Raw genomic sequence first — 57,671 nt, forward strand, 5'->3', positions numbered from 1 at the left:
CAACATGGTGCAAAAAATTGCAACAACACTGATCGAAACGGGGAAAATCGAACGAGGGTTCATGGGTATATCAATCGCTGATCTCACCAATGATCTGAAAGAATTGTATGACAATAAACAAGGTGCACTGATCTTAATGATCGAGAAAAACTCACCTGCTGAAAAAGGTGGACTTCAAGTCTCTGACCTTATTATTGAAGTTGATGGTGTAAAAATCAAAAACGCTAATGAGCTTAAAAACACTGTTGCTGCTATCGCTCCTGATAAAACCATTACAATTACCTATGAACGTGATAAAAAAGAGAAATCAACTAAAATCAAACTAGCAAAAATGGAAGCAGACCAAACGACCAATAGTAATGGCGATGCTAAATCAACCACGTCTAGCCCAGTTGAGGGACTAAGCCTTTTAGAAATAAATGATAAAACAAGAGCCCAATATCAAATACCTAAAGAGATAGAAGGTGTACTTATCTTGGATGTCAAAGAAGATTCCAAAGCAGAAAAAATAGGCTTTAAAGAAGGTGATATCATCATTCAAGTAGAACAAATGCACATCACATCTCTTAAAGATTTCAATAATGCTCTTAAAGAGTATAAAAACAGTAAAAAACGCGTTGTCATTAACCGTCAGAATTACCGTGCCATCCTTGTTATGCCCTAATATTTAGGAGGCATTTGCCTCCTAAATCAGCTATAATATCCTTTACATGTAAGGAGTGGGCGTATGACACATATTTTGATGATCGAAGATGATTTGGAACTTGCTGAAATTTTAATGGAGTATTTAGAGCAATTTGATATCGCTATTACAATTGCAGATGATCCCTACTTAGGTCTTTCAATACTTGACACCCAAAAATTTGATCTTATTATCTTAGACCTTACCCTTCCAGGCATTGATGGACTTGAAGTATGCAAAGAAATTCGAAAACGTCACACCATTCCTATTATTATTTCATCAGCACGGACAGATATTACTGATAAAGTCACTGCTCTTGAAAATGGAGCAGATGACTACTTGCCAAAACCCTATAACCCAAGAGAGCTACAAGCACGTATTATGAGCTTATTACGTAGGCAAAAGGGAGTTGTTGCTACCGAACAAAGCATTCAAAAAATCAAAGATCTGATTTTGAATGAAGAACAAATGATTATCATCTTACAAGGAAAGACACTTCATTTGACAGCTGCAGAGTACGGTATACTTGGTTATTTAATGAAAAAAGAAGGCGGTGTTGTCTCACGTGAAGAACTTATCTATAATATTGAAGCCATTAGCGAAGAGACAACCAACAAAAGTATTGATGTTATTATTGGACGTATTCGTCAAAAACTTGGTGAAAACCCCAAAGAGCCCAAATACATTCATGCCGTTCGTGGCGTAGGATATAAGTTTTTACAATGACTAAATCTTCCATTTTTTACAGCATTACCTTTATTTTTGCCATCAGTATCGTGAGTATTTTTTTAGCATTACTCTTTTTATTGGAATATGACAAACAAAGCTATACCGATAAGCTCAATGCAAAATATTCTATTATCGCGCGTGCAACACTTTTTCATCTCAATAATTTTATTACCAATGATGAACTGAAAAGGCAGGTACAAGGGTACCAAATGCGTGAAATTACGGATAAAGAGACACAAACACTCATCATTCAAAATGCGCAAGTAATCCAAAAAATTTCTGATCGTATTGGTACCAGTGCCATTTTGCGCTACGATAATAACCACTATCTACATATTGAAACAAAATACTCTTCACTACTCCTGAAAGATGAAGATTTTCAACCTTATCGCTATGATCTCATTAAAACAATTTTTGGCGTTGTTTTTGCCATTATTATTGTTGCTTATATTTTAACCATTCGCAAACTAAAGCCTCTGCGTAAGCTTAAGCGTCAAATGGACCGTTTTGCAAAAGGGGATCTTGATATTAATTGTAAAACGGATGGTGAAGATGAAATTTCTCAGGTCGCCAATTCATTTCATAATGCGGTTGAACAAATCAATAAGCTTAACCACTCAAGACAGCTTTTCTTACGTAACATTATGCATGAGCTCAAAACACCTATAACTAAAGGACGGATTAGTGCTGAAATGCTTGAAAATGGGAAGCAACGCGATCGTTTAATCGGTACATTTGAAAAACTTGAACTGCTTATCAATGAGTTTGCATCAATTGAGCAGATTACTTCAGGCGAAGGTCTCAAAAACATCAAACCTTATCGCTTGGTTGATATGCTTGATGAAGCTATTGATCTTGCAATGATTAATCCAAAACAGATCGAAATTGATATGATTGATGATGAAATTATTTTACATGTAGACTTTAGACTTTTCACCACTGCTATGAAAAATGTCATTGACAATGGTATTAAGTACTCTATTGATCAAAAGATAAGAATTATGGCAACTAAAGAAAAAATATCTTTCATCAGTCAAGGCAAACCTCTTACTTACGACCTTGAACATTATCTTGAGCCTTTTGTACAAGAAAAAAATTCACATCAAAGTTTTGGCCTAGGGCTTTACATTGTGCATCATATTGTCAAGGCGCACCACGTTAACTTTACCTATGAACACAAAGATGGCTATAATTATTTTAATTTTGAACAAATCGAAACGCTTGCATAAATTTTTGAGTACAATTAAAATAAATCAGAATAATCAAAGGAGTTATCATGTCTGGAATTGCTTTTTCGAAAATCAATCTAACAAATCTTATTGACCATCATATAGCACTATTAGAACGTTTTGGTATTAAAGATGAAGTTCCTTTCTCCTTGATTTTCTTTTCTCTTGAAGACCGTAAAGAGATTGATAGTTTAGAGATGTTCCAACGGATTTTAAGAAGAACAGATGCTATCTTTAATCATAGTAATCATTATGTCGTTATGCTGACAGGAACTGACTGGAATGGTGCAACAGAAGTACTTTCTGGTATTCAAAGCTTTTTAGATCAAAAACCGTATGATAATGTGGTTACTTACCCAGACGATGGGCTAGATGCTAAAACGCTTTTACATAAACTCAATAATATCGTTGAAGAGAACTGCAATATTACAACGGATTTATTTCAGTAGGCTTTTTAAGCCTACTGAACATCTCATTTTACTCGTTTCTTAAGGTATCAAGTACATTAATTTGAGTTGCTTTATGCGCGGGATAATAGGAAGAGAGCGTTACAATAAAACTAGTTCCAATGACGATAAGCACAAAATCAAGCATTGAAAGATCTAATGGTAATTTAGCTGTTCCATAGACATCTGCCGGTAAAGAGATAATATCAAACGAACCTAGCACAAAAAGTGCCAACCCGCCAAGCAAAATACCAAACAGCATTCCTCCACCTCCAATCACAAGTCCTAAATAGAAAAAGGTATTTTTGATCTCTTTCTTATATGCACCCAAGGAGAGTAATAAAGCAATCTCTTTACGCCTATTCATAACTGTCATTAAAAGCGAGCTAATAATATTTAAAGAAGCAATTAAAATAATAAGCATCAAAACAATAAATAAAGCCCTTTTTTCAAGCGCTAAAGCTGCAAAAAAGTTACCATTCATCTGCCACCAACCCACAATGCCTAGATCATCAGGGAGAACTTTACGAATTTTTTCAATATCCACAAATGGTTCGTCCGAATAAATATGAATCCCATCAAATTGACCAACTTCATACTGCATCACTTGCGCTAATGAATCAAGTGTTGTATACATATAAGCTTTATCATACGCCATTAAGCCAGAACGAAATGAGCCCTGAAAATTAAAACGTTTCATTTTAGGAATGAGGCTCATACCACCAGGATCATTTTTGGTAAAGATAAGTGTTGCTTTTTCATCTTGTGCAAAAAGATGTGTTTTAGCAATTTCACTCCCTGTAATCAGATCATATTTATCGAGCGTCTTTCCTTTAATAGCTTCAGCAACAATTGCATTAATTTTTGCTTCTTGTTCAAAATTAACACCAAAGAGCATGCCGCCTTCCAAACGATTACCTTTTTTGATAATCACTTGTGTCGAAATATAAGGACTAAATTTAAGTTTTGGAAACTGCTCTTGCAGTGCATTGAGTTGAGTTTGATCGACAGGAGAAAAACTTCGTGAATAGATAGAGAGTGGATAATTCATGGTAAAGAGTTTTTTTTCAAACTCTTTATCAAATCCATTCATAATCGCCATAGCAACCATAAGGACTGTCAATCCAATAGCTACCCCAAAAAAAGCAAGAAGCGAAATAACCGTAATAAAAGGTTGAGACTTGTCAAAACGTAAATACTTTTTGACAAGGTAAAAACTAAGATTTTTTTGCACGCTAGGCCCTTATGCTAAAAGCCCTTTTTTAGGACCACTCTTACCACAACATTGTTTATATTTTTTACCACTTCCACACGGACATGGCTCATTACGTGCTGCTTTTTTATCTTTGTCATCTTCTTCATCCGCATAGGGGCTTTGATGTTGAAGTGTAGCATTGGCATTTGCCTCTTCCATTCTTCGGATCATCTCATCCATAGCACGCTTTTCTTCTTCTTCTTTGTTGTCACGAAGTTGAACAATATGCAATGTTCTAAAACATTCATATTTGATTTGTTCTACAAGCTCCATGAAAAGATTATAACTCTCTTTTTTATACTCAGTCAAAGGATCTTTTTGATTATACCCACGAAGACCAATACCTGTTTTTAAAATATCCATTTGGTATAGATGTGCTCTCCATGTATTGTCAAGAACCTGAAGGTATAAAATACGTTCAATTTCTTTACGTTGAGTCTCATCAACAACAGACATTTTGGCATCAAAACTCTCTTGAAGTTCTGCAACAATCACATCTTTCAGTTTTGTAAACTCTAAATTTTGTAAGTGTTGTGCATCAAATGAAGCATTTAATTCATCTTGAAGAATGGACACAAGGTGTTCAATGTTATATTCTGTTTCTGCAATTCCTTCGTAAATCTCAGCTTTATAAAGTAAATTTGTCACAAAATCCACGCGAATCTCTTTAATGCGTGTTTCAATATCAAAGTTAGGGTTTAAAAGATCATTTCTAAAGTTATAAATTGCTTTACGTTGTTTGTTTGCAACATCATCATATTCCAAAAGGTGTTTACGAGATTCAAAGTGAAGTGCTTCGACTTTTTTCTGTGCATTTTCAACGGCACGCGTCACCATTTTGGATTCAATATGTTCACCCTCTTCAATCCCTAGGCGCTCCATAATTGCTTTAATACGATCACTTCCAAAAATTCGCAAAAGGTTATCTTCCAAACTTAAATAAAAACGGCTTTTACCATTATCGCCTTGACGACCTGAACGTCCACGAAGCTGGTTATCGATACGTCTACTTTCATGACGCTCTGTACCGATGATATAAAGACCTCCAAGGGCTTTAATTTCATCCTCAAGCTTAATATCAACACCTCGTCCAGCCATATTGGTTGCAATCGTTACAGCGCCTTTGACACCTGCATCTTTAATAATTTGAGCTTCTTTTTCATGGTTTTTAGCATTCAAAACAGAGTGTGGTACTTTCTCTTTTTTCAACAGTGAATGGAGTAACTCACTTTTTTCAATGGATGCAGTACCTACAAGAACAGGTTGCCCTTTTTCATGGCATAGTTTGATATCTTTAATAACGGCTTCAAACTTTTCACGTTCCGTTTTATAGATAAGATCATTCATATCTTCTCTGCGCATTGGGACATTTGTAGGAATTGAGATTACATCAAGATTATAAATCTGCGCAAACTCGGTTGCTTCTGTTTGTGCAGTTCCCGTCATACCTGCGAGTTTATTGTAAAGTCTAAAATAATTTTGGAAGGTGATGTCTGCGAGTGTTTGAGACTCTTCTTTAATCATCACGCCTTCTTTTGCTTCTAACGCTTGGTGCAATCCTTCACTAAAACGTCTTCCTTCGCTTAAACGCCCCGTAAACTCATCGACAATAATAATTTCCCCATCACGTACCACATAATCAACATCAGCAACGAACAGATACCGTGCTTTAAGGGCTTGATCAAGATGATGCGATAGAACAGCATTGTCAAGGCTATAAAGGTTATCGACACCAAAAAGTTTTTCAGCATTACTGATGCCATCTTCAGTCATCAAAACAGTTCTATTTTTTTCATCAACCGTAAAATCTGCTTCTTTCGTAAGCTTTTGGGCAACACCATCTGCAATTTTATAGCCATCTAATGTACGATTGGCTGGACCAGAAATAATTAAAGGTGTTCTTGCTTCATCAATAAGAATTGAGTCCACTTCATCCACAATAACAAAATTATGGACACGTTGAACTTTTTCATCCACTGCATAACGCATATTGTCACGTAAATAATCAAATCCAAACTCGTTGTTCGTTCCATACGTAATATCTGCATCATATTGTGCTTTACGTTTAGCATCATTGTCCAAATCATTGGTGACAATACCAACAGTTAAACCTAAGAAGTTATAGATACGGGACATATCAGCAGCATCTCTTTTTGCAAGGTAATCATTAACCGTTACAACATGAACACCTTCGCCAGACATTGCATTTAAAACAACAGGAAGCGTTGCCACAAGCGTTTTACCCTCACCTGTTTTCATCTCTGCGATATTTCCACCATGAAGCACTAAGCCACCTACCATTTGTACATCAAAATGACGCATACCCGTTGTTCGTTTACTGGCTTCTCTCGTAATAGCAAAGACATCATTTAAAATAGTCTCAAGTGTTTTTGTTCCTGATCGAACGTCTGCTTTAAAAGCATTAAAGGCATCTTTTAAGGCTTCATCGCTTAATTTTTCATACACTGGCTCTAAGGCATTAATCTTTTGAACGCGTGCTTGAAGCTCTTTAACAACACGATCGTTTTTAGTGCCAAAAATTTTACGAACAATATTACTCAATAGCATCTGATTCCACCTCTATTTTCATTACTTTTATACTATTAACTTTTCTTAAAACTTGGGATTTTATCATACTTTTACTATCTATTTGATAAAACTCCATATCTTATTATCTTTATGAGGAGTAATTTATGCGATTTTTTTGGATGTTTCTCTGTTTGACAACACTCCTTTTTGCCAAAATTGATCACTTTAAAACCATTCAAAGTGATTTCACACAAAAAGTGACTAATGATCAAAATAAAACAATAACCTATGAGGGGATGTTTTACGCCACAAACGATAAAAAGGCACTTTGGATTTACGAAAAACCTGTGGCTAAAAAAATTTACTTCAACAATACACATGTTTTGATTATTGAGCCAGAATTAGAGCAAGCAATTATTACGACACTTGACAATACTCCCAATATTGCACAATTACTACAAGATGCCAAGGAGATCGCTCCCAATAAATATGTAACAAAATTTATGGACACAACGTATACGATTTTTGCACATAAAGAGAGTATTGACAAGGTTGTCTATCGTGATAAGTTAGATAATGCTGTTGAAATTAGTTTTTCAAACCAAACAACAAATCTTTTTTTAGATGAAGAGCTGTTCCGTGCCGAAATTCCTAGAGGATATGATGTCGTACGCGAATAATTTTTTTAAAAATAAACGATTTAAATCTTTACATGTAAAGATTTAAATCGCATCAGAAGCTGCTGGTTTCCCAAAGAAATAGCCTTGAAAGAAGTGACATCCCATCTCTTTGAGCCGTTCAAACTGTTCTTTGGTTTCAACACCCTCCGCAATAACTTCCATATTGAAACTTTTACCAATAGAGATAATGGTCTCGACAATCAAAGCATCACTTCTATTGAGGATAAAATCTCGTACAAAAGATTGATCAATTTTTAGTTCATCAACATTTAAATGCTTCAAATACTGCAAACTAGAATACCCTGTCCCAAAATCGTCAACGGACAGAGAAACTCCTAACATTTTTAACTCACGAATCTTTGCCAATGCTTTAGCACTATCTCGAATCAAAAGACTTTCTGTCAATTCTAAACGAATTAATGACGGATTGATCTGAATTAATGCTAGTGTATTATGAACAATTTCTACAAAATCTTCACGCTCAAACTGTTTTGTGCTTACATTAATCGAAACACGCCATGTCGATTTTTTGACATCGTTTTGCCAATATTTTACTTGCGCCATAGCCTCTTTTAAAACCCAATCACCTAAAGGAATAATCAAGCCAGATTCTTCACATAAAGGAATAAACTGCATAGGAGAAATCAACTCACCATTGACTGTCTTGAGACGTATCAGAGCTTCAACACCTGTTATATTTGCATGAATATCAACTTGTGGTTGGTAAAATAAAACAAATTGTTCAGAATCAATTGCATCTCGAAGGTGTTGCAACATCGAAGATTTTTCTTCCATTATTTTTTGAATACGTGGATCAAAAAAACGAATGGTGTTACGACCATCCGTCTTTGCAGTATACATTGCGCTATCAGCATGACTTAATAATGTCGCGGCGTCCTCATCTCCATCAAAAAGACTAATGCCAATGCTTACGGTAATGTAACAAAGATAGGCATCAATCAAAAAAGGCTCTTTCGTTGCAAGTAGAATTTGCATTGCAGTATGTTCAGCTATTTTGGCAGCTTCTTCGATACTATTTGCAAGATTTGGCAATAAAAGAGCAAATTCATCACCCCCAAATCTAGCAACAATATCATGCTCTTTGGTAAAGTTTTCAAGGCGGCGTGCCATCATTATCAACAATTTATCTCCGGCAGTATGCCCTTTGAGATCATTAATAGATTTAAAATTATCCAGATCCATAAAAAGTAATGCACCATAAGTTTGTTTATGCTTGTTGGTACTAATACAAAGTTTAATCTGTTCTGTTAGTAGGATTTTATTGGCAAGATTCGTTAAAGAATCATAATATGAAAGTTTTAAGATATTCTCTTTTTGCAAAAATGAATTAATTGCAAAACCGATATCTCCCGCTAACTCTTCAATCATAGCACGTTCTTCAATACTAAAACCTTCTGGCATCGTTGTACAAATACTCATAACACCTAACGATTTTTGTGCAAATTTGTCACTTTGAAGTACTGTAATATAAGCTTCACTTACGTTATAGCGTACTATTGTTAGTTGACAACTATGAGGTAAATTTTCACTCGTAGGAGTAAGAATACGAAATCCTCCTTGTGCAAAAATTTCTTTTTCGATTGGATTGATATCGTGTTCTTCATCAAAACCAAAAGACTCTTTTACATGTAAAGCTCCATTTTCATAGAGTGAAATCTTGACATGGGCAAAAGATTTATTTGCAAAAAGACATTTCGCTGTTTCAGATAACAACTCTTCTAATGTTTGAGTCGTAATTAAAATTTGATTACTATCAGCAACCGTACGAAGAACTGCGTAAAGGTGTTTTTGTTGAGCATACGATTTTTCAAGCTCAATACTTTTTTGAGTAAGCATTTTAGTTCGCTGCAACACTAATGTTTCAAGTTCTTTTTTCTGTTCAACATCACGCTTAGTCAACTCTTTAATTGCCATATACATTAAAACCAATAAACCAATCACCACCATTGAGCTAAATATGGTTTCTTTCCAAAAAAGCCCTATGACATCATCAAATAAAGTCTTTTTAGGAATTTTAATGCTGGTTAAACCTCGTACTTCACCTAATTTATAGCCATATGCATTATTATAACGTTTAGCAATATAAGGTAAAACTTCATTTTTTTCTCCATGGCAAACTAAACAATATGCCTGTATACGCAAAGGAGAAGCAAAAAAGAAAAACTCTTTTCCCCCTTTGTTAACCAGTTCAATTGTTTCATTTTGATCAGGGTTTTGGTTAAAGTACGTAATTGCCTTCATTTCGAGATCATCGGCTTGATTAACGGGATTGCGTGGACGATCAGAAACATTGTGAATCGTAATTCCTTGCATAGAACGCTTCAAAAACTCATCACTGATATGGGTTGAAGCATGAGCGGGAAGGAAACCTATTGTAGAGTCATTGAGATCAATGCCACTCTCTAAAAATTGCTGATGATAGACTAGACGCATTGCCATAAAGTAGTCTTGAAGTGTCTTGGCTTTAGAATAGGCACGAATTTTTGCTAGATCTTCGGCTTGCTGATATAAATAAGTGATGACAAAGGCATTGGCACATAAAACTAAAAAAGCCACTATCCAAAAAAGGCGTTTAGTTAAATTAAGTTGTCTCACTTAGCGGCTCCTTTTTTAATGTTCAGAGTCAGTCAAAGATTGTAATCAATTATAACTTAGATTGGTGTTATAAAGATTTGGGAATACTTTTTAAAAATAAATATCCAATGAGCCCAGAGAGAAAAGAGCCCAACAAAATCGCTAATTTATCCGAATAATGAAACAAATCCGTATCATTATAGGCTAACGTATTGACAAAAAGGCTCATGGTAAAACCAATACCTGTAAGAATTGCAACACCATAAAGCTGTTTATAACTACTTCCACTTGGTAAAGATGCTAATCCACATTTAATGGCTAAAACACTCAAACCAAAAACACCTAACTGCTTACCTAAAAAAAGACCAAGCATAATACCTAAGGAAACATCTGAAAAAAGTGCATTCAGAGACACATCTTTAAGATCAACCCCAGCGTTCACAAAAGCAAACAGTGGAAGAATAATAAAAGCGACCCAAGAGTGAAGACTATGTTCCATCTCCTTGAGCATTGAAAAGCGTTTACCCTCTTTAGTCTGAGAATAAAGAGGAATACAAAAAGCAAGTAAAACACCTGCAATGGTTGCATGAACACCTGATTTTAATACACTCACCCACAAAACAACCCCAATTAAAATATATGCGGCTTTTTTGACAACGCGTAGGTAATTCATCATAGCTAATATAATAATAGCACATAAAGCTACAATAATGGATACTAATGATAAATTGCTGGTATAAAATAATGCAATGATAACAATGGCTCCAAGATCATCAATAATAGCCAAAGCCATTAAAAAAATCTTTAGTGATGAGGGAATACGAGAGCCCAAAAGTGAAAGAATCCCTAAGGCAAAAGCAATATCAGTCGCTGTAGGAATTGCCCAACCTTTCATAGAAAAAGAATCTGTATGATTAAAAAAAGTAAAAATAAGGGCAGGCATGACCATACCGCCAAAAGCGGCAATAGCTGGTAATGCTATTTGACTCTTGGAAGAAAGCTCACCTTCAAGAACTTCTCGCTTAATTTCAAGCCCAACAAGAAAAAAGAAAATAGCCATCAATCCATCATTGACCCATAGTAATAATGGTTTAGCAAGACCCAAAGAACCTATGCTAATTTGAACAGGCGTATGAAGAAAATGCGTATAAAAATCTGTTAAAAAGCTATTTTGACACAAAAGAGCAAGAAGTGTTACGATGATTAAAATAACTCCCAAAGAAGACTCTTTTTTAATGAACTCTTCTATCGTTGTAAACATAAAATCCCCTTTCTGATAGTATTTTTATACTAACATATTGAGGTAAATAGTTTATAAATACTGCTTATTTACCAAGGCAAAAACTGCTAAACATCTTCTCCAAAATCTCATCACGTTCAAAGGCAGTTGTGATCGATGATATACTATGAATGGCTTCATTGATATGAAAAGCAAAGAGCTCAAGCTCCCCTTCTCCAAGCAATTTGTAAGAGTTTAGAACATTTTCATAGGCTTTTTTAACAGCTTCAATTTGGCGTGCAGATGTAAGCATAATACTGTCATCGATTGTTGTTTGATCTAAAAGTATTTCGAGTTTTTGAGTAAGCTCATAACTGTCATTTTGACATGAAAGTGCTATAAAATTTGATCCTAAATGTTGAGTATCAAATTGGTTTGGCAAATCAATTTTATTGAGGACCGTTAAAATTTGTTTTGACTCTGCATAGTTTTGAAGTAATGTTAATATCTCTTTATCTTCGTTATCACAGGGCATACTATTATCAAACAGAGCAATGACAATCTCGGATTCTTCAATCGCTGCGATGGAACGTTCAATGCCTATTTTTTCAATCACGTCATGGGCTTGTCTGATGCCTGCAGTATCTACAATACGTACTAAATGTGTACCAATGCGCAGTTCTTCTTCAATCGTATCACGTGTTGTCCCGGCGATATCACTAATAATGGCACGATCATAACTAAGAAGGGTATTCAGCAGTGAGCTTTTGCCTACATTAGGTTTGCCTACAATGGCGATCTTAAAGCCTTGTATCAATCCTTGTCGGCGCTTACTACTCTCATAAGTTTTCAAAAGCTCTTTAGCGAGTATATCTAACTTTGCTCTGATATTTTCGATCATATTCAGAGGTAAATCTTCTTCGGCATAGTCAATATTTACTTCAACAAATGCAAGAATTTCAATCAATAACTCTCTTACATGTAAAACAAAATCTCGAAGTTCACCTTTGAGTTGGCGGGTAAGCATTTTAGCAGCATCCACACTTTTCGTTTCGATCAATGCCGCAATGGCTTCTGCTTCAGAAAGATCAATTCTGCCATTTAAAAAAGCGCGTTTCGAAAATTCGCCTGGATTGGCCAATCGTGCGCCATGATAAATGAGCGCTTCTAAAACAATCCCTGCAACAATACTGCCTCCATGGCATTGAAATTCAACTACATCTTCAGCAGTAAAGCTGTGAGGTGCTTTAAAATAGATCACAATGGCCTGATCAATCGCATCGTCGTGTGCATCGTATAAAAATGTGAGTGTGGCAAGACGTAGATCAAAGGTTCTTTTGTGAGAAAGTTTTTGAGCCAAAGCAAGGGCATCGGGACCACTGACACGAACAATCGCGATGGAACCAACCCCTGCACTTGTGGCAATAGCAGCAATAGTATCTATGCGGTTTTCCTATTAAAATCATTGACTACGATAAATTTACCACCGTCTTTGCCGGATTTAATACCGACATATTTTTCAGGAAACTGGGCGCGAAGTGCTTCAAGGGCAATTTTAATGAGAACACCATCTAAAATTTTTGTTTGGCCTTTGCCACTGTTTCGAATACGCTCAATAACTGGGGCGAGGTATTTATCAATCATTTCTTCTTGATTCTTCAAAAATTCTGCAATTTCAAGACGGATATTTAGACCATATTTAAGATTGATCCAGTTATAGAGCAAATAAGAGAGAGCTTTATAGCGATACCCTTCTTTACCAATGAGTAATGCTGCGTCTTCACCACTGAATTCAATCAAGATTGTATCATCACTGTATTTTGAAATAATAGGACTTTCAAGTGTAAAACAACTGTATTTGAAAAGGTTTTTAATCTGCATACGAACTTCATCAATTACATCATTAATTTCTCGTTTTTCATGATGAAAATTTTGGTCAATTGCAGTAGAAACTATCGTATGTCTTGGCTCTTTTACAGACGTTTTGGCAACTTCAATTTTAGACTCGATAATAAGAGCCGTTGTCTCTTTTAATGGAACAACAATAGCCGTTTCTGGTTCAACTTTTTTCTCCCCAGACTCACTTCTTGGAAACTCTTTTTTGCCTTTATTACGTCTATTTTTATTACGTCTATTACGGTCTCTTCTCTCATCATTAAAAGAGGAATCGGCTTCGTTATTGTTACTACTCTCTTCTTTACGTGGAGGAACAAATTCTTTACGATCGCGTTCTTCTCTCACCGGCTTAGTGCCTTTACGTTGCACTTCAATAATGGCACTTTTTTTAAAAAGCCCAAGAAATCCACTTGAGCCATTTTGAACAATATTAATATCTAAATCTACGACCGAACAAGACAACTCACTTGCAGCTTTAGAGTAAGCTTCTTGAAGTGTTGCTGCTTCTACTTTGATCATTTCTCGACCTTTTGCTCTTCATGTTTTTTTGCGAAAAGTTTATTGACATAAAACTGTTGTACGATAGATGCTACGTTGTTGGTAAACCAGTAAAGTGTTAAACCTGCCGGGAAAGTTACAAAGAAAAAAGTAAAGATAAGTGGTAAAAACTTCATAATTTTCTCTTGCATTGGATCAGTAAAGGTGGTTGGCGTAATGCGTTGATGTAAAAACATCGTGATACCCATAAGCACTGGAAGAATAAAATAAGGATCTTTAATCGCTAAGTCATGTACCCAGAAAATCCAAGGTGCCCCTTTAAGCTCAATGGCATTTTGAAGAACACGATATACGGCAAAGAAAACAGGAATTTGCAAAATAATTGGCAAACATCCGCCCATTGGATTTGCACCATTTTTCTTGTAAAGTTCCATCATATGCGTATTGAGCTTTTGCTTATCATCAGCATATTTTTTCTGCAACTCTTTCACTTTTGGTGCAAGCTCTTTAAGCTTATTCATAGAGACCATACCTTTATAGGTTAAAGGATAAAGCACTAAACGAACGGTAATGGTCATAGCAACAATCGCCCAACCCCAGTTACCAAAAATACCATGCAAAAAGGCAAGAAGTGCAAAAAGTGGTTTAGAAATAAACGTAAAGAAACCGTATTCAATAACATCTGTAAGTTCAGGACTAATCGCTTTGAGTTTAACATGCTCTTTAGGTCCGATGTAACCGCTGAGTTTAAAATCTTCTTCACCTTTAACAAATAAAAGTGGATTTTTATTTTGACCAACAGAAACAACACTCTCTAAGCCTTTATCAAGTTCATAAAAAAATGTCGTGTAGTATTTATCGGCCCCTGCTACAATTTTTGCATTTGCGAAGTGATCATCACTTTTAGCATCACCATCTGCAATCGTTTTAATGCTACCATCAGATTTTTTAATCAACACTCCATGAAAGGTATAACTGTCAACTGCCATGTTTGGTCTAACACCGGGAGAGAGGAAGTATTCATAAGGAGATGAAAGCTTTACATGTAAATCATATTTGCCTGAAGGGAAAAAAGTAATTGTTTTGGTAACAACAACACTGCTGAGGGTCTGTGTTAAAACAACACTACTCCCATTTTCACTAACATCAATTTTATCTTTGTCAGCGCTGTACGACATAACAAATGCATCTTCATTAATGGCTTTATCACTAAATCGAATTTCAAGGGGTAAAAGAGATTGAGAAGCATCGATAAGCTGAAAACGCTCACCCTTGTCGTCTTTATATTTGCCCTCTTCTAGATAAAACTTTGCAATTCTGCCAAGTCTGTCGATCTGAACTTCGTAGCCAGCCGCTTTAATTGTTGCAATAATTTCACCTACATTGGATGAACTCTTAGGAGCTCCAGCAACATCTACGCTACTCGCAGACTTTACGTCAGCAGGTGCACTGGCAGTTGTGGATGGCGTTGCATTTTGTTCAAGTGTTGTGGTTTCAGTAAGCGGAGGATTTTTGGGGATAAAAAAATGATCATACAGAGCAAAAAATAAAAATGATAATACAGTGGCAATAATAATGCGCATCTGAGGAGTGAGTTTATCTGTCACGAGATTCCCTTTATTTCGTTGTTTTAAAAGATTTTACCACGTAAAAACTTTGCATATCTTTTGGTACAAACCAAAAAGTGATACGATGAGTGCATGGTTGCTTGAGAGAAAGAGGAAGAGGAGACACAAATTTTTTAGTCACGACTGGATAGTCGATTCCTCCAGCAAAAAGCTGATTGCATCTCAAAATGCGTATAAAACTGTAAAAGATAGCTTTTAAAAAACTATTGTGTAGAAGCTGCTCTTTGGCATATTGCGAACATGTCGGATAATACCTACAACTTCCATAGCCAATCAGTGTAAAAAACTTCTGATAAAGCTTTATCAACAACAATGCTAAAGACTTCATTCTTTAACACAGTTTAATTTTTTCAAAGACCATATAATCCCTTTTTTCAAAGCATCATACGATATGTGATTAATCTTCTCTTTTGCTACAAAAACATACACGCCATCATGTAAAGTGTGTTGAATTTCTAAAAATATAGCCCTAAATCGTCTTTTGGCTAAATTTCGCTTGATAGCATTACCGACTTTTTTACTTGCCGTAAAGCCAACTCTTTTTGCTGTATCGTTATTGTAAAAGACTAAGGCACCTTCATAATGCCATTTTTTTGCATGGTTATAAACGTATGAATACTCTCTCGTCGCCTTGAGAGTTTCATAATCTTTTAAGCGGCCAATCTGCTTCTACCTTTAGCACGACGTGCTGCAATAACTTTACGCCCACCCTTAGTTTTCATTCTAAGTCTGAAACCATGTGTACGCTTTTTAGGGATACTATGTGGCTGATACGTTCTTTTCATCAAAATTTCCTTTAATAAAAAATAATTTAAGGTACGGATTTTACCTTAGCTTTACTTAAAATTGCATGAGCTTCGATTAAGCATCGCTTTACATGTAAGCCTTTAGTGCAATTCCATAACCATTTTTTTCAAAGCTTCCTTGTCAATTTTAGCTTCACTTAGACTGGTTTGTGGAAGCTTTTCTTTATAGACAACAATGGAAGGAATCATGTGATTTGGGAGATGTTTTTTAAGCTCAAATAAAATCTCATTTTTAGACATTTCACGTGATGCACTGTAGACCATCACAATCTCTTCTTCTGTTTTTTCATTTTCGATGGAAAAAACAGCACATTGGCTGATTTGAGGCAATTTATCGTGAACAACGCTCTCAATTTCATAAGGACTGATTCTAAAACCACTGACTTTAATCATATCATCCTTGCGTGAAACAAAGTAGAGATAGCCCTCTTCATCTCTATACACAAAATCGCCACTTGCGACGACAATTTCATCGGTCAGATCACCTTCTAAATTGACCACCTTGTCTAAGATTGCAATGCTTTTATACCGTTTTTGCGTATCTTCTTTTGATTTCCAATAGCCTTTGTAAATGTAGCCACCACGATGGATCAATTCACCAATTTCACGTGGTTGACACTCAAAACCTTGCTCATTGATAACATGAATCTCCACACCAGGAATTGGCTTTCCAATGGAATTAGGACGGATTTTAAGTTGTGCTGGGTCAAGGTACGTTGAGCGAAAGGCTTCGGTAAGACCATGCATCGAATAAAACTTAGCATTGGGGTAACGCTCTTCAATATCCGCAATCATCTTAGGGGTAATTTTTCCACCTGAGGAGGTGACAATACGCACATTGCCCAAAAGCTTTGCATTGGGAATTCGCTTAGGATCACTTTCAAACATCTGCGTAATATGCGGAGGCATAATCGGTAAAACTGTGACATTATCATTAATAAGGTGATTAAAAAAATCTGCTGGAAGCGCTAAGGAGTGTAGCGCCAACGTTGCATGGTTGTAAATGGAGCAAAAAAGCTGATTAAGGCCGTAATCCAAAATAAAAGGCAATGTTCCAGACAGTACATCACTCTCTTTAAGTTCAAGATAATTTGAAGCAACTCTGGCACTGTCGATCAGATTGCGGTGCGTGATAACAATACCACGAGGGAAACCCGTCAGTCCAAAGCTATAGGTGATCGCCGCATTTTTATAGTCACCAATATTACATGTAAAAATATCACTGCAACATTTATAGATCTCTTCAAAGGAGACAATGTTACGCTCACTCGCTTCATAGGTGATAATTTTGCCTTGAAAATTAATCTCATCAATACTTTTAATCTTTGATTTATCGGTAATAATACAAGTAATACTGCAATCATTGATAATATGTTCTACTTGCTCAGGTTTCAATAGACGTGAAATAGGAACAAAAATATGCTCTGTTGAGAGAAGTGCTAAAATCGCAATAATTTGCTCGCTGCTTTTATGAGAATAAATACCGATACGTGAACCACTTGGAAGTGCAAGCTCACTCAAGTAACGTGCTATTTGATTGACCTTACGAAACAGATCAGCATAGGTTAATTTTTTAGCACCATCAATGATAGCCACTTTATCAGGGCATGTTACAGCAGCTTTTTCAATGAGTGCACGAATACAATTAATAGACATATTAACTCCTTATATCAGTATTGTTTTCCATTCCTAACGTCCAGATTGCATAATTATAATCCATGACGATATTGGGAATAGCATGTAAATTCATTACTTTTTTATAGAAAAACTGCATAATAGTCTCGACCTCTTCATAGGAGAGCACCTTGGTAATGCCTCCCGTTAAAACAATCGTTTTTAGAAGTTCTAACTGCAGTGTTATATACAAAGGATGCAGTCTTGAAACTTTGTAAAGTACCAAAAAGATGGAGAGTTGCATCAAAATACGTAAAGCCTTCTCACTCTCCTCTTCCAAGATATTCTCTGTCACATTCAGATACGCTAACAACTCATACACAAATTCATTGTTTTTCGCTGCAAAAATAAGCGTTTCGCGTGACTTAAAGACACCCAATTTTTTAAAAACCAAACGATCATAACCACTTTCACTCACAATGTTATCGCGCACTAAATCGCGACTGTAATGGATATCTGTCGTAGCACCTCCAATATCCACCACAATGAAGGGATTGACCACTTCAAAATTTGCATCAATGAATGGTAAAGAGCGATTGACAATGTACGGCGTTGAATAGATTTGATTCGCCGTAATTTCATAGAGATGTTTGATGTCTTCTTTACCCACAATGTCCGCTTGATAAAGATTTGTCAAGTACTCTTTCAGCTCACCACCGTTTACATGTAATTTATCAGTAATGATATTTCCAAGCACTTTTAGCTGAGGAATTTGTTTGCTTAGCAATGACGCATCTTGTTTAGTACCCACATAGACAATATTGCTATACTGCACATTTTGGAGGTAATCAAATAGTTTTTCATCAAACACGTTGCCAATACCATCAATTCCACCGACAATAATAACCACATCAATGAGTTCACTAGGTGCCTTACTCTCTTCAATTTTACTGTACAAAATCGTATCGATGATGTTAATGCCTGAATTAAACGCTATATTTTTGGCAAACTTCAAACTAAAAGAATTAGTCAGCCCAATAATCAGCGTGCTTAACCCGCCATTTGCCGAAGAACAGATAAAAATATCCTCTTTTGTATAATTTGCAAAAATATTGCCGCATTTGGTGATCAAATCATCATAGATATCTTTCTTAAAATCCCTAAAATACTGACTGATTCCGCTTTCTTGGCAGACTTTAAAGTAGGTACTTCCTACATCGATCAGAAGTTTACTCATAGCATTGCCCCTATATCGTGAATAATTTTATTGATGACTTCGGTTTTGCTCTCAGGCAGATTTACTTTTGATTTTTCATAGGCAAAACAGCGATCAGGTAGTGGAAGTTTGCCTTTTTCAATAATGCGAATATTGCCAGACTCATCACGAATCGTTATGACTTCATTGTGATTGATAATGTGCGGTGAGAAAGGGACATCAATCAAACCATTTTTAATCGTATTGAACACTTTGCGCCACAACGTATCGGCAGGGTCGTTAAAAACCGCGTCCATGATAGCTCGCACTTCTAGTTCCAAGTTCTCTTCTTCTTCTGCGTCATGTACGACGGGCAGTCCTTTAAGCGTGCGAAGCGTGTATTTGGTATTGGCAACCGATTGGGCGTTGCACTGCATAGTGGGAATGCCAAAAGCTTCATCACGAGTTTTGATGATGATTTTATCGGCTCGTACCATCGCAGCGATGACCGTATTGGTATTGATCAGTGAGTCAGAGAGGTTTTTATCACGTGGAAACGCACCCATCCATTGATGATAAACAAGGTTGATGATAGCATCACTTCCACCAAACATATCGGCATATTCACGTGCCAGTTTTTTCAAAACATGCGACGTAACAATATCTTGCATCATTGAGCCATTTTGAGAAAAACTGACTGAAAAAGATTTCACACCTTCTTCAATAGAGAGAAGCATCTCGATGAGCTGAATGACGATGACAATACACGGCGGAACGAGTGTCGCAGTCAACGGTCCAAAGGATTCGCGGTTTATGGGCTCATTGAGCGTTGAGTACAACGCGCATACTTTATCGACATATTTCCAGTATAAAAAGGCTTTATCAAGAGGGAAATTTTTGGAATACGGGAGCATATAGGTAATCGGACCACCTTCGATTTCAAAAATGCCTGAAGCCAATGCCGTTTCCACCAAAAGCCTCGCATCGGGTGTTCCATGGCGAAGGCTGACAGGTTTATTAAAATGGGTCATCATTTTACGTGTGGTACGATAGCCGTGATTGACTAGCGGATAACCGTTGAGCATATCCATCTCGTTTTCTTCCGAAAGAGTGAGCATCTTTTGTGCCATCGCGTAGTCATTAAGTCTCGTGTTACTATCGATGGTAAGCGGCAGAACATCGATGTCCGCTTTCATAAATTCTTCATAGAGTTCAAACATCTTTTTATAGGTCGGAAAACCGCCACGAGGTTGAACCAAAAGACGGTCACGTTTTTTAAAATGATGGGAAATAAACATCTCTTTGTTCGCATTGCGAATAAAATCTTCAATCTCATCAAAATCAAAATTATCGGCATACTCGTTACGAGTGATGACATCGCGCTCTTTTTGGAGTAAACTCATGCGCGCTCCTTTACAAATCGCTCGATTTCATCAAGTCCCGTATTGAGATCAATTTGATGAAAGACAAGGTCAAACCCATACGATTTATATTTGGGAATAATGTCGCTTTGAGCAGCTTCACCCACCGCTAAATTGCCACCGATCACAAAAACAACCTCTTTGAGATCATATTCGGAGCGCAAAAATTGCAAGTCACGACACCACCCCTCCGCTTCGCCATTAAGGGAAGAGATCAGTAGAATATCTGCATCTGTTTCAACAACAGCGTCAATAAACTCTTCCAAAGAGGTATTGACCCCTAGGTTAAACACCTCAAAACCTCTCGCTTGCAATGATATATCGATGAGTCTGTTTGCGACCACATGGATGTCATTACCCACTACACCTGTAACTACTTTCATGGACTGACCTAAAAATTTAATAATGTTGCATTCTATCTTAACCTTTGTAAAGGTATAATTAACACAAATTTTCTAAAGTGGGTCCATGTCAAAAAAAGCCTTTTTGTTTCTTATTCTTCTCGTTATGAGCTTACAGAGCTTGTTAGTTGCCTGTGGAGGAAGTTGTTTGGAGTGTCATTCTAAGCTTAGACCTTACATCAACGACCAAAATCATGCCATTTTAAATGAATGCATCACCTGTCACAATCAGCCATCAAAAAATGGTCAATGCGGCAGAGATTGTTTTGATTGCCATTCACAAGAGAAAGTCTATGCTCAAAAAGATGTGAATGCCCATCAAGAGCTCAAAACCTGTGGAACATGTCATAAGGAAAAAGTGGATTTTACCACACCTAAACAATCGATTATTTCCAATCAACAAAATTTAATACACCTATTTAAATAAACAAGGAGTCACTATGAAATTTTACACGGCAGATCTTTGCGATAAATTTCCAGAATACACCCAAGTGCTTGAACCTATTATGAAATCGTACGGTGGTGCTAAGCGTATGATGGGGCAAATTGTTACGGTCAAACTTTCAGGCAGTAACAAAACACTCATTGAACTACTTAAAAGCGAAGGTTATGGCCAAATTGCTGTGGTAGATGTTGATGCAAACTATACAGCCGTTGTCGGGGACAACCTTATGAAATTTGCTTATGAAAATAATTGGGCTGGAATTGTGATCAACGGTTATGTGCGTGATACTAAAAATACCAAAGAGATTGACGTAGGACTTTTTGCCCTCGGAACCTGTCCCAAAAAGACGATGGAAGTAAGTGAAGGATTTTTACATGTAACGGTAAATTTCGGGGGAATTAGCTTTAACGAAGGCGATTATCTTTATGCAGATCGTGATGGTATTATTGTGAGTTCTCTGCCTTTGGAGATGTAACCAAACATTTTTGCATTATCTTTTTCCACTCCACATCAAAGTGTTTGTTTATGTAAGCTTTGGTGTGAGGGACACTGCATGCTGAACAATCTAAATGGCTCACATTTTCATATACAAACACCCCACTTTTTTTGGAATGAATTGAACATTGACTTTTACATGTAATGTTTTTTTCGACACTCAATCCTTCATCATTAAAGCGAAAATTCGGACAAGCACATAAATAACAATTGAGTTCTTTAAGAGGATGACATTTTTGTTTGGTAGCATACAAAAGGCAAAAATCAGGTTCTTTTTCAACCATATTATCGAAAAGAAAATAATCAATTATCATCTCTTTTGTATACTTTTGTGCACCCAATTTTTGAACAATGCGATGATGTTTGTTAGCATGTGTTTCAAACCACTCTAAATAACTCATAAAATTTGCATTTCCTTTCAAAAATTGGCATCTAACTTAATGATTTTATTGTAAAATTCCGACAAAGGAATGATATGAAAAAATTATTGATTATTTTAGCACTTATTTCGAGACTCATTGCCGAAGATTCAAGCGACTTAGATGAAATAAAAGAAGAAGATATCCCAAAAATTCTTTCCATTATCAAAGATGGCACGAAAGAACATCTGCCTATGATGTTAGATGACTACACAACCCTCGTAGACATTGTCAGTGTCAACAATGCCATTGAATACCGAAACCGCATCAATTCCGCTAATGAACACGTCAAAACAATTCTGAAAGCCGATAAAGGCACACTCATTAAAACAACCTTTGACAACAATAAAAGTTATTTATGTAGCGATTATGAGACACGCTCATTGCTCAAAAAAGGGGCTGTTTTTATCTATGTTTTTTACGATATGAATAACGCAGAACTGTTTAAATTTTCGATTCAAGAAAAAGACTGTCAGTAACTTCTTACATGTAAAAAGATTTACATGTAAGAAGTGTTGAATTTTAGTGTTGTTGGATAACGATTTCACCATTTTTTGCATCAATGACGATGTTTTCGCCCTCGTGCAACTTCTCTTCCAAAATCAGTTCCGCCAGTTTATCTTCCACGAGTTCATACAGAGCACGTTTAAGTGGACGTGCACCATACACAGGATCAAACCCAGCTTCTGCTATCAAAGCTTTTGCCGCAACGGTAAGTTCTGCTTTAATCTCTTTGGCAGCCAGTTTGGTTTCAATGTCTTTGAACATAATAGTTACGATCTCACGTAATCCATCTTCGGTTAAAGGATTGAAGATAATAATGTCATCCAAACGGTTCAAAAACTCAGGTTTAAAGTGTGTACGAAGCTCCTTCATGACCTCTTCGGTACGTTTTTCGCCCTCATATGCCATGATTTTATCGCTAGCAATGTTAGACGTGAGTATGATAATCGTGTTTTTAAAATCAACCGTAATGCCTTTATTGTCCGTCAAACGACCTTCATCCAGTACTTGGAGCAAAATATTAAAGACATCAGGATGTGCTTTTTCAATTTCATCAAACAGCACAACACTGTATGGTTTTCGACGCACCGCTTCGGTCAGTTGTCCACCTTCGTCGTACCCAACATAGCCTGGAGGCGCACCGACCAAACGACTGACAGAATGTTTTTCCATGTATTCGCTCATATCAAAACGAATCAATGCTTTTGTCGTATCGAACAAAAAGTTAGCAAGCGCTTTAGCACTTTGCGTCTTACCCACACCCGTTGGTCCTAAAAAGAGGAAGCTACCGATCGGTTTATTTTGCTCACTGAGCCCCGCTTTGTTACGCTTAATTGCTCGACCGATTGCATGAATGGCCGCATCTTGTCCGACAACCTCTTTTTTAAGATGTTCTTCCACCGCTAACACTTTGGCTTTTTCGCCTTGGAGCATTTTGTTCACCGGAATGCCTGTCCATTTGCTCACGATAGTTGCGATCATCTCTTCATCCACACTGTTTTTCAAAAGTGTGCCGCTCTCCACCATCTTTTCCCATCTAGCTTTTAGTTCTTCTTCTTGTTTAAGAAGCTCAGGCAATTTGCCATACTCAATTTCAGCAGCTTTGTTAAAATCGCTGTTCTTTTTAGCATTTTCGGCTTCACGACGCAATGCTTCGGATTTTGTTTTAATGGAAGCAATATCATTAAAGACATTTTTTTCCGTTTCAAATTGAACTTCAAGCGCATTGCGTTTTTCTTTGGCATCGCCTAGCTCTTTTTCAATCATCCCAATGCGTTCTTCATTCTTTTTATTTTTTTCCATCAAAAGCGCTTCTTTTTCAACCATCAACGTGCTTATCAGCCGTTTAATACGACTCAATTCCGTGGGTTCACTCTCAATTTGCATTTTAAGCTCTGCGGCTGCTTCATCAATAAGATCAATTGCTTTATCCGGTAAATAACGGTCACTAATGTAACGAGAACTAAGCTTTGCCGCTGCCACAAGCGCTGAGTCCATAATCGTGACGTGATGGTGCGCTTCAAGACTCTCTTTAATGCCCCGTAAAATTTGAAGTGCTTCGTTAATGCTAGGTTCATTGACCGTAACAGGTTGAAAACGACGTTGCAAAGCCACATCTTTTTCAAAATATTTACGGTACTCTTTGAGTGTTGTAGCACCAATCGTATGAAGCTCACCACGCGCTAGAGCTGGTTTTAAAATATTGGCAGCATCCATACTGCCTTCACTCGCCCCTGCTCCCACAATCGTATGAATCTCATCGATAAATAAAATGATATTGCCGCTTTTCTTCACTTCATCAATAACCGCTTTAAGTCTGTCTTCAAACTCACCACGATACTTTGCACCTGCAATGAGCGCGCTCATATCTAAAGCAATCACGCTTTTATTTTGAAGACTAAGAGGCACATCGTTATGCGAAATTTTTAGTGCCAACCCTTCTGCAATCGCTGTTTTACCCGTTCCTGGTTCCCCAATTAAAATTGGGTTATTTTTGGTTTTACGAATTAAAATTTGCATCATTCGATGGATCTCTTCATCACGCCCAATCACAGGATTGAGTTTGCCCTCAGCGGCAAGTTTTGTTAAATTAATACCATATTTATCAAGCGATTCCAAATTTTCATCGCTACTTTGTTTGTCAATCTTTTTACCACCACGCAGTGCTTCAAGATTTTTCTTAAACTGTAAAAGATCAAGATATTTTCCTAAAATCTTTTTGAGTGGATCACTGTCGATGTTTGCAAGTAACCATGTATCCACGGAAAGATAACTGTCGCCTTTTTGTTTCATTAAACCTTCGGCTTTTTGTAATGTTTCAACAAGACTGCGAGAAATTGAGATGCTTTCCTTTGTTACATGGGATGCTGTTGGAAGTTTTTGAACTTCGCTCTTTACTTCAAGTTCTATAGCACTCTTATCAATATTCATTTTATTGAAAACCTGATTGAGAATAGAAGCTGAATTCGTAATGAGCCCCCACGTTACATGTAAAGGGGTTGCTTCAGAATTTTTTGAATGCAGTGCAAGGCTAATAGCACTCTCGATTGCTTCTCGCATTTGATTGGTGAGTTGTTCAAAAAGTGAGTCCATTAAGTACCTCCTAAGGTGTTATTGTATTTCTATAATTTTACAACTTTAGTCTATTGATGTCAAGTTTATTTAGTAATAGAGCATTACTTTTGTTTCACTACGACTATAATTTAAAGCCTAAAACTACTGAAAATATTTATAATTGCATCCGTGCATTCATACAAAATTTAGGGAAACTCCACTATAATCTTCACCACAAATAATATGCATATCATGCTAGGAGCATACACACGCTATGAAACACTTACCATTTGCTACCGTTGGCTTTTTTGCCACGTTTTTGGGTATTGCCACCCTGTTTTCTTCAACTCTCTTTGCGGCTGACAATGCTGAAGGCGAAAAAAGTCGTCTTGCCTCTTTAGCAAAGTTTACACGCGTTGTAGCGACGATTGAAAAATATTATGTTGATGACATCAAAATTGATGACATTATTAAAAAGTCTATTGAAGGGCTTTTAACAAACCTAGATGCGCACTCCTCTTACCTCGATGAAAAACATTTTAAAGACCTTAAAATCCAAACCGATGGCGAATTTGGTGGACTTGGAATCACCGTGGGTCAAAAAGATGGTGCACTGACCGTTATTGCCCCAATGGAAGGCACACCTGCAGATAAAGCTGGTGTAAAAGCGGGGGATATCATCCTCAAAATCAATAAACAAGCAACCCTCAATATGACCATTGATGAAGCCGTCAATATTATGCGTGGTAAACCCGGTACGGGCATTGAGCTTACATTAGTACGTGAAGGTGAGAGCAAACCTCTTACAATTGCTATTGTTCGTGACATCATTAAAATCGAATCAGTCTATTCTAAAACAATTGAAAATGAAAATATTCTCTATGTACGTGTTGTAAACTTTGACAAAAATATTGTAGGTGACGTACAAGACGCCTTGAATAAAAACAAAAACACTAAAGGTATTATTCTTGATCTTAGAAACAATCCTGGCGGACTTTTAAATCAGGCCGTAGGTCTTGTAGATCTTTTTGTTGATGACGGAATTATTGTTTCACAAAAAGGTCGTGTAGAATCAGAAAATGCAGAGTATCGCGCTACCAAAGCAGGTAGCAATACCAAAACTCCTCTTGTTGTTCTCGTCAACGGCGGTAGTGCTAGTGCAAGTGAAATTGTAAGTGGATCCCTTCAAGATCATAAACGTGCCATCATTATTGGTGAAAAAACTTTTGGTAAAGGAAGTGTTCAAGCTGTGCTTCCTGTCGTTGATAATGAAGCAATTCGTTTAACCATTGCTCGTTATTACCTACCAAGTGGTCGTACAATCCAAGCAGAAGGTGTTATTCCAGATATTACTGTTTATCCTGGTGATGTACCACATAAAAGCAATGAGCAGTCCCTTAAAGAAAAAGATCTTAAAAAACATTTAGAGAGTGAACTTAAAAAAGTAGATGACAATAAAACGGCAGAGACAAAAGAGAAACCAAAAACCAAAACAAAAGATCAAACGAAAGCAGATAAAGAGATCGTAAGTCAAGAAAATCTTTTCAAAGACCTACAACTAAAAAGTGCTGTTGATACCATCAAAGTACTTTCTATCAAAAAATAATTGAGGAGCAATCGGTGAATAAAGGTGAAATGTTATACGAAGGTAAAGGTAAAAAACTTTTTTTAACAGATGATGAAAATCTTTTAATTTCAGAGTTTAAAGATGATTTGACAGCATTTAATGCAGAGAAAAGAGGCAATGAAGCAGGAAAAGGCGCACTAAATTGTAAAATTAGTACACAACTGTTTCACCTTCTTGAAAAACACGGAATTAAAACACACTTGGTCAAAACACTGAATGATACAGAGCAACTGATTAAAAGAGTTAAAATTATTCCTATTGAAGTCGTTGTTAGAAATATAGCGACAGGCTCTTTAGCAAAACGTCTTGCGATTAAAGATGGTACGGTACTTCCTTTTACACTCGTAGAATTTTATTATAAAGATGATGCGCTTGGTGACCCTATCATTAATGATGAGCACTGTTTACTGCTTAATCTTGTCAAGAGTGAATCAGACCTTGAAGAGCTCAAACGCCTTGGTCGCGAAATCAACTCTATTATGAAAAGCTTTTTCGCTGAGCGTAAGCTCAAACTCGTTGATTTTAAAGTTGAATTTGGTGTTGATAAAGATGGTAACATCCTTCTTTCTGATGAAATCAGCCCTGATAGCTGCCGTTTCTGGGATATGGATACCAATGAAAAACTAGATAAAGACAGATTTAGACAAGGGATAGGTGATGTAAAAGTTGCTTACGAAGAGGTCTTGAAACGTATCTTGTCGCACTAAAATCAAAGGAAAAAATATACTATGAAAGTTATTGTCAATATTCAACTCAAGAACGGCGTTTTAGACCCACAAGGTAAAGCAGTTCATCATGCACTCTCTTCTTTAAAATTCGATGAAGTAAATGATGTACGTATAGGAAAACAGATCATTCTTGATATTGAACAAAGTGATAAGGCAAGTGCTGAAAAGAGAGTCAAAATTATGTGCGATGAGCTTTTAGCCAATACCGTTATTGAAGACTATACGATTGAGTTCCCAACATGCTAGTTGCTGTTGCCGTATTTCCAGGAACAAACTGTGAAATCGATACTAAATATGCTTTTGAAAAACTAGGGCAAGATGTTGTCCTTGTTTTCCATAAAGAAGAAAAGCTACCGGAGGGAACTGATTTAGTTGTTCTTCCCGGTGGTTTTAGTTATGGCGATTACTTAAGAAGTGCTGCTATTGCTAAATTTTCTCCTATTATGAAAGCTGTTATTGAGTTTGCAAATAACGGCGGCAAAGTCCTTGGCATTTGCAATGGTTTTCAAATGCTTGTAGAAGCACGCTTACTTCCAGGTGCTATGAAGCGTAATGAGAATGTTCATTTCATCTCACAGTTTCATCATCTCAAAGTAGTAAACAATGATAATACTTTTCTACGTCAATGCAAAATAGGTGAACTTTTAAATGTTCCCATTGCTCATGGTGAAGGTAGCTTTTACATTGATGAAGCAGGACTCAAAGAACTTTATGATAACCACCAAGTTCTTCTTACCTATTGTGATGAAAAAGGAAATGTACAAAATCCAAATGGCTCTGTGGATTCCATTGCTGGCATTTGTAATAAAGCTAAAAATGTTTTTGGACTTATGCCTCATCCAGAGCGTGCGATTGAGCAGATACTTGGTTCTGACGATGGTGTCAAAATGCTTAATGGTTTTATAAATTAAATTAATGAAAAAAATCTTAACACTCTTTGTACTCTCTTTTACGTTATTTTTCTCTTCATTATTGGCGGAAGAGAGTACATTTTCAGGACAAGCTAAATCCCTTTTTCTCACAATCGAAGAGATTCCTCAAAAAGTTTATGTAGGACAAGTTTTCCCTATTAAAATTAAAGCTATTGTCGCAAATAATAAAATTGATGCGATGAATACAACATTTTTAGGTGCATCAGGTGTTGATGTTATCAACCCACAAAATCCTTGGGAACGCTCTGTTGATAACACCTATTACAATACCTTTTATTTCAAAATAAACTCTAAAACGGCTATTATGCCACGCCTCAATGTTGCTTTGATTCAACAGCAAGAACCCGTTGAAAGTGAAGCACTTGCATTAACACTGCCTTCCCAGCTTATTCAACTCAAAATGGATCCTTTTTTCAGCAATGTCATTGCACAAAGCTTAACCATCAACAAATACAAAACGACAACTTTTGATGGTAAAAATGTCATTGTTGTTCTCGAAATCGAGACAACAGGGGCTAACTTAAAGGACTTTAAACTCAGCGGTATTGCAAAAAGTGGCATTGATTCTTTTTCAGAAACAGGCACAAGCCAAAAAATCTACTACTATGCTATCGTTCCAAATTATCAAAAAAGCTTTGATTTTACCTATTTTGACTTGCCAACAAATAAATTTAATAAAATCACTCTCCCAATGGTGATAGAAAGTGATGAAGTCAGTACCCAACTAGGACTTAACCCCAAAGAGAGTATTTTTGAGTTTTATAAAAGTGTTGCGTATGGCGCACTCTCCTTTATTTTCTTTATTGTTTTAATCAAACGTCGAAAATGGTACTATTTGATCATTTCTCTCGTATTTTTGGGACTCTATTTCTTTGACCAAAATCCTCTCAATAACGTTAAACTTAAGAATAATAGTAGCGTTATGATTCTTCCAACAGAAAGATCAACAGTCTTTTTTACAAGCAGCAAAATCTTAGATGTTGAAAAATTAGGAGAGCGAGAAAATTACATTAAAATCTTACTTCCTGATGGAAAAATTGGATGGACAACGCGTGAAAATATTAGCAAAAATTAGAGGCTTTTATGTGATGATAGAATTTGTCATCACCGTTCTTATGATCATTATTTTAATGTATGCTTTTCGTAACCATACACACGCAATAAGACGTACATGGGGACGATTACAAACCTTTTTAATGGGCTTTAGCATCAAACAAATAGGTGAAGCATCGCCGTTGACCACACTTTTAGTCATGAACCATCAAAGCCTTGTCGATATTGTCGCTCTTGAAACTATTTATCCTAAAAATCTTTGTTGGATTGCAAAAAAAGAGATTGAAGACATTCCCCTTTTTGGGCATATTATTCCTGCACCGCGTATGATTTCCATTGACCGTAGTGATAAACGCTCTATCATCAAAATGATTAAAGAGGGAAAAGAGCGCATCAGTGAAGGACGTGTTCTTGCCATGTTTCCTGAAGGTACACGCGGACATGGAGATAAGCTTCTAAAGTTCCAAAGTGGCGCGAAAGTTTTGGCTGAAAAATTAGACTTGATTGTACAGCCTACCATCATTGTGGGAGCTCGACATATTCTTGATTCCAAAAGCCTTGATGCCCATGGCGGTGCGGTTAAGGTGATCTATCTTGACCCAATTAATCCTAAAGAGGATGAACAGTGGTTTGAGAAAATGTACCATGCAATGGAAGAGAGATTAGCTCTCGAATTGGCTTCTTAATATCAACGTTTAAAAGCCACAAAAGTGGCTTTTAAACTCTTACATTTTTGCTAAAATTACGCAATTTTTTGGATTTATCAAAAAACTTTTTTACATGTAAAGCTCTTTGATAAATCCAAATTACACACATCACAAAGGATAGATTATGTCAAAACATCAATTTCAAACCGAAGTCACTCAGCTTTTAGACCTGATGATTCACTCCCTCTACTCCAACAAAGAGATTTTTTTACGTGAGCTTGTTTCCAATGCTTCTGATGCACTTGATAAACTGAGTTACCTCACATTAACGGATGAAAAATATAAAGCACTTTCCTACATACCACGCATTGATATTGCGATCAATAAAGAAGCTAAAACACTCACTATCAGCGACAGCGGTATCGGTATGAACCAAGAAGAGTTGGTCGAAAATCTTGGTACCATTGCAAAAAGTGGAACCAAATCATTCTTAGCAAATCTCAGCGGCGACAAAAAGAAAGATTCAAGCCTCATTGGTCAATTTGGTGTTGGCTTTTACTCAGCGTTTATGGTTGCCAACAAAATTGAAGTGGTAAGCCGTAAAGCAGGCGAAGACAAAGCGTACATGTGGAGTTCTATGGCAGGCGCGGATTACGAAATCACCGAAATTGCAAAAGAAGGTCATGGAACATCGATTACCCTTTATCTTAAAGACGATGAAGATGAATTTTTAGAGTTTTACCGCATTCAAGAGGTCATCAAAAAATACTCCAACCACATTCAATTCCCTATTTTTATGGATAAAGAAGTCAAAGAGTATGACGATGAAGGCAAAGAAAAAAGCACCGAGATCAAAAACGAGCAAATCAACAAAGCCAGTGCACTTTGGACGGTAGCCAAAAGCCAAATCAAACCTGAAGAGTATAAAGATTTTTACAAACAAATCTCTCACGATAGCACCGATCCGCTTCTTTGGAGCCACACCAAAGCAGAAGGTACCTTGGAGTACACCACTCTCTTCTACATTCCTTCAACACCGCCAATGGATTTGTTTAGAATGGACTATAAACCAGGTGTTAAACTCTACGTTAAACGTGTGTTTATTACCGATGATGAAAAAGAGTTGCTTCCAACCTACCTTCGCTTTGTCAAAGGTATCATCGATGCGGAAGACTTGCCACTTAATGTCAGCCGTGAGATTTTACAGCAAAACAAAGTCTTAGAGACCATCAAAAAAGCTTCTGTTAAAAAGATTTTGAGTGAACTCAAATCTCTCAAAGAAAAAGATGCAGAAAAATACCTAGAGTTCTATAAAAACTTCGGTCGCGTCATTAAAGAGGGACTTTACAATGACTGGGACAATAAAGAAGCACTTTTAGAGCTTGTTCTGTTCAAATCGTCTAAACGCGATGGATTAGTGAGTCTTAAAGAGTATAAAGAGGCGATGAAAGAGGATCAAAAAAGTATTTATTACATCACCGGTGAAAATGAGCGCATCCTTCGTAACTCTCCACTCATTGAGCAGTTTAAAGCCAAAGATATTGAAGTATTACTTCTTGATGAAGAAGTCGATGCTATCGTCTTCCCAATGGTCGGAGAATACGATAAAACTCCGATAAAACCCGTCAATAACTCAGACATCGACGAAGAGATCAAAGAAGACAAAGCCAAAGTTGAAGAAGACGAGAAAACCTACAAAGAGATTTTGGTCAAAATGAAAGAAATCCTCAAAGATGATGCGAAAGATGTCAAAATCTCTAGCCGTTTGAGTGACTCTCCTTCATGCCTTGTGTACGACAAAAATGACCCCGATTTCCAAATGCAACAGATGCTCAAACAGATGGGACAAGACAATCTCCCAACCGTAAAACCTATCTTAGAGATTAACCCTGAGCATGAAATTTTCAAAAAATTAAGTGCAAAATCTGATCTGCTAGAGCTTAATGATGTCGCTTTCTTACTTCTTGACCAAGCTAAACTTCAAGAAGGCATGAAGATCGACGATACCGCAGCCTTTGCTAAAAGACTTAACCGTTTTATCGCTAAAGCACTTTAAAAATAGTTTTACATGTAAGGATTTTTCCTTACATGTAAAAGAGAACTGCCTTACCTTTCTAAGCTACATCAAATCTCCATTTTCATAAAATGCCACACACGACTTTTAATGTTTGTAACATGCGGACAGAGAATACAAAAAGTTAAAAGTTTAGCCCGTCTTATCATGTTCATTTATTTAAGTATATCAGACTGTTTTGTATATAATGTTCGTTGAATAAATAGTTAAACACACAAGGGCAAAGTTTGAATGAAATTTGAATTACGAACAAATGCAAAATACTTTACTGATGAAGAATTACTTGATGATTTAAAACGAGTCGCAGGCTTGTTGGGAAAAGACAAAATTACTCAAACAGACTATGCACAATATGGAAATTTCAATAAGGGTACATTTCAAAATAGATTTGGTTCTTGGAATAAAGCTTTAGATGCGGCTAATTTGAAAGTTTCCATTGAACAAAACATTCCAGATGAAAAGCTATTTGAAAATCTTGAAATTATTTGGCGTACTCTTGGAAGACAACCAAAATATAGTGAAATAACAAAGCCTTTATCTCTATATTCTACCAAACCTTATGATTCGAGATTTGGAGGTTGGATGAATGCCTGTAAAGCTTTTATTGAATACAAAGAAAATGATATTGAATTTGTTAAATTGATACAAGAAAAACCCAAAAAGACAAGATACATAAATGAAAAAGTCAGATTAAAAATTCTTAAAAGAGATAATTATAGATGCATAAAATGTGGCAGAAGCCCTGCAACTCATCTTGGGATTGCTTTACATATTGACCATATCAAGCCATTTTCAAAAGGCGGAGATAATAGTGAAGAAAATTTGCAAACTCTCTGTGATAAATGTAACTTAGGAAAAGGGAATGACGAGAGTGTTTAACAAATCAGAAGGGAAAAGGGGGCTAAACTTTTAACTTTTTACATGTAAAGTGTGATTGCCCTCACCGCTTCAGGGTATGCGTGAGCGTACTTTTGAATACTCGTTCCAAAACTCTCCAACATATCTTTGGCTCTTATAAAAAGCGCCGTATCATCCTCTATTTTGGCTAATTCAAAAAGATTTTTTATCATGGTAGAAAGCGGGCTTTTGTAGCTGTTGTCTTCCAAGACGGCTTTGGCACGAAACGCTTTGTCGGAGAGAAACCACGTGCCTTCTTTGTAGAACTTATGTTCAGCTTCATGGCTTAGTTTTTTTGCCAACTCTACGTAACGAGCCTCTTTTGTATGTGCATGACCGCGCAATAAACTTTCAATCACAAAAGCATAATCTTCCAGCAACGCTTCCACTTTCAAACTACCGCCTAAAACCATTTGGTGGTACAAAACACCGTTTACATGTAAAGTCTTGAGAAGCGTGTCTAGCACATTTTTCGCTTTTTCAGTCTTGCCTGCTTCAAAAAGAGCCGTAACCATCAAAGCATTCCACGCGGTCAAAATTTTCGTGTCAATAAACGGATACGCCACCTTTTGACGCTCCTCCTTTAAAATCGCAATCGCTTCATCCAAACGTGCAGGTTTCTCGTTACATGTAAGCGTAGGATTGGTGCTCTGGTGCTCAAAATTACCAAATTTGGTGATACCAAAATAGTCCATCACGGCTTTTGCTTCAACCTCATTCAACCCTCCGTTTAACAGAGCCTCTTTAGCCTCAGCAAACCCAAAAACAAAGTATTTGCCCTCTTCTACTTCACTGTCCGCATCGCTGGCACTAAGGTACAAACCTTCTTTTAAAAATCGCTCATCCATTGCTTCGATGGTTGTGTCAATCACCTCTTGAAAGAAAGGTTTTTGCGTGATTTTAAACACTTTAGCATAGACTTCGATGAGTTCAGCATTGGTGTAAAGCATCTTTTCAAAATGAGGAATTACCCAGCTCTCATCGACACTGTAACGGTAAAAGCCACCTTCGATTTGGTCATTTATACCACCTCGTGCCATCGCATTTAAGGCATCTTCGCTCATGTACAACGCTTCTAGATTACCTGTTTTGTGATAAATATCTAAAAGGGCATTCCACGTCGAAGCATGGGGAAACTTCGGAGCACTGCCAATGCCTTTGGAAACCTCGTCATAGCTCGCCTTTACTTTGCTCACAAACGTTTCAATGACCGTGTCCGTATGAATGCTCTCCTTTTGCTCAAAACTGCGCTCGTAATGCTTGATGGCCGCTTCGATGCTTTGCGCACTCTTTTGAATTTCTGCTAAATCATCGTCAAATTTGCCTTTGATAAAACTCGTAAGCTCCCGAAATCCCATACGCCCATGAGCACTTTGTGGCGGCAGATACGTTCCTGCAAAAATGACTTGCTGTGAGGGAGTCATAATAATGCTGAGCGGCCATCCACCCGAGCGCTGGGTGAGCAGATAATGCACATCTTGGTAGTATTTATCAAGGTCTGGCATCTCTTCACGGTCCACTTTGATGCTCACATAAGAGTCATTGAGCACTTTAGCACTCACTTCATCTTCAAACGTCTCTCGCTCCATCACATGACACCAATGACAAGTACTGTACCCGATGGAGAGAAAAATCAGCTTGTTCTCTTTTTTGGCTTTGGCAAGCGCTTTATCGCTCCACGCCATCCAGTTTACAGGATTGTGCGCGTGTTGAAGAAGGTAAGGAGAATCCTCGTGGATCAGCTCATTGGTATACATCGTACGACCTAAGGCTTATAGGCTATAGGAGTATAACCTTTGCGCATTAAAGATTTAATACCGCCTTTAAGATTGACCACTTTGTAACCTTGCTTTGAAAGAAGCTCAGTCACAGCCGCACTTCGGCTACCCGTTCTGCAAATCACAGCAAACTCTTTATCTTTGCTCACATACTTATCAAGCTCTTTCATGAAACTATCTGCGTCATAACGTCCTTGCTCATCAAAAAAAGTGAGCGGGATAGCATCTTTAACCATTCCAGTCTCTTTCCATTCTGGCATGGTTCGAATATCAATGATTTTAATACCACTTTTAACAACCTCTTCGCTTACATCAACATGGCGTAATTCCGCAAATAAAAAGGTTGTAAAAAGGGCTATAAGCAGTAAGATTTTGGACATAAAAAACTCCTCTCTTTTTAGGAGTTATTTTATCTCTTTTAAGTTAGCAGAACTTTAAAATTTATAGGCTTTTTCATAACCTTTGAAAAGATAAAGAGTGTGCTTAGAGTGCGTTAATTTTTAAAACTCAAAATAGAGTCATAGCCAAAGCTATGGCGATGTTTTTAGTTTTGAAAAGTGATGTGCTATGAGTGATACTCTTTTTTCAATAGGTTATGCAAAAGGCTATTAATGTACCATTCCCGCTTCAACTAAAAAAGGTGAATGGGTGTAGCTGATTTTTTTGATCTTGTCGTATTTGGCATAGGAGAGAATGAGCATGTCTTTTGCCCGTGTGGTTGCCACATAAAAGAGGCGACGCTCTTCTTCTAAGCTTCCACCCTTTTGCATCAATTTTCGGTTAGGAAAACGCCCGTCCATAAGGTCGATGACATACACCTCTTTAAACTCCAACCCTTTACTCGCATGAATACTGAGTAAATTAACCCCTTCACCTTCACTCATTTCATTACTTCCAAGCGTCAGCGCATTTAAAAAACGTTCACTCGAAGCGTAACCACTCGCCAAATCTTTCAGCAAATGCCCTTTTCGAAAGATGCGTGCACGTGCTTCTGCTTTGAGTTTTTCATCAATGGTTCCATCTTTTTTAATCGTGCGCTTAATAGCTAAAACTTCAGCAATCGCACTAAAGACTTCAGAACTTAAGACATGGTTGATAAGGCTTTGCGGTGTTTTAATACGTGTCGCATGTTTCATAAACTTATAAAACTGGTGTAGAAACTTCGCACCATCAGTGGTCAACTTTGGATGTTTCAAAATAGGATTGGAGAGAAAAAGCTCTTCAAAGCCAAAATTGTAAAAGCGACTGACACTCCCTAAATCAATAATGTCATCAAAAAGTCCTAATTGATGGTTTTTAGCCCGTTTTTTAAAAATGTCTTCCACATCCTCTCTGGGATTGAAAAAACCTTGGTAGATATTGCCATTACCCAGTTTAAAAAGTCCATCAAAAAGCTCTTTGGAAAGCGAACTTCCCACACCTCTGGCGTATTCAAAACTATGAATAAACGCCATCATATCTTTAGGATTAACGACCACGCCAACAAGATCGAGCATCGCTTTGACTTCGGCTGAGTCAAAAAAGCTGATCCCACCTTTTCGCTTACAAGCAATGCCCTGCTCACGTAGAGTGGCTTCAATACCATCGGCAGTAGAGTTATTGCGAAAAATAACGGCAATGTCGGCAGGTGCATGCGTAGAATGCTTAATGAGCGTTGATATCGCCTGATACTGGGAAAAAAGCTCATCATAGATTAAAAGTTTTGGTGCTTCAAATGTACCATCACGCGTTACTTCAAGCCTTTTTTCATATAACCTTGGATTTTTTTCAATGACACGGTTAGCTAAGGAAAGAATTTTATGGGATGATCGGTAATTTTTATTGAGCGTAAATACATTGGCATTGGGATAGCGCGTGGCAAAAGAGCCGATGATGTCAATATTGGCGCCATTAAACGCGTAAATACTCTGATCATAATCTCCCACACAAAAGAGGGATTTAGAGTGAAAAGCATCAATCAACGAGCCCTGCAACGTGTTGGTATCTTGGTACTCATCAATGAGCACTTCATCAAAATTAAGCGCATCGGTAGCCTTGAGCGTATCTCGCATCAAAATCAAAAGATCGTTAAAATCGACATATCCAAATTCACGCTTAAGTGCTTGAAACTCTTCAAAAATATCTTCGTAAATATCAAAAAAAAGTCCGTGTTCGCTGTCATTTGACTCAAGCCATTCCGTAAAGCTCTGTGTCACGGTACTGTTTTGATAAAGCGAAAAAAGATCATACAAATACGCTGCACTGTACGCCTTTGCACTTGAGTCAATATGGTCAAAACGGCGTCTATCGTGAATACTTTTGAGTAAGATTTTGAGATCTTTAGGCTGTTTGAGGACGATATTGCGTCCCAATTTTTTTAAAAGGCGGTAACTCACCGCATGAAACGTGCCTGATTCGATTTGAGAAGTAATCGTTTTATCGAAGAAAACACCCACGCGCTCAAGCATTTCAGCAGCAGCTTTATTGGTAAAAGTAAGCAGTAAGATTTTAGAGGGGTGTGTGCCATGATTGAGAAGGTGAGCAATCCTCGCGACAATGGTCGAAGTTTTGCCCGTTCCGGCACTGGCAATAATAAGATTATATCCTGAGGGTGCTGTTGCGGCACTTCTTTGCTCAGCATTAAGTCGACTAAGAGGCATTAGATTCCTAGAGTAAAAAAATTAGAGGAGGGATTTTAGTCCAAAACACCCTAAAATAAAGTAAAGCCTTATAGGTACCAATGACGCTTAACCAACTTACCATCTTTATTTTCGTCGATATAAACCTTTTTTGGATCATCATCTGAGAGCCATAATAAGTAGTTCATCTCCGGTGTTGTGATTTCAACACGTTTATCAACGATTTCATAATTACCTTTAGAAAGCTGTTCAAAGACTATTGAGAGGACATGATTGGTTCGTGGGAGTTTGAGTTCTTTGAGATTAATATTGTCGTGCATAAATTGATAAATAAGTTTTTTTTGAAGCACCAATGTCGCAAAATAAGAGCCACTCTCGCGGTATTCTTTCGTGCTAACAAGATTTTTGCTGATATTTCCAAGAGGATTGATTGAATCAACTCTTGAACAGGCATCACCAATGGCAACAAGGATTTGCTCATTTTTATCATTTTTCAGAATAAAAGCATTGCCTTCATTGCATACTTTATCAAAATTTTTAGCCTCATAATCTCTTAAAACATCGTTATAAGAGTATGCGTAGATGTAACTCCAAAAGACACCCAATAATGCAAAAACGACTCTCATTCTTGTCCTTTGTAAAAATTTAGAAGTTCTTGTGCTTCTTTAGAATTAATATAGCCTAAAAAAAGTTCTAAAGACCTTATGGCTTCTGCTCTATCTCCCAGATAAAATTTTGCCTTTGCATACAAAATCCAGGGTAGATCAGAGTGTGAGTCACGTTTGCTTGCCTCTTTAGTCCAAAGTATAACTTCACTATACGATTTGCGTTCAAAATAAAAATGTGCCAAAGCATACGCATTAGAAAAATTTTGTTCCGCTTGAAATACCTTTATCAAATGCTGTTCTTCATTCAACGATCTCTTGGCTTCTTCTAGCTCAGCAGAAGGTAATTTAGTCTTGTCCTTATACACATGTGGTGCTAAAAAAAGTGTCTCTGATGAAGTCTTCATTTGTGATATCGGTATAACCTCTACCCTTGGTGTTGTCGTCTCATTGATATCAGAAAGAAGGGGGATAGACACATTAATTTCAGGAACCGATGTATTTGTTGTTTCATTTATCCCTTGATGGGTATGATTCAACCAATAATAAATACCAAACGCACCTAAAAATAAAAAGGCAAGGGAAGAAACTAAACGAATGATACGTATTTTTTTAAGTCTTGCACAACGTTTTTCTAACTCTTCAAAACGACTACTTGTCATCAATGAGTCCTATATCTAATGCTGCCATCGTTAAAAGACAGCTGTTAAGTTTTCGGTATTTTGATAAGCTTTTTTTCTGTGCATAATCAAGAAGCTTCATGAGCGTATAGAGAAATTTTTTAATTGTACGAAAGTTTCCTTTGGCATAACGCGCAATGACTTTCGCCTCATGTTTAGAAAACATGAGGGCAATATCACCATGCATATGCCCCATAAGCAATGTTTGAATATAACGCAGTATCTCATTTTCCTCGAGATTACCATATTCAATGACAAGCTTCGTACGTGTTTTAAATTGCTTTTTATTCAGTAAAATGATACCTTCGTCTTTGTGCATAGCCAGTACAAATTGAAACAGTTTTGTGTCACTTAAAATACGAATAAACTCAAATTGATCATTATTTAGCAGTTGCGCTTCATCAATAAAAATCGTGCACAACGTCCCTACATAAGCTTCAAATAGATCATCTAAAAATTCGCCTTGACTTTTATTTTTATCAAAGTTCATGCCTCGCGCTTCATAAAGCTCTTTATAGAGATCACGTGGATCAAAAAAAGGGTGCTCTATCAAAACAGTAGTCGTTTTAAGTGCTGTTGCATGGTGCATGACTCGCATGATATGACTTTTCCCAACACCAGGATCACCAATAATAAACATAAGGGGAATAGCAGGATTGCCAATGGCTTCTTGGAGTTTATTGCGAGCAATTTCAGCACTGATACTATCAAAATACAACGAAGGATCAACCGTGTCTTTAAAAAACTCTTTTGCAGCTTCAAAATCTTTCATCTAGAAATTAACCGCTTTTTCCTCAGGAATGAGAGATCTTTTAGGAAGAGGAGGTGCTAGATTGAGCTGTGGTTGGGATTGATATTGCTGTTTGGGTGCACTGTTTTGTTGCTGTTGCTGTTGGAAAACACCCTCTTTTTTGATGGCATCAACGATTTCTTGTGTGGTTGGATTGGTTTTAACAGTCAACTCTTGAATATACACAGAATCAATCACTAAATTATGGGTTTTTTTGGCATAAGTAATCAGTGTAGATTTTAAAAGCTCTTTTCCACGAGAAGTCACAAGGTCTTCTGCAAAATAACTGCCTATAACAATATTGAGGGCGTCAACAACTTTATGCTCATTTTTTTTGACATCAGTGCCTTCAAAAACTAAACCAACGGTTACTTCAACAGGCTTTTTATCGGCTTTTGCAAAAACATTGGTTTTGAAATGCTCCAACACCAATGTTTCTGCGAAAAGGCTTACATGTAAAAGTAAAATTGCTGTTAAAAGACGTTTCATACGACCCTTTTTTTAGACTGATGTATCGAGCACACTTCCGCCAAGCTCTTTGATTCTAGCATCAACTTTTTCCAGTGCTTTTTGCATTGTAGTATAACTAATTTCAGGTAATTTTTCACCCCAAAGCTTTTCGGCATCTGAAAAACCTAGGAGCATTCCAGAGCGTCCAGCTTGAAGTTTGGAAAGGTCAGTTCCTGCTCCATTAATGACAAAATCTGCAATGCGTGCGCTCGTTTGCGCAATGCCAAAAAAACCATCGTCCGCGACCAAGGCCTTAGCTTCATCTTGACTCAACTGCCCAATAGGCTTACCTTTGTACCCAATATCAGCCAGTGTAAACGTATCGGCTTGTGTCGTAAAAGTCGTTTTTGACTCAGAAGCCATTTGTGCCATGTAGTCTGCCAAGTAACTATCGGTAATCTGCTTACCTGTCGTCAGTTTTTTATCTTTAGCATTGATGTCTTGATTGCTTTGTGAGTAGGTTATCAAGCCTTTTGATTCATACGAAATTTCCAGATTCATGTTTGCCCCCTTAAACCTGTTTCTTTTACATGTAAATCGTCAAAATTCATCAAAAAGTGAATCGCTCTTGACCTCTTCTATTTTTAAAATATCTGATTTTTGATAGAACTCCCCTACTTTGGGTGAAACTTGCACACACCGTGTCAAATGCTCATAAAAACGTTGATAACCATAGTCCAACAAAAGCTGTTTAGGATAACGCGCTCTTGAAATCGCTACGTAAAACTGGCTTTTTTCAAAGATATTGTTGATGTTGCAGACCAGTGAGTCAATGCTCATGCCTTGGCTTTTATGAATCGTGATGGCATACGCCAGTTTGAGGGGGAACTGCTCGATGGAAACCAGTGGCTTTTCTTTAACTTCACCCTCCATCACCACATTTTCATGCAGCGTATACTCTTGACGCTCCACTTTAATGAGCTCTCCTGCTTTTTCCACAATAACCTCATTTTCATCAATCGCTTTGATGATTCCCCGCTCGCCATTGTAGTATTTACCCCATTTATTGGTGCAAAAAAGCACCTTAGCTCCGACTTTCAACGTCAAATCCACAGGAATGGGAAGCGCGTTTTTCCACCCCTCAATTTTATTTACATGTAAAGACTGTTCATGCACTTTTTCTTTGGCTTTAAGCACGATCGCCTCACTCTCAATCTGTGCCAATTTTTGAATGTTCAGCATCTCTGCTTCTTTGTTTCTGCCAAACAAAACGGTCGGGTCATCGTCCCACACACCGACATTAGCACGCAACGCTTCAAGGTACTCCACTGTTTCATTGTCAAGAATGCCTCGCCTGATTTTGCCAAGGTGTGCGAAAAAAAGCGCATCGTGTGTCCGTTTGGTGATGGTGAGTTCCACCACCACCGGTTCAAATGCATTCCAGGAACTGCTTTCAAACGCGTACTCAAAACCACTCCATAGGCTGTTCTCTTTGCCTTTGGAAACAGGTGGTAGTTGGAAAAAATCGCCAACAAACAAAACACTTCCCTCAAAATTGGCATTACGAAGACGGTAATAGATCATATCAAGCAGATCAGCCGAAACCATGCTGATCTCGTCAATGACCAAAAGATCGCACCTCGTGAGCACTTTTTTAATTTCAACGAGTCTTGCTTTGGAGTAACGGTCGTGGCGGGTGAGCTCATCAAGATGGTTACAGATGCCAAAGGCAAAAAAACTGTGCAAGGTTTGACCACCGACATTGACCGCACTCACGCCTGTGCTACCTAAAACAACGACTTGTTTGCCTACTTTTCGTAGTTCCGTAACGATTTCACCCACCAGATAGCTTTTGCCAACTCCTGCACCACCCGTGAGAAGGACATTGTCTTTTTTTAAGATATCGATGAGTTTTTGTGCTAAGTTCAAAGAGGCTTCCTAAGTTGTTTTTGGTATTATAGCACTTACAAAAGGAAGGACTTAAAACGATGTCACTACGAAATATGTTTCTTTTTATCTGTATACTTTTTCTCTTAGGCGGTTGTGCCACAAAAGAACCCACAGTCGGAACATTTGTCGAGCAAAAGAGCACTTCCAAAGCAATGCTCCTCTATCCACAAAATGTAGACTTTTTGGCGCAAAACATTACGCCTCAAAAGGTTGCACAAGACGATTTTACCTACCGTTACTATTCTCCGTGGTTTAAAATGCACGTGAGCCATGATAAAGAAGATGCGCTCTGGGCCAATCGGTCATATGGACTAAAAAATCGCTATTACGGTGAAAATTTACAGCTCATCGATGGCGCTGAGATCGATGCGATCATCAATGCAACCAACACAGAAGCGTACGGAAGCATCAACGCCCATGCGATCATGATTCAAAATGCGCAAATGCGCAACCTCCCCACCGAAAAACCTTTTTTCAAAAAAACAACCTTACCGGGTGAAGGGTATCCGTTTGATTATTTGCAAACATCACGTATTCACGTCGTAGAGCCTATTATCATCTCTCATTACAGCAAGGACGGAGCTTGGGCGTTTGTGGAGAGCTCTTTTGCTTCAGGTTGGCTTCCTGTGGAAAGTTTTGTACTGGTCGATGCCAAAGAGCGTACTGAGTTTTTGAGCGCCAAAAAAATTGCCATTGTGAAAGACAATGTACCCCTTTACAATGCACAACAACGTTTTATTACCTACACCAAAGTGGGTGCCATTTTGCCCATTATCAGTGAAGATGACACCTCTTTTCATGCTTACATGTACACACGCGATGCCGCGTTTAACGCTCAAAAATTAGAACTTTATGTTCCTAAAAGTTTCGCACAACCTGTACCGATCGACTTTAGCAAAGAGAGCATCAGCAAAATTGGAGATCAACTCTTGGGTGAAAAATACGGCTGGGGTGGCTACCTCGACAATCGAGACTGTTCTGCCATGACACGAGACTTCCTCTCCCCATTTGGCATTTGGATTCCTAGAAACTCGGCGGCGCAAAAGAGTTTTGGCGAGTATGTGTCACTCAAAGATTTAACCCCCAAGGAGAAAGAAGCGATGATTTTGAAAAATGGCATAGCCTTTTTAAGCCTCATTTACCTCAAAGGTCACATTATGCTCTATGCAGGCGAATTTGAAGGCAAAGCGCTTGTGATGCAAAATATCTGGGGTGTGAGAACAATGGAAGATGGTAAAGAGGGTCGCAATGTGATCGGCAAAGCGATCATCTCAGACCTCTATGTGGGAGCCAATCAAGAAAATGTGCCTGAAAAAGGGCTGCTTATCAACCGCGTTGAGGGCATTATGGTCAAACCCGCCAATCCAAAAAGCAACAACCTTGTTTCCAAATACCCTAGTGTTAAAACGATCAAAGACAACACCGTCTTTTTTATGGATGGAAGCTCACTGCCTTATGATGACAAAAAAGTAAAAACATTTGATCAATTACTTGACAATGCAGATATCGAAGATATGTTTAACCAAAAATACCCCGCCTTTGCACCCATTACCGACCCTGCTCTCAATGATGACCCAGGACGTTTTCGCAATGATGCGTTTTTGAAAAAACTCTATGGATCAAGTAAAAGTGAGATCGAAAAAAATCTCACAACGATCAACTGGCTTCCAAACCATGGAAACACAAAACTAAGATTTAACAAAAATGAAAATGCGGCCGCGCAACTGCAAAAAGTCTCCGATGAACTCGATAAGTTGCCTGAAGAGTATATGAAATACCTCAAAAAAGTCGATGGAACCTACTTCTTTCGCAAAATTGCCAAAACCGAACGTTTAAGTGCCCACAGCTACGGCATCGCTATCGACTTAGACACGCACTATTCACGCTACTGGCAGTGGGACAAAACGCACACTTTTCACAATGAATTTCCTAAAGAGATCATCGACATTTTTGAAAAACACGGCTTTGTCTGGGGTGGCAGATGGTATCACTACGACACCATGCACTTTGAGTATCGACCTGAGTTATTTGAGAGTATAGACTAAATAGAGCTTTACATGTAAAGCTCTTATTTCGTAAACCCGCACGCCTTCACATCTTTATCATCTTCTTTCACAATCGCTTGCGCCGCGATTACACTCTGTCCATTAAACGTCACCGCTGGATTTCCGTGTAACTTCCAACCGTTATTTAAAAACTCCGTAATCCTCGCACAAAAGGTCGAATCATCAGGTCCTGTGATCAGTTTGTATTGCATTTTTACTCCTTTGAAATGTTTACATGTAAAGTTATTTTAGTCTGTTTCACTTAAAAGATTGGTGATGAATCTGACCATATTTTGCTTTTCATTTTGAATTTGCCTTTTTACATGTAAACATTTTTTCAATTTCCTAGATGTAGATCAAGGTTTTTTTGTTTTAAATGAGATAAAATGACTCCCATATAAAAAGATTTGAAAGGACTCACATGGCATTTACCGCAAAAATAGACAAAACAGCCCTCAACGGTGCACCCGTAAAACTGGAAGGCAACTTTCAAGAGGTTGGGAACTATGCACCGCTTGTTAAGGTGATTACTCCTGATTTGCAGGAAAAAACCATCGGTGGTGAGAGCAATAAAGCACAACTCATTATCGTTGTACCTTCTTTAGATACGCCTGTGTGCGACGCAGAAGCAAGACATTTTAACCAAGAAGTGGCTAAGCATGAAAATATCGACACGACCATTGTCTCAATGGACTTACCTTTCGCGGCGGCAAAATTTTGTAACGTGGCAGGCATTGAAAATCTAAGTGTGGGAAGCGATTTTAGAGAAAAAGCGTTTGCTAAAGCTTATGGTATTTTAATCAAAGATGGCGCTTTGCAAGGACTATGCGCTAGAGCGCTTTTTGTGATCAGCAAAGATGGTAAGATTGTTTACAAACAGGTGGTTCCTGAGATTACCGAAGAGCCTAATTATGACGAAGCGCTGAATGCCGCTATCGATGCAGCCAACAGGGGGGCTAGTTGTTGTGGTTTTTGTCAGTAGTTTAACCCCACCAGAGCCTGTTAAAACAACGGCTCTTCAAAACCTAGCCGCTCAGCCACACCGCATCTTTTTCTTTGCGGGCGTAGTGCAAAGCGTGCTTTTTGTTGCACTTATAGGTCTACAATACGCAGGACTTGTAAGTTTACATGTAAGCGTTGGACTTTACCATGCTTACGCTATGACGTTCATCGTCTTTACGCAATTTTTTGCAGGCTTTTTGCTCACAACCTTTCCGCGCTACCTTTCACGCCCATCGGCATCACCTAAAGCGTATCTGCCAATCGTATGGCTGATCAATGGCGGTGGACTTTTGTTTATGGCTCTCTCGTTTGTCTCAGCGATGGCGTTAGTCGTTTCAATGCTGATGATCTTGGCAGGTTATGTGAAACTCTGTTTGCTTTTGCTTGACTTTCAAACCAAAAGTACGGTCACCAATAAATCCGATACCACATGGATGCTCAGAGCTTTTGCACTGGGTCTTGTGGGGCAACTACTCTTCATCGCTGATCCGTTTCTATCGACTTATGCGTTGGCACTCGGGGTGAGTTTTTATCTCTACCTTTTTTTCATCGTTCTCATCGTCTCTCAAAAGATGATGCCGTTTTTTGCTGCCAATACGATTCTAGGCTATTCGATGAATAAAAGCAAACACTTTTTGCTCTTCGTTTTTGTAGCACTTATCCTCAAAGTGATTTTAGAAGCCTTAAGCATCAACGCTTTTGTGGCAGACAGTGCGCTTTTTGGCATCATCACGTATGAACTTTTAAAATGGCGTCTGCCGTTTCGCAAATCCCCTGCCATTTTATGGGTACTTTTCCTCTCCATTTGGTGGGTTCCTGTAGGTTTTGGGCTTTTTGTGGTGCAAGACTTTAGTGCATTGGTTGGGCATGCAATTTACTTGGAAAAGTCACCTCTTCATGCTTTGGCGCTCGGTTATTTTACAACCGTTCTTGTGGGCTTTGGAACCAGAGTCATTCTTGGACATTCGGGGCGAACACCCAAAGCCGATATGTATGCCGTGACACTCTTTGGACTCATTCAAGCAATGGCGCTCATTCGTATCATCGCAGGTATTTTTCCACAGTTTGGATACTTGCATGCAGTACTTACCGTGGCAGTTTTATGGATTGTTATCTTTGGGTTATGGTCGAAGCGGTATATTGGAATTTTATTTGAGAAGTAACGCAGAATATGAGCCGTTTGAAGACGGCTCATATCTTTACATGTAAAACTAAGATACCACTTCAAACCCTGCATCATCAATCGCTTTTTCAAAGACACTGATCTCAATCGGCGCATCATACTCGATGATCGTTTTGCCGCTTGCAAGATCAACATTAACGCTTTTAACCCCTCGAATTCCCTCTAAAACACCTTTGACGCTTTTAACGCATCCTCCACAACTCATTCCTTTAACCACTAATGTGATGGTTGCCATTGTTTATCCTTTAGTATAATTTTTATTTTTATAACGTCACTTAGCAAAGCCAAAGAGGCTACGCTAGCTAAAGCTTGCCTCTTTCGAGGCAGAAATATAATTTTATTTCATTTTCCAACGTCGTAACAGCAGTGAATTACTCACGACTGAAACCGAACTCATCGCCATTGCACCACCTGCAACAATCGGATTTAACATACCTAAAAAGGCAAGTGGAATAGCAAGAGTATTATACACAAAAGCTAAAAAGAGGTTCTGCTTAATTTTTGACATTGTAGCACGTGAAAGCGCAATCGCATTGACCACCATCAGTGGATCGTTGGCAATTAAGATCAAATCCGCACTCTCCACGGCAATATCCGAACCATTGGACATCGCTATTGCGACATCAGCAACTGCAAGGGCTGGTGCATCGTTGATGCCATCACCTACCATACAGACAAATTTGCCTTCACTTTTAAGCTTAGAGATTGCGTCCGCTTTGCCATTGGGTAGTACTTCGGCAAAAAAATGCTTGATACCAAGCTCATTGGCAACCTTTTGGGCACAACGTTCATTGTCGCCTGTCAGCATATAGACTTCAATACCATCGTTTTGAAGCTTTTCTATCGCTACTTTGGCACTCTCACGAATCGTATCTGCCAATGCAATATAGCCGATGATCGTCTCTTTGGTCGCAAGAGCTACGATACTGTTTCCCTCTTCCAAAAAGGCTTGCGCGAGCGTTGAAGGTTGCAGTGAAGTCAACTGAGCGATAAAAGAAGGCGAGCCTGCAAAGTAAACCACGCCATCAATCTCACCTGAGACACCTAGTCCTGAATAGTTCTGAAACGCTTGAACACTCAGTTTTAGATTTTGAGGGGCAGAAGCAATAATCGCTTTGGCTAACGGGTGTTTTGAGCCCTCTTCCAAAGCCGCAGCAAGCGCTAAAAATTGCTCTTTCGTAAGTGTGCTTTCTATTAAAATATCGACCACTTGGGGATTGGCATAGGTCAACGTTCCCGTTTTATCAAACACAACAGCGTTAATTTTGCCCACATTTTCAAGCACTTCCGCATTTTTGATGAGAATACCCTCACTTGCTCCTCGCCCAACGCCCACCATAATCGCCGTTGGAGTTGCAAGTCCAAGCGCACACGGACATGCGATGACAAGAACCGAGACAGCATTGATGATCGCCTCTTCAAAATTTCCTCCGATAAACCACCACGCACCAAAAGTAATGACTGCGATGCTCACCACAACAGGGACAAAAATGCCCGCAATCGTATCGGCAAGGCGTTGAATCGGCGCTTTAGAGCCTTGAGCCTCTTCGATAAGACGCACAATAGAGGCTAAAAAGGTATCAGAACCTACTTTCGTGGCTTGGCATTTGAGCATCCCATCGCCGTTTTTGGTCGCTCCAACAATAACATCACCCACGGATTTAAGCACAGGTAAACTTTCCCCCGTCATCATCGACTCATCGACCATACTATTGCCCTCAACGACAATGCCGTCTGTTGGAATACTCTCACCTGCTTTCACCACAAAAATATCGTTTACATGTAAAGATTCTATGCTGATTTCTTCGAGCTTTCCATCACGTTCCACAAACGCTTTTTTAGGCTGTAAATGAAGGAGTTTTGATATCGCAAATCCTGTTTTGGCTTTGGCTCTCACTTCCAAAAGTTTGCCTAAAAGTACCAGCGTTATCACTGAAACAGAGGCTTCAAAGTAAAGATGCAGTGGTAAGCTAAAAATCATGACACAAAGACTTAAAAAGTATGCGGCACTCGTACCTAAAACGACCAAAACGTCCATGTTAGCACTACCGCTTTTAAGGCTCTTGTACGCTCCAACATAAAATTTTCGTCCGCAGTAAAACTGCACGATGGTTGCAAGGGCTAATTGAAGCATGGTAGGAAGATGCACGTGTAGGTTAAAAAGCATCCCCACCATTTCAACTAAAAAAGGCAGTGTCAACAGTGCGGAGAGGCTAAATTCGCGTAAAAGCTTTTGGTAATCGTGTTCTTTGTCTAAACTTTTTTGCTCTTGATCGACCTTGGAAGACTCGGTAGCTCCAAAACCTGTTTTTTCGATGCTTTGGATAATTTCTGGAAGGTTTATATTGGGATTGGAAGAACTGATAAACGCTTTTTCCGTAGCTAAGTTGACATTGGCACTGACACCTTCAAGCTTGCCGAGCACACGCTCGATGCGCGCTGAACATGCCGCACATGTCATGCCCTTGATGTCAAGCTCAAAATGTTTTTCAGACATTTTTTGTCTCCTATCTTTTTGTGACATTCTAACGCTTCATTACTTGCGTCAAGATGAAACAAAAAATGTAGAAACATCTTTAGCATGTAAAGGGTTACGATGAGAGATATTGCGTAATATCGACATCATCAATTTGCTCAGCTCTAAGGTATTTTTGTGCATATTGCAAATAAACGCCACTGCGTAAAAAAAGCTCAAACAGATCCCCATCAATGTGCCCATCCTTTTTGAGCATACTAAGAATTTTAATCGCTTCAGAAATCGTTTTGGCTTTTTTATACGGACGATCACTAGCCGTTAACGCTTCAAAAATATCCGCAATAGCGATGATGCGAGCAGGCAAAGAGATTTGCTCTTTGGTAAGCCCTCTAGGATAGCCCGTTCCTTTCATCGTTTCATGATGAGCACAAGCGTATTCAGGAACATGTTTGAGATTGTCCATAAAGGGAAGTTCTGAAAGCATACGAATACTCATAATGATGTGCTCATTGATCTTATAGCGCTCTTCATCATTAAGCGTTCCTCGCGCAATGCTAAGGTTATAAAGCTCTCCAAGGTTATTGTAATATTTTGGTATTTTCATTTTAATACCAAGACGCATATATATCTTGCTATCGACCTCTTGAGCTCTGGCAATAAGATGCTCTGGTTTATCTTGTAAAAGTGTTTCAGCACACGGAAGCGGTTTAAGGGGAATATCGGCTAGACGCTTATTCTCAGCTTCGCTCATCCCCAATCGATCATCAAAATGGCGCATCCACGTCACTGAAGCGATCTCTTTAAGGTGATCAATCTTTTGGGCATCCATAAACTCACCGCCAATGTTGCACTCGGCTAAAAAGGCAAAATCATTAAAGAGTTTTGCTTCTGCTTCATTGCGCTTTTGCAGTAACAGCGCTTGATCTTCTTTCCCTTCCAAAAGCCCTTCTAAGTAAGTGATATGCGCATCTCGAAGCAACACTTCAAAACGAGTGCGAATCTCATGAATACGGTTATGAATGCTCTCAAGCTTCGTTGCTTTATCGACCACGTACTCAGGAGTTGTTACTTTGCCGCAATCGTGTAAAAGTGCTGCTATGCGAAACTCTCGCCACGCATTTTCATCTTTAAAATTAAATTTTTTAAAGACACCTTCATGACTTTTATTGGCAACTTCCGCTAACATAGAAGCAAGCTCGGGTACACGCTCACAATGCCCTCCAGTATAAGGAGATTTATCATCGATTGCACTGGCAATCAGTTTGATAAACGACTCCATCAAGTTCTCTTGTGCTTTTTCATGCACTTTTATAGAACGAGCCATCAATACCATCGAATGACTGAGGGCATAAAACTCTTTAATCCGTGTTGTAATGTGATGCACCGCGTCATACTGCTTTGCCGCCACACTGTCACTCATCGTTTTAAGCAAATCAACAGGTGCTATAATAATATGTCGTAGAAAGAACCATGTCAAAACAATGATAACAACCATGATTATGAGAGAAATCATAATGTTTTGGATCATAATTGCATCAATTTCTTGAGTCACTTTTTTCTCTTCCAAAAATGTTCCAATGTACCACTTTTTTCCAAAATCTGTTGGAAATTCTGAAAAAGCAAACAAGTAGTTTTCATTGGTGGCACTCTGTACCCTACCACGTTTTGCTCCATTTAAAAATTGTTCGTATGATGCTTTGATCTCTTGAGGAAGTTGTTGAACACTAAAGTTGGCTTCTGCCATTGGTAACGAACTTGCAATAACCTCTCCATAAGGATTGACAATGACAATAGGCCCATCGATGACCATACTCTGTTCTTGAAGCAATTTTGTAATCGAAGCAATGGTAAAGTCAATGCCAGCAACTTTCACCTTTTCACCAGCTTTATTGATAAAAGGGTACGAAACCGTAATGCCTATTTCATTGGTTGAAGCAAAAGCATAAGGCTCTGACCAGTAAAAATTTTCATGTGACACTGCCTTCTTAAACCACGTACGTTCCCTAGGGTCGAACGATAATGTCGTGTATTCAACACGTGTTGTCTCAAACTGAGTGTTTTTATACGCCCACTCATCAACACTTACATTACCACGCACATCAATCGTACGCATTGCAAATTCGGGTGTGCGTCTAGCTTGAAAAAAATTACCTAGCTGGTCGGCAATATAGATGCTTGCAATCTTTTCATCAGAGAGCAACATTTCCCACATCATTCGTGTAAAAATTTCCCTAGAGGCAAAAAGATCATCACTTTGCTGACTATGTACAAGCACTTTAAGATGTGCAGAGGTCTTTTGCAAAGAGACTTTGATGGTTTCAATAATATTTTTACGTACTTCGATATTGCGCTTTTGAATCATACTGTAAGAATTTTTGGAACTTTGTAAATAGTTATGACCAATCAAAGAGATAGAAAGGAAGCTTGCAAGCCCTAAAATAAGGGTCATAATACTCAATGTGAAGGTATACCGTTTTGTTTTTTTCATAGTGATGCTCCTTGCAATGAGGAAGGCATAAAATAAATACTATGGGATTAAGAAATTGTAACACGATTTGCGTCAATCAACGACGCCTTTCAAGATTATTCCTCTGTTTTCTCCTCTAAAAGCTCTATCGGCTCAATGTCGGTACTAAAATCTTGGTATTCCAATTTGGCATCTTTAAGATTTTTAGTTGCTTTAGCCCCTAAACGTTTCAAATTTTCTACACGACCTAAGATGTTACCAGAACCTTCTGTTAACTGTTTTTGAGCGTTTTCGTAGCTGTTATTGAGTGTTTGAAGCTGAGAACCTACACGTTTAAAACTCTCAGAAAAACCGACCATCTTGTCGTACATTTTACCTGCTTCATCAAACAGCTTTGTGGCAAGCGTACTTGATTGCTCACTTTGCCAGTAAAGATAGATTGTGCGCAGTGAAACCGTAAGCGTTGAGGGATTCACGATGGCGATATGCTTGCGAAGCGCGTACTCATATAGTTTTGGATCTTCGTTGATGGCAACCGAAAATGCCCCTTCAATCGGCACAAACATAAAGACATACTGAAGCGTTCCTTGTTTGTAGTGTGCATAGTCTTTGCTATCCAGCGTATCAATATGATCACGAAAAGCTTGCAGTAGGGCTTTGGAAGCGATGTGTTTTTCTTCATCACTCTCCGACCTAACAAATTCATCATAACTGTTGAGTGATACTTTGGAATCAATGATGATGGTACGCTCTTGCGGAAGTTTAATCACAATATCAGGACGTTTGGTGCGCCCTTCTTCATCTTTGTAACTCTCTTGCGTTTCGTAATGAACGCCTTTGACAAGACCCGAATACTCCAAAACACTCTCCAAAATCATCTCGCCCCAACTACCTTGGCTCTGCTTTTTGCCCTTGAGCGCTTTGGTAAGATTTTCAGCCTCTTTGGAGATATTCATCCCTGCACGTGCTACCAGCTCAATTTCTTTGGAGAGTTCTGCAAATTTTTTCGTACTGTTCTCTTGTGAATTTTCAACGCTTTTCTTAAAATGTTCCAAATTTTCTTTAAAAGGTTTGAGCAGTGTTTCAAGCGATTTGATCGAAGTGTCATCTAGTTTTTGAAGTTTTTTTTCTAAATGTTGCTCCATAATGGCATTGAGCTTGAGCTCAAGCTTTTTACCCTGCTCTTCAAAATCTAATTTTAACCTTTGATGACTCTCTTTTTGCGCTTGAAGCTCTGCTTGAAGGGTTGCATTTTTCATGTTGAGGGCTAGATTTTCTACACCTAACTGCTCATTTTTGGATTTCATCTCTGCAAGCGCATATGCTTTATCTTTCAAAACAGCTCTAATCCACAATCCAAACACAAACATAGCAACACTAAACGTGATAAAAATGGCTAACAACAGCATCTCTTGGGGCATAACAACTCCTAATGTGTGTTTACATGTAAAAAGATTAATCGATATAAATCGTGTCTAATATTTGATTTTTGAAGCGAATATTTTCCAAGTTTTGCTTTAAAACGCGGTTCTCTTCTTTAAGAATTGAGTATTCACCATAGAGTTTATTGATGTCACGACTCATATAATAAATCTGATTTTTGATGTAAATTTTGGGCAGAATAATCAAAAAAGCAACAAACATCACCATATAAACGAGCAATAAAAAACGAAAATCGAGATTTTTCTCAACTTTCTGTTCCGCATCATACTGCTCTAATAGTTCGCTTTTATCGTTCATTACGCCTTCTTTATCTCAAATACTCTCAGTTTTGCACTTCGACTGCGTGGGTTCTTTTTAATTTCCGATGCCGTCGCTTCAATCGGTTTTTTGCTGATAAGTTTTCCCATGCTATGATTATTGCCACAGGTACAACGCATCACGGAAGGCAAACAAATACAGTTTTGACTCCACAGTTTAAATGTCTGTTTTACAATGCGGTCTTCGAGGGAGTGAAACGAAATAATTCCCACGATACACTGCTTAAAATCGGCATTTTTGATACTTTCTAAAAGCTCACTCAACACGCCTAGTTCATTGTTGACTTCTATACGAATCGCCTGAAAAAGCAGTGTTGAAGGATGAATACTTTTTTTCCCACCCACTTTTTCAGCCAATTTTGAAAGTTCTTTGGCACTTACAATAGGCGCTTTAGTACGTGCTGCACAGATCAAATGAGCCATTTTTTTATATTCATGAATTTCACCATACTCACGTAAAATAAATTCCAACTCTTCTTGGGAATAGTGATTAACTACTTCGTACGCACTAAGCTCTTGTTTTGGATTCATGCGCATATCCAAAACATTGGAGTCAAAAGCAAAACCACGCTCTTTTTTATCCAGTTGTAAAGAGGAAACACCAATATCAGCTAAAATTCCTCGAATGGAAAGATGCGCATACTGAGCGATGACAGAGGCAAAATTACCATGATGAAGGGTTACACGATCATTAAAGCGCTCAAGCCTCTTTTGACTAAAGGCCAACGCCTCTTCATCTTGATCACAGCCTATCAATTTGATGTTAGGATTTTGTTCTAACAATGCTTCGCTATGCCCACCATACCCTAATGTACAATCAATAACAACCCCATCATCAATGCAACGAAAAGCTTCTTTAACCTCTTCTAACAGTACGGGGATATGGGGTATATTCACTAGGGTTCCTTACTTAAAGTGGTTCTATTATAATCTATTGAGGCTTACAATCGCCTCATACGCTACATCCATCATCGTTTCAATCTCTTTACATGTAATCACATAAGGAGGCATAAAATAGACAACATTACCGAGTGGACGAAGAATCACACCTTTTTGAAACGCATACTTAAATATCTTTAAATTCACTCGAAAATCAATCGGATAGACATCAAGTTCTACTGCTGCAATCATACCTGTTTGTCGAACTTTCTGCACATTTGGAAGAGTTTTAAACTGCTCTAATTTAGAACCAATGAGGGCAATTTTTTCTTGATTTTTTTCCAAAATAGATTCATTTTCAAAGATGTCCAATGTTGCATTAGCTGCACTGCACGCCAAAGGATTCCCAGTATAACTGTGAGAATGCAAAAATGCTTTAAATTCAGAATAATCAGCATAAAAGGCATCATAGATTTTTTGCGTCGTTAGGACAACTGAAAGTGGGAGATAACCTCCCGTTAGTCCCTTGGAAAGCGTCATGAAATCAGGACTAACATCCGCATATTCACAGGCAAACATTTTACCGGTTCGTCCAAAGCCAACAGCGATTTCATCGGCAATTAAATGAACATCATAGTAATCACACAGTTTGCGTGCAAGTTTAATATAAAGAGGATGATACATATTCATTCCACCCGAACATTGAATCAAAGGCTCGATAATAAATGCTGAAATTTGATCTGCTTTTTCTTTAAAAATTTTTTCCAATCCGCTAGCGGCTTTAATGGCACTCTCTTCGCTTTGATCTTTAGGGACAGGCGCTTGAATGGTTTGAAGGAGTATATCATCAAACACTTCTTTATAAAGCTTCACATCACCAACGGCTAAAGCACCAATGGTCTCGCCATGGTAACTGTTTTCTAAAGAGACAAACAGTGGTCTTTTTTGCCCTCTATTTTTATGATATTGAAAGCTCATTTTAAGTGCTACTTCGATTGCGCTAGAGCCATTATCGGCATAAAAACACTTCTCAAGCCCTTTGGGTGCTAATGCACAAAGTCTTTTGGAAAGTTTTATAATCGGTTCATGTGTAAATCCAGCAAAAATCACATGTTCTAAAGTATCTAATTGCTCTTTAATTTTTTGATTGATGTAAGGATTGCAATGTCCAAAAAGGTTGACCCACCAAGAACTAACACCATCAATATAACGGTTATCATCAAAATCATATAAATAAGCCCCTTGACCTCTTTTAATAGGAATTACAGGAAGTGTCTCATGGTCTTTCATCTGCGTGCAAGGATGCCATATATGCTTTAAATCATCTTCAATTAATTTTTTCGTGTTCATTGTTACATTTTGCCTTTTTTTGTTAGGAGTTTCACGTAATTTATGGTTATTTAATAACTATACAGATAGAATTATAGCAAAATACAAAGTTCTTAAAGGGCAAGAATGATTACGTGGATGCAACGTCATAAAAAATATTTGGTCATCACTATCTGGATTAGCACAATAGCATTCGTTGGTGCTGGTTTTGTAGGATGGGGTGCTTATGATATGAACAAAGATCGTGCAGCCTCTGTCGCAAAAGTTGGGCATCGAATCATCTCGGTTCAAGAGTTTCAAACAGCTTATGCCAACCATTTCAATTACTACAACAATCTCTTAGGTGGCAAGCTCACTCAAGAACAAGCCGAGCAAATGGGTCTTAACAAAATTGTTATGAATACCCTTATAAATCAGAATCTTCTATTAAACTATGCTGATGAAATAGGTCTTTTGGCAACAAAAGAAGACATTAAAGATCGAATTAAAAATACACCAAGTTTTCAAACAGATGGCGTTTTCAACAAAGAGCTCTACTATTCTATCTTAAAAGCAAACCGCATCAACCCAAATGATTATGAAAATGGCCTTGAAAAAGAGATTTTAAATGCAAAACTAGAAAACTTTTTCAAACTTACACCTTCACAAAAAGAGATCGATCTCTTTGCTTCCGCTTTTTTCATGGAAGATCATCTTGCAATCAGCGCTGTAACACTAGATGCCAATGAAGTAACTGCTAGTGAAGAAGCCATAAAAACATATTGGGACAAAAATAAATCTAAATACCTTACGAAAAAAAGTTATACACTTGAATTGCTCAACATTCCCGCTTCTCAAACAAAATTTGATGATAAAACATTAGAAGAATTTTACTTACAAGAGAAACATAACTACACACAACCTGATGGAAAGCTGATGAGTTTTGAAGAAGCAAAACTAAAAGTAATGATTGATCTGCGACTCAAAAATGACAAAAAAAGTGCCTTAGAAGCCTTCCTTGCTTTTAAAAAGGGCGAAGTGAATGCAAGTGAAACCAAAGTTATTTTTGATGATGACACAACGTTTCCTCTTGAAAAAATTCAAGTAGCTGCGAAAGATGAAGTACTCAAACCACTTATTGTCAAAGACAACTACGTTATAATAAAAATGAAAGAGATTAAATTCCCAGAGCCAATGTCTTATGAGTTAGCCAAGAAAGATGCTAGTCGTGATCTTTTAGAAGAACTCAAAAATGCCACCTTAGAGAAAAAAGCTCAAGCTAAACTTGAAAATTTCACAGCAAGTAGTGATCTTGGCTTTGTAAGCAGAGATTCTGTTAAGTCAATTGCAGGTTTGAGTGAAGCAAAAAGTGCTGAGTTTTTAAGTCACGTTTTTGATAACATGAACAAAAAAGGTTATAAGGTTATTGACGGTAAAGCCATAGTCTACGAGGTTTTGGAACAAAAGTTGCTTAATAAAGACAAAGCTAAGCAGTATGTTAGTTTGATTAGCGAAAATATTTTACAAGTTAAACAAGCTGAATTAAACCAAAATCTTATTAAAAAGCTCGCTGCTGCATACAAAGTCGAGCAATACTACAAAGGAAAATAGTTGAGCACTACGATTTTAGGTATCGACATTGGTTCAACCAAGATTTGCGCTATTATCGCTCAAAAAAACGATGATGGTGACATCAAAATCTTAGGCGCAGGTATTGCAAAGTCTCAAGGTCTTAAGAAAGGTATTATTACCAATATTGACCTTGCTTCAAAATCGATTCGCAATGCGCTTAATGATGCAAAAAGAGTCGCTGGAACACAGTACGAGAGAGTCATTGTTTCAATCTCTGGCGCATACACCAAAAGTGTTGATAGCAGTGGTATTGTTAATATTCCAAACCGTGACATCGGCATTAAAGAGATTAATCGCGCCATGCAAATGGCTGACCATAATGCCAATATTCCTAATGAATATGAAAAGCTTCATGTTCTTCCTTATAATTTTAAAGTAGATGATCAAGAGTTTATTGAAGATCCACTTGGTATGAATGGTGCTCGGTTAGAAGTACAAGTACACATTATTACGGCACAAAAATCATCCCTTAGCAATCTTAGAAAAGCTGTCAAGTCAGCCGGTGTAGAAATTGACAACATTGTTCTCAATTGTTATGCCTCAGCGATTGCTGTTTTAAATCATGATGAGCGAGAACTTGGCGTGGCTGTCATTGATATGGGTGGTGCGACGTGTAATGTGATGATCCATGCAGGCAACTCTATGCGTTTCAATGATTATTTGGGTGTGGGTTCACTCAATATCACCAATGACCTTTCAACAGCGCTTCATACACCATTGGGTGCAGCTGAAGAGATTAAAATCAATTATGGTTCACTCAAAAGTAATTCTAGCGAGCTTATTGAGCTCCCTGTTATTGGCGATGATGGATCAACCCATGAAGTATCACTGAATATTGTTTCTAACGTTAT

General features: G+C 38.0%; 54 protein-coding genes (2 of these 54 only partly in view). 21 read left to right on the forward strand and 33 right to left on the reverse strand.

The annotated features are described in order from the left end of the window. From SJPD1_RS08660 to SJPD1_RS08675, 4 genes are all read left to right on the forward strand, one after another. A protein-coding gene (locus SJPD1_RS08660) for a Do family serine endopeptidase (protein ID WP_096046795.1) crosses the window boundary here: on the forward strand, positions 1–664 show its 3' portion. It extends 764 nt beyond the left edge of the window; 664 of the gene's 1,428 nt are visible here — the last part of the coding sequence; the start codon falls outside the window, past its left edge; it ends in the stop codon at positions 662–664. A 63-nt stretch (positions 665–727) separates the two neighbouring features. Continuing rightward, positions 728–1,408, forward strand: coding sequence for a response regulator transcription factor (locus SJPD1_RS08665; RefSeq protein ID WP_096046796.1), 681 nt, complete (start codon positions 728–730; stop codon positions 1,406–1,408). Continuing rightward, positions 1,405–2,640: an ArsS family sensor histidine kinase gene (locus tag SJPD1_RS08670; RefSeq protein ID WP_096046797.1), complete on the forward strand. Its 1,236-nt coding sequence runs from the start codon at positions 1,405–1,407 to the stop codon at positions 2,638–2,640. Before SJPD1_RS08665 ends, SJPD1_RS08670 begins: the two co-directional genes overlap by 4 nt. Before the next feature lie 47 nt (positions 2,641–2,687). Continuing rightward, positions 2,688–3,089: a hypothetical protein gene (locus SJPD1_RS08675; RefSeq protein WP_096046798.1), complete on the forward strand. Its 402-nt coding sequence runs from the start codon at positions 2,688–2,690 to the stop codon at positions 3,087–3,089. 28 nt (positions 3,090–3,117) lie between these two features. Here SJPD1_RS08675 and SJPD1_RS08680 read toward each other — a convergent pair whose 3' ends face one another. Together SJPD1_RS08680 and secA are read right to left on the reverse strand one after the other, a co-directional pair. Beyond that, positions 3,118–4,320: an ABC transporter permease gene (locus tag SJPD1_RS08680; protein WP_096046799.1), complete on the reverse strand. Its 1,203-nt coding sequence runs from the start codon at positions 4,318–4,320 to the stop codon at positions 3,118–3,120. 9 nt (positions 4,321–4,329) lie between these two features. After that, positions 4,330–6,903, reverse strand: coding sequence for a preprotein translocase subunit SecA (gene secA, locus SJPD1_RS08685; RefSeq protein ID WP_210394434.1), 2,574 nt, complete (start codon positions 6,901–6,903; stop codon positions 4,330–4,332). A gap of 131 nt (positions 6,904–7,034) precedes the next feature. Between secA and lolA the strand changes: the two genes are divergently transcribed. After that, positions 7,035–7,550 (forward strand): LolA-like outer membrane lipoprotein chaperone, encoded by a 516-nt coding sequence (lolA, locus tag SJPD1_RS08690; RefSeq protein WP_096046801.1) that lies wholly within the window; start codon positions 7,035–7,037, stop codon positions 7,548–7,550. 42 nt (positions 7,551–7,592) lie between these two features. Here lolA and SJPD1_RS08695 read toward each other — a convergent pair whose 3' ends face one another. The 12 genes from SJPD1_RS08695 to glmS all read right to left on the reverse strand — a co-directional run bounded on the left by SJPD1_RS08695 (position 7,593) and on the right by glmS (position 20,805). Then, entirely contained in the window at positions 7,593–10,166 is a 2,574-nt protein-coding gene (locus SJPD1_RS08695; protein WP_096046802.1) for an EAL domain-containing protein, read from the reverse strand. 67 nt (positions 10,167–10,233) lie between these two features. Beyond that, positions 10,234–11,406, reverse strand: a complete 1,173-nt coding sequence (gene nhaA / locus SJPD1_RS08700; protein ID WP_096046803.1) for a Na+/H+ antiporter NhaA — start codon at positions 11,404–11,406, stop codon at positions 10,234–10,236. 64 nt (positions 11,407–11,470) lie between these two features. After that, entirely contained in the window at positions 11,471–12,808 is a 1,338-nt protein-coding gene (gene mnmE / locus SJPD1_RS08705; protein WP_096046804.1) for a tRNA uridine-5-carboxymethylaminomethyl(34) synthesis GTPase MnmE, read from the reverse strand. Next, positions 12,805–13,779 carry a Jag N-terminal domain-containing protein gene (locus SJPD1_RS08710; protein WP_210394350.1) on the reverse strand — a complete coding sequence of 325 codons (975 nt, stop codon included), beginning with the start codon at positions 13,777–13,779 and terminating at the stop codon, positions 12,805–12,807. The genes mnmE and SJPD1_RS08710 overlap by 4 nt, the downstream gene beginning before the upstream one ends. Continuing rightward, positions 13,776–15,341 carry a membrane protein insertase YidC gene (gene yidC / locus SJPD1_RS08715; RefSeq protein WP_245391485.1) on the reverse strand — a complete coding sequence of 522 codons (1,566 nt, stop codon included), beginning with the start codon at positions 15,339–15,341 and terminating at the stop codon, positions 13,776–13,778. Before yidC ends, SJPD1_RS08710 begins: the two co-directional genes overlap by 4 nt. Positions 15,342–15,375: 34 nt before the next feature. Continuing rightward, positions 15,376–15,714: a membrane protein insertion efficiency factor YidD gene (gene yidD, locus SJPD1_RS08720; protein WP_087438814.1), complete on the reverse strand. Its 339-nt coding sequence runs from the start codon at positions 15,712–15,714 to the stop codon at positions 15,376–15,378. Further along, the gene (gene rnpA, locus SJPD1_RS08725; protein ID WP_096046806.1) at positions 15,711–16,049 is read right to left on the reverse strand and encodes a ribonuclease P protein component; all 339 of its coding nucleotides are present in this window, start codon (positions 16,047–16,049) and stop codon (positions 15,711–15,713) included. Before rnpA ends, yidD begins: the two co-directional genes overlap by 4 nt. After that, positions 16,037–16,171: a 50S ribosomal protein L34 gene (rpmH, locus tag SJPD1_RS08730; RefSeq protein WP_096046807.1), complete on the reverse strand. Its 135-nt coding sequence runs from the start codon at positions 16,169–16,171 to the stop codon at positions 16,037–16,039. Before rpmH ends, rnpA begins: the two co-directional genes overlap by 13 nt. A gap of 102 nt (positions 16,172–16,273) precedes the next feature. Continuing rightward, positions 16,274–17,848: an AMP-binding protein gene (locus SJPD1_RS08735; protein ID WP_096046808.1), complete on the reverse strand. Its 1,575-nt coding sequence runs from the start codon at positions 17,846–17,848 to the stop codon at positions 16,274–16,276. A 1-nt stretch (position 17,849) separates the two neighbouring features. Further along, positions 17,850–19,043 carry a glutamate mutase L gene (locus tag SJPD1_RS08740; protein ID WP_096046809.1) on the reverse strand — a complete coding sequence of 398 codons (1,194 nt, stop codon included), beginning with the start codon at positions 19,041–19,043 and terminating at the stop codon, positions 17,850–17,852. Continuing rightward, positions 19,040–20,404, reverse strand: a complete 1,365-nt coding sequence (locus tag SJPD1_RS08745) for a methylaspartate mutase (RefSeq protein WP_096046810.1) — start codon at positions 20,402–20,404, stop codon at positions 19,040–19,042. Before SJPD1_RS08745 ends, SJPD1_RS08740 begins: the two co-directional genes overlap by 4 nt. Then, a complete protein-coding gene (glmS, locus tag SJPD1_RS08750; RefSeq protein ID WP_096046811.1) occupies positions 20,401–20,805 on the reverse strand; it encodes a methylaspartate mutase subunit S in 405 nt (134 codons plus the stop codon). Before glmS ends, SJPD1_RS08745 begins: the two co-directional genes overlap by 4 nt. Before the next feature lie 85 nt (positions 20,806–20,890). Between glmS and SJPD1_RS08755 the strand changes: the two genes are divergently transcribed. After that, on the forward strand, positions 20,891–21,250 hold the full coding sequence (locus SJPD1_RS08755; RefSeq protein WP_096046812.1) for a hypothetical protein: 360 nt from the start codon (positions 20,891–20,893) through the stop codon (positions 21,248–21,250). 13 nt (positions 21,251–21,263) lie between these two features. After that, positions 21,264–21,743, forward strand: coding sequence for a ribonuclease E activity regulator RraA (gene rraA, locus SJPD1_RS08760; RefSeq protein ID WP_096046813.1), 480 nt, complete (start codon positions 21,264–21,266; stop codon positions 21,741–21,743). Here rraA and SJPD1_RS08765 read toward each other — a convergent pair. Continuing rightward, the gene (locus SJPD1_RS08765; protein ID WP_096046814.1) at positions 21,712–22,164 is read right to left on the reverse strand and encodes a hypothetical protein; all 453 of its coding nucleotides are present in this window, start codon (positions 22,162–22,164) and stop codon (positions 21,712–21,714) included. The genes rraA and SJPD1_RS08765 overlap by 32 nt on opposite strands. Positions 22,165–22,238: 74 nt before the next feature. Here SJPD1_RS08765 and SJPD1_RS08770 point away from each other — a divergent pair, with 74 nt between their 5' ends. Then, positions 22,239–22,661, forward strand: a complete 423-nt coding sequence (locus SJPD1_RS08770; RefSeq protein ID WP_096046815.1) for a hypothetical protein — start codon at positions 22,239–22,241, stop codon at positions 22,659–22,661. A gap of 43 nt (positions 22,662–22,704) precedes the next feature. On the opposite strand, the gene SJPD1_RS08775 is transcribed toward SJPD1_RS08770, so the two are convergent. After that, complete coding sequence (locus SJPD1_RS08775) at positions 22,705–25,278, reverse strand: ATP-dependent Clp protease ATP-binding subunit (RefSeq protein WP_096046816.1); 2,574 nt, start codon at positions 25,276–25,278, stop codon at positions 22,705–22,707. Positions 25,279–25,513: 235 nt separating this feature from the next. Between SJPD1_RS08775 and SJPD1_RS08780 the strand changes: the two genes are divergently transcribed. The 8 genes from SJPD1_RS08780 (at position 25,514) to SJPD1_RS08815 (ending at position 33,179) form a co-directional block, all read left to right on the forward strand. Beyond that, positions 25,514–26,845 (forward strand): S41 family peptidase, encoded by a 1,332-nt coding sequence (locus SJPD1_RS08780; RefSeq protein WP_096046817.1) that lies wholly within the window; start codon positions 25,514–25,516, stop codon positions 26,843–26,845. A gap of 14 nt (positions 26,846–26,859) precedes the next feature. After that, positions 26,860–27,573, forward strand: a complete 714-nt coding sequence (gene purC, locus SJPD1_RS08785; protein WP_096046818.1) for a phosphoribosylaminoimidazolesuccinocarboxamide synthase — start codon at positions 26,860–26,862, stop codon at positions 27,571–27,573. 21 nt (positions 27,574–27,594) lie between these two features. Further along, positions 27,595–27,840: a phosphoribosylformylglycinamidine synthase subunit PurS gene (gene purS / locus SJPD1_RS08790; RefSeq protein WP_096046819.1), complete on the forward strand. Its 246-nt coding sequence runs from the start codon at positions 27,595–27,597 to the stop codon at positions 27,838–27,840. After that, positions 27,834–28,505, forward strand: a complete 672-nt coding sequence (purQ, locus tag SJPD1_RS08795; RefSeq protein ID WP_096046820.1) for a phosphoribosylformylglycinamidine synthase subunit PurQ — start codon at positions 27,834–27,836, stop codon at positions 28,503–28,505. The genes purS and purQ overlap by 7 nt, the downstream gene beginning before the upstream one ends. A 4-nt stretch (positions 28,506–28,509) precedes the next feature. Next, positions 28,510–29,601, forward strand: a complete 1,092-nt coding sequence (locus tag SJPD1_RS08800; protein ID WP_096046821.1) for a hypothetical protein — start codon at positions 28,510–28,512, stop codon at positions 29,599–29,601. Further along, on the forward strand, positions 29,579–30,265 hold the full coding sequence (locus SJPD1_RS08805) for a lysophospholipid acyltransferase family protein (RefSeq protein WP_226372177.1): 687 nt from the start codon (positions 29,579–29,581) through the stop codon (positions 30,263–30,265). The genes SJPD1_RS08800 and SJPD1_RS08805 overlap by 23 nt, the downstream gene beginning before the upstream one ends. 145 nt (positions 30,266–30,410) lie before the next feature. Next, positions 30,411–32,282: a molecular chaperone HtpG gene (gene htpG / locus SJPD1_RS08810; RefSeq protein WP_096046823.1), complete on the forward strand. Its 1,872-nt coding sequence runs from the start codon at positions 30,411–30,413 to the stop codon at positions 32,280–32,282. 249 nt (positions 32,283–32,531) lie between these two features. Continuing rightward, positions 32,532–33,179: a homing endonuclease associated repeat-containing protein gene (locus tag SJPD1_RS08815; RefSeq protein WP_096046824.1), complete on the forward strand. Its 648-nt coding sequence runs from the start codon at positions 32,532–32,534 to the stop codon at positions 33,177–33,179. Positions 33,180–33,217: 38 nt separating this feature from the next. On the opposite strand, the gene SJPD1_RS08820 is transcribed toward SJPD1_RS08815, so the two are convergent. The 9 genes from SJPD1_RS08820 to SJPD1_RS08860 form a co-directional block, all read right to left on the reverse strand. Further along, positions 33,218–34,954, reverse strand: a complete 1,737-nt coding sequence (locus SJPD1_RS08820) for a thioredoxin domain-containing protein (protein WP_096046825.1) — start codon at positions 34,952–34,954, stop codon at positions 33,218–33,220. A gap of 8 nt (positions 34,955–34,962) precedes the next feature. Next, complete coding sequence (locus tag SJPD1_RS08825) at positions 34,963–35,355, reverse strand: rhodanese-like domain-containing protein (protein WP_096046826.1); 393 nt, start codon at positions 35,353–35,355, stop codon at positions 34,963–34,965. A 228-nt stretch (positions 35,356–35,583) separates the two neighbouring features. Then, a complete protein-coding gene (locus SJPD1_RS08830; protein WP_096046827.1) occupies positions 35,584–37,614 on the reverse strand; it encodes an ATP-dependent helicase in 2,031 nt (676 codons plus the stop codon). Positions 37,615–37,682: 68 nt separating this feature from the next. After that, complete coding sequence (locus tag SJPD1_RS08835) at positions 37,683–38,219, reverse strand: hypothetical protein (RefSeq protein ID WP_096046828.1); 537 nt, start codon at positions 38,217–38,219, stop codon at positions 37,683–37,685. After that, positions 38,216–38,860, reverse strand: coding sequence for a CDC27 family protein (locus SJPD1_RS08840; RefSeq protein ID WP_096046829.1), 645 nt, complete (start codon positions 38,858–38,860; stop codon positions 38,216–38,218). Before SJPD1_RS08840 ends, SJPD1_RS08835 begins: the two co-directional genes overlap by 4 nt. Further along, entirely contained in the window at positions 38,850–39,650 is an 801-nt protein-coding gene (locus tag SJPD1_RS08845) for an ATP-binding protein (protein WP_096046830.1), read from the reverse strand. Before SJPD1_RS08845 ends, SJPD1_RS08840 begins: the two co-directional genes overlap by 11 nt. Continuing rightward, positions 39,651–40,157, reverse strand: coding sequence for a flagellar basal body-associated FliL family protein (locus tag SJPD1_RS08850; protein ID WP_096046831.1), 507 nt, complete (start codon positions 40,155–40,157; stop codon positions 39,651–39,653). A 12-nt stretch (positions 40,158–40,169) separates the two neighbouring features. Then, entirely contained in the window at positions 40,170–40,679 is a 510-nt protein-coding gene (locus SJPD1_RS08855) for a hydrogenase (RefSeq protein WP_096046832.1), read from the reverse strand. Between the two features lie 39 nt (positions 40,680–40,718). Beyond that, the gene (locus SJPD1_RS08860) at positions 40,719–42,047 is read right to left on the reverse strand and encodes an ATP-dependent DNA helicase (RefSeq protein WP_096046833.1); all 1,329 of its coding nucleotides are present in this window, start codon (positions 42,045–42,047) and stop codon (positions 40,719–40,721) included. A 59-nt stretch (positions 42,048–42,106) separates the two neighbouring features. On the opposite strand from SJPD1_RS08860, the gene SJPD1_RS08865 reads away from it, so the two are divergent. Next, positions 42,107–44,113 (forward strand): SH3 domain-containing protein, encoded by a 2,007-nt coding sequence (locus tag SJPD1_RS08865; protein WP_096046834.1) that lies wholly within the window; start codon positions 42,107–42,109, stop codon positions 44,111–44,113. Positions 44,114–44,136: 23 nt separating this feature from the next. Here SJPD1_RS08865 and SJPD1_RS08870 read toward each other — a convergent pair whose 3' ends face one another. Then, positions 44,137–44,325 carry a DUF1737 domain-containing protein gene (locus SJPD1_RS08870; RefSeq protein ID WP_096046835.1) on the reverse strand — a complete coding sequence of 63 codons (189 nt, stop codon included), beginning with the start codon at positions 44,323–44,325 and terminating at the stop codon, positions 44,137–44,139. A 209-nt stretch (positions 44,326–44,534) separates the two neighbouring features. Here SJPD1_RS08870 and tpx point away from each other — a divergent pair, with 209 nt between their 5' ends. Then, on the forward strand, positions 44,535–45,095 hold the full coding sequence (gene tpx, locus SJPD1_RS08875) for a thiol peroxidase (protein ID WP_096046836.1): 561 nt from the start codon (positions 44,535–44,537) through the stop codon (positions 45,093–45,095). Continuing rightward, on the forward strand, positions 45,040–46,278 hold the full coding sequence (locus SJPD1_RS08880; RefSeq protein WP_226372178.1) for an NnrS family protein: 1,239 nt from the start codon (positions 45,040–45,042) through the stop codon (positions 46,276–46,278). The genes tpx and SJPD1_RS08880 overlap by 56 nt, the downstream gene beginning before the upstream one ends. 48 nt (positions 46,279–46,326) lie before the next feature. Here SJPD1_RS08880 and SJPD1_RS08885 read toward each other — a convergent pair whose 3' ends face one another. From SJPD1_RS08885 to SJPD1_RS08915, 7 genes are all read right to left on the reverse strand, one after another. After that, a complete protein-coding gene (locus SJPD1_RS08885) occupies positions 46,327–46,533 on the reverse strand; it encodes a heavy-metal-associated domain-containing protein (protein WP_096046838.1) in 207 nt (68 codons plus the stop codon). Positions 46,534–46,635: 102 nt separating this feature from the next. Then, the gene (locus tag SJPD1_RS08890) at positions 46,636–48,795 is read right to left on the reverse strand and encodes a heavy metal translocating P-type ATPase (protein ID WP_096046839.1); all 2,160 of its coding nucleotides are present in this window, start codon (positions 48,793–48,795) and stop codon (positions 46,636–46,638) included. Positions 48,796–48,889: 94 nt separating this feature from the next. Next, positions 48,890–51,262: an HD domain-containing phosphohydrolase gene (locus SJPD1_RS08895; RefSeq protein ID WP_096046840.1), complete on the reverse strand. Its 2,373-nt coding sequence runs from the start codon at positions 51,260–51,262 to the stop codon at positions 48,890–48,892. Between the two features lie 95 nt (positions 51,263–51,357). Then, positions 51,358–52,662, reverse strand: coding sequence for a DNA recombination protein RmuC (locus tag SJPD1_RS08900; RefSeq protein ID WP_096046841.1), 1,305 nt, complete (start codon positions 52,660–52,662; stop codon positions 51,358–51,360). Between the two features lie 34 nt (positions 52,663–52,696). Then, the gene (locus tag SJPD1_RS08905; RefSeq protein WP_088437393.1) at positions 52,697–52,981 is read right to left on the reverse strand and encodes a hypothetical protein; all 285 of its coding nucleotides are present in this window, start codon (positions 52,979–52,981) and stop codon (positions 52,697–52,699) included. Further along, a complete protein-coding gene (gene rsmH, locus SJPD1_RS08910) occupies positions 52,981–53,898 on the reverse strand; it encodes a 16S rRNA (cytosine(1402)-N(4))-methyltransferase RsmH (protein WP_096046842.1) in 918 nt (305 codons plus the stop codon). Before rsmH ends, SJPD1_RS08905 begins: the two co-directional genes overlap by 1 nt. Before the next feature lie 27 nt (positions 53,899–53,925). Next, a complete protein-coding gene (locus tag SJPD1_RS08915) occupies positions 53,926–55,230 on the reverse strand; it encodes an adenosylmethionine--8-amino-7-oxononanoate transaminase (protein ID WP_096046843.1) in 1,305 nt (434 codons plus the stop codon). 105 nt (positions 55,231–55,335) lie between these two features. Between SJPD1_RS08915 and SJPD1_RS08920 the strand changes: the two genes are divergently transcribed. Both SJPD1_RS08920 and ftsA read left to right on the forward strand, forming a co-directional pair. After that, positions 55,336–56,799 (forward strand): peptidylprolyl isomerase, encoded by a 1,464-nt coding sequence (locus SJPD1_RS08920; RefSeq protein ID WP_096046844.1) that lies wholly within the window; start codon positions 55,336–55,338, stop codon positions 56,797–56,799. After that, positions 56,800–57,671 carry the 5' portion of a cell division protein FtsA gene (gene ftsA, locus SJPD1_RS08925; RefSeq protein WP_096046845.1) on the forward strand. The gene runs 499 nt beyond the window's last position, so 872 of the gene's 1,371 nt are visible here — the first part of the coding sequence; the start codon lies at positions 56,800–56,802; its stop codon lies beyond the right edge, outside the window. It begins immediately after the preceding gene.

The sequence above is a fragment of the Sulfurospirillum diekertiae genome (assembly GCF_002309535.1).
Lineage (GTDB): Bacteria > Campylobacterota > Campylobacteria > Campylobacterales > Sulfurospirillaceae > Sulfurospirillum > Sulfurospirillum diekertiae.

Bases quoted from the DNA above. Each gene is read 5' to 3' on its own strand.
- SJPD1_RS08665 (WP_096046796.1), top strand. From the start codon at position 728: ATGACACATATTTTGATGATCGAAGATGATTTGGAACTTGCTGAAATT.
- SJPD1_RS08670 (WP_096046797.1), top strand. From the start codon at position 1,405: ATGACTAAATCTTCCATTTTTTACAGCATTACCTTTATTTTTGCCATC.
- SJPD1_RS08675 (WP_096046798.1), top strand. From the start codon at position 2,688: ATGTCTGGAATTGCTTTTTCGAAAATCAATCTAACAAATCTTATTGAC.
- lolA (WP_096046801.1), top strand. From the start codon at position 7,035: ATGCGATTTTTTTGGATGTTTCTCTGTTTGACAACACTCCTTTTTGCC.
- nhaA (WP_096046803.1), bottom strand. From the start codon at position 11,406: ATGTTTACAACGATAGAAGAGTTCATTAAAAAAGAGTCTTCTTTGGGA.
- SJPD1_RS08710 (WP_210394350.1), bottom strand. From the start codon at position 13,779: ATGATCAAAGTAGAAGCAGCAACACTTCAAGAAGCTTACTCTAAAGCT.
- yidC (WP_245391485.1), bottom strand. From the start codon at position 15,341: ATGCGCATTATTATTGCCACTGTATTATCATTTTTATTTTTTGCTCTG.
- yidD (WP_087438814.1), bottom strand. From the start codon at position 15,714: ATGAAGTCTTTAGCATTGTTGTTGATAAAGCTTTATCAGAAGTTTTTT.
- rpmH (WP_096046807.1), bottom strand. From the start codon at position 16,171: ATGAAAAGAACGTATCAGCCACATAGTATCCCTAAAAAGCGTACACAT.
- SJPD1_RS08735 (WP_096046808.1), bottom strand. From the start codon at position 17,848: ATGTCTATTAATTGTATTCGTGCACTCATTGAAAAAGCTGCTGTAACA.
- SJPD1_RS08740 (WP_096046809.1), bottom strand. From the start codon at position 19,043: ATGAGTAAACTTCTGATCGATGTAGGAAGTACCTACTTTAAAGTCTGC.
- SJPD1_RS08745 (WP_096046810.1), bottom strand. From the start codon at position 20,404: ATGAGTTTACTCCAAAAAGAGCGCGATGTCATCACTCGTAACGAGTAT.
- glmS (WP_096046811.1), bottom strand. From the start codon at position 20,805: ATGAAAGTAGTTACAGGTGTAGTGGGTAATGACATCCATGTGGTCGCA.
- SJPD1_RS08755 (WP_096046812.1), top strand. From the start codon at position 20,891: ATGTCAAAAAAAGCCTTTTTGTTTCTTATTCTTCTCGTTATGAGCTTA.
- rraA (WP_096046813.1), top strand. From the start codon at position 21,264: ATGAAATTTTACACGGCAGATCTTTGCGATAAATTTCCAGAATACACC.
- SJPD1_RS08765 (WP_096046814.1), bottom strand. From the start codon at position 22,164: ATGAGTTATTTAGAGTGGTTTGAAACACATGCTAACAAACATCATCGC.
- SJPD1_RS08770 (WP_096046815.1), top strand. From the start codon at position 22,239: ATGAAAAAATTATTGATTATTTTAGCACTTATTTCGAGACTCATTGCC.
- SJPD1_RS08775 (WP_096046816.1), bottom strand. From the start codon at position 25,278: ATGGACTCACTTTTTGAACAACTCACCAATCAAATGCGAGAAGCAATC.
- SJPD1_RS08780 (WP_096046817.1), top strand. From the start codon at position 25,514: ATGAAACACTTACCATTTGCTACCGTTGGCTTTTTTGCCACGTTTTTG.
- purS (WP_096046819.1), top strand. From the start codon at position 27,595: ATGAAAGTTATTGTCAATATTCAACTCAAGAACGGCGTTTTAGACCCA.
- purQ (WP_096046820.1), top strand. From the start codon at position 27,834: ATGCTAGTTGCTGTTGCCGTATTTCCAGGAACAAACTGTGAAATCGAT.
- SJPD1_RS08800 (WP_096046821.1), top strand. From the start codon at position 28,510: ATGAAAAAAATCTTAACACTCTTTGTACTCTCTTTTACGTTATTTTTC.
- htpG (WP_096046823.1), top strand. From the start codon at position 30,411: ATGTCAAAACATCAATTTCAAACCGAAGTCACTCAGCTTTTAGACCTG.
- SJPD1_RS08815 (WP_096046824.1), top strand. From the start codon at position 32,532: ATGAAATTTGAATTACGAACAAATGCAAAATACTTTACTGATGAAGAA.
- SJPD1_RS08820 (WP_096046825.1), bottom strand. From the start codon at position 34,954: ATGTATACCAATGAGCTGATCCACGAGGATTCTCCTTACCTTCTTCAA.
- SJPD1_RS08825 (WP_096046826.1), bottom strand. From the start codon at position 35,355: ATGTCCAAAATCTTACTGCTTATAGCCCTTTTTACAACCTTTTTATTT.
- SJPD1_RS08830 (WP_096046827.1), bottom strand. From the start codon at position 37,614: ATGCCTCTTAGTCGACTTAATGCTGAGCAAAGAAGTGCCGCAACAGCA.
- SJPD1_RS08835 (WP_096046828.1), bottom strand. From the start codon at position 38,219: ATGAGAGTCGTTTTTGCATTATTGGGTGTCTTTTGGAGTTACATCTAC.
- SJPD1_RS08840 (WP_096046829.1), bottom strand. From the start codon at position 38,860: ATGACAAGTAGTCGTTTTGAAGAGTTAGAAAAACGTTGTGCAAGACTT.
- SJPD1_RS08845 (WP_096046830.1), bottom strand. From the start codon at position 39,650: ATGAAAGATTTTGAAGCTGCAAAAGAGTTTTTTAAAGACACGGTTGAT.
- SJPD1_RS08850 (WP_096046831.1), bottom strand. From the start codon at position 40,157: ATGAAACGTCTTTTAACAGCAATTTTACTTTTACATGTAAGCCTTTTC.
- SJPD1_RS08855 (WP_096046832.1), bottom strand. From the start codon at position 40,679: ATGAATCTGGAAATTTCGTATGAATCAAAAGGCTTGATAACCTACTCA.
- SJPD1_RS08865 (WP_096046834.1), top strand. From the start codon at position 42,107: ATGTCACTACGAAATATGTTTCTTTTTATCTGTATACTTTTTCTCTTA.
- SJPD1_RS08870 (WP_096046835.1), bottom strand. From the start codon at position 44,325: ATGCAATACAAACTGATCACAGGACCTGATGATTCGACCTTTTGTGCG.
- tpx (WP_096046836.1), top strand. From the start codon at position 44,535: ATGGCATTTACCGCAAAAATAGACAAAACAGCCCTCAACGGTGCACCC.
- SJPD1_RS08880 (WP_226372178.1), top strand. From the start codon at position 45,040: ATGCCGCTATCGATGCAGCCAACAGGGGGGCTAGTTGTTGTGGTTTTT.
- SJPD1_RS08885 (WP_096046838.1), bottom strand. From the start codon at position 46,533: ATGGCAACCATCACATTAGTGGTTAAAGGAATGAGTTGTGGAGGATGC.
- SJPD1_RS08890 (WP_096046839.1), bottom strand. From the start codon at position 48,795: ATGTCTGAAAAACATTTTGAGCTTGACATCAAGGGCATGACATGTGCG.
- SJPD1_RS08895 (WP_096046840.1), bottom strand. From the start codon at position 51,262: ATGAAAAAAACAAAACGGTATACCTTCACATTGAGTATTATGACCCTT.
- SJPD1_RS08900 (WP_096046841.1), bottom strand. From the start codon at position 52,662: ATGCCCCAAGAGATGCTGTTGTTAGCCATTTTTATCACGTTTAGTGTT.
- SJPD1_RS08905 (WP_088437393.1), bottom strand. From the start codon at position 52,981: ATGAACGATAAAAGCGAACTATTAGAGCAGTATGATGCGGAACAGAAA.
- SJPD1_RS08915 (WP_096046843.1), bottom strand. From the start codon at position 55,230: ATGAACACGAAAAAATTAATTGAAGATGATTTAAAGCATATATGGCAT.
- SJPD1_RS08920 (WP_096046844.1), top strand. From the start codon at position 55,336: ATGATTACGTGGATGCAACGTCATAAAAAATATTTGGTCATCACTATC.